This window comes from Halococcus sp. PRR34 (assembly GCF_028617175.1).
Taxonomy (GTDB): Archaea; Halobacteriota; Halobacteria; order Halobacteriales; family Halococcaceae; genus Halococcus; species Halococcus salifodinae.
The window spans coordinates 1-55,670 of the sequence record NZ_JAQJDA010000002.1; the positions used below are offsets into that span (position 1 = coordinate 1).

The window sequence follows — 55,670 nt, forward strand, 5'->3', positions numbered from 1 at the left end:
GTGCCACCGGCCACGATCCCGAGCGGAAACTCCGGTACGACACCCAGTACATCCACCAACAATCGTTCTGGGTCGACGTCCGGATCGTCATCCGTCAGGTCTGGATGGTCGTTAGTGACACGGCGGCTGTTGTCACGACTGACGACAGTTCCGAGAAGTAATCGATCGCAGCCAGCAGCACTACCCGTGGCGTGATGCAGTTATTGAGGTGAAATATCAATCAGGGATGGTAATCAATGTGAATATATGCCAAACCCACATGATCGATTCGTATCGATATGCTGAAAACCCTTTTATAACATCGTCACAAATCAAACCACACGCAGTTCGACGAGGACAGATATGACAGGAACAGAACTCATCTGGCGGATCGCGGGCGGTTCCGGCGACGGGATCGACTCGACAAGCCAGAGTTTCACCAAGGCGCTGATGCGGGCCGGATTGCACGTCTTCACCCACCGACACTACCCCTCACGGATCCGGGGCGGCCACACCTACGTCGAGGTGCGCGCCGCCGAGCACGAAGTGAAGTCCCGCGGCGACGGCTACAACTTCCTACTGGCGCTCGGCGACAGCTTCGCGCGGAATCCCCAGGACGAGGCCTACTACGGCAACGAGGAAGCCAAGCCGCTGTCGGAGAACCTCGACGACCTCCGCGAGGGCGGCGTGATCGTCTACGACGAGGGCCTGCTCGACGAAAGCGAGATCGACGACTTCGATCAGCGCGTCGAGGACAACGACTGGCACGTCTATCCGATGAACCTCCGTGGGATCGCCCGCGAACACGGCCGCGAGATCATGCGCAACACCGCCGGCGTCGCGGTCACCGCGGCGCTGCTCGGGATGGAGACCGACCCGTTCGAGGAGCTCATGAGCGACAACATGGGCGGGGACATCCTCGAGGACAATCTCACCGTTCTCGAAGAGGCCTACCAGCAGACCGCGGAGTTGGAGCACACCCACGAGTTGGAAGCACCGACCGCCGAACCACACGACGACCAGCAGGTGCTGCTCAACGGCTCGAACGCGCTGGCGTACGGCGCGATCGACGAGGGGTGTCGGTTCATCGCGGGCTATCCGATGACTCCCTGGACCGACGTGTTCACCATCATGAGCCAGCATCTCCCCGAACTGGGGGGTATCTCCGAGCAGGTCGAAGACGAGATCGCCGCCGCCGCTCTCGCCATCGGTGCCTCCCACGCCGGCGCGAAAGCGATGTCGGGCTCGTCCGGTGGCGGGTTCGCGCTGATGAGTGAGCCGCTCGGCCTCGCAGAGATGACCGAGACGCCACTCGTTCTGGTCGAAGCGATGCGCGCGGGCCCCTCGACTGGGATGCCCACCAAACCCGAACAGGCCGATCTCGAACACGTCCTCTACACCAGTCAAGGGGATTCGAATCGCGTCGTCTTCGCGCCGGGCAACGTCGCGGAGTGTTACGACCAGGCTCGCGAAGCCTTCCGGGTCGCCTACGAGTACCAGATTCCCGCCGTGATCGTCATCGACCAGAAGCTCTCGGGCGAGATGACCAACGTGCCCGAATCGCACTTCGACCGCGAGCCCAACCCAGACCTGGGGAGCACACTGACCGAAGAGGAGATCGCGGAGGCTCCCCACCACGCCTCGGGGAAGTTCAACCGCTTCCAGCACGATCCCGAGAACGGTGTGAGCCCGCGGTCGATCCCCGGCCAGGAGGGCGGACGCTACCTCGCTTCGGGTAACGAACACACCCCGCAAGGGCACATCTCGGAGGATCCCGACAACCGCGTCGCTCAGACCGACCGTCGGCTCCGCAAGCTCGACGCCATCCGCGAGGATCTCGACAGTACCGATCTCGATCGCCAGACGGCGTACGGTCCGGACGACGCCGACTACGGCATCTTGGTCTGGGGGAGCCAACAGCCCACCGTCGAGGAGGCTGTCGACCGCCTCAACGACGACGGCCACTCGGTCAAAGCACTCGGCGTGAGCGACCTCATGCCGTATCCGAAACAGGACGTGACCGAATTCCTCGAATCGGTCGAGGAGTGTCTGGTGGTGGAGATGAACGCGAGCGCACAGTTCCGCGGGCTCACCCAGAAGGAACTCGGACGGTTCGGCGAGAAACTCACGAGCCTGCTGAAGTACAACGGGAACCCGTTCGAGCCGGGCGAGATCGTCGAGGGGTTCGACGTGCAGGTCAACGGCAGGAGCGAGCCACCAACCGCCCAGGTTCGACTCGAACCCGCGACAGGTGATTAATCCATGAGCAAGTCATTCAGCGCGATCGGCAGTGCGGCACAGGACGAGGAGATCGACCGCGAGGTGTTCACGCCGGGGATCGAACCCCAGGCGACGTGGTGTCCCGGCTGTGGCGACTTCGGCGTCCTCAAAGCCCTGAAGGGCGCGATGCCCGAAGTCGGCCGGACGCCCGACGAAACGCTGTTGGTGACGGGCATCGGCTGCTCCGGAAAGCTGTCGAGTTACTTCGAGTCCTACGGTGTGCACTCGATCCACGGCCGGTCGTTGCCCGTCGCCCGGGCGGCGAAATTGGCGAACCCAGGTCTGGAGGTCATCGCAGCGGGTGGTGACGGCGATGGCTACGGCATCGGCGGGAACCACTTCATGCACACCGCCCGCGAGAACCACGACATGACCTACATCGTGTTCAACAACGAGATCTTCGGGTTGACGAAGGGGCAGACCTCGCCAACGAGCCCGAAGGGTCACAAATCGAAGACCCAGCCCCACGGCTCGGCCAAAGACCCGATCCGGCCGCTCTCGATGGCGCTGACGGCCGGGGCGTCCTACGTCGCGCGGACCGCTGCGGTGAATCCCCGGCAGGCGACCGAAATCCTGACGGAGGCGATCGAACACGACGGGTTCGCCCACATCGACTTCCTGACCCAGTGTCCGACCTGGAACAAGGACGCCAAACAGTACGTTCCCTACACCGACGTCCAGCAGTCCGACGAGTTCGACTTCGACGTCTCCGATCGGCGCGAGGCCGCCGAGATGATGCACGAGACAGAGGACAAACTCTACGAGGGCGAAGTTCTCACAGGGAGATTCTACGTCGACGAGGATCGCCGGTCATACGGCGAGGAAAAGCGCTCGACCGGCGAGATGCCCGAAGACCCCCTCGCCGAGCAGTACTTCGACGACGACTACGACTGGGAGCGCTCCTACGACCTCCTCGACGTCCACAAGTAAGCCCTCCCGGAGTTCTGCCGACTCGATCCCGAGTTTCGGGTTCGGAAGATATTTTTTCGCGCACGCCAACTATCATCCATGAGCGCGGACGCTACCGAGGACCGCATCCTCTCGGTCTTGGAGGAGGATGCCCAAGCCTCGTACGCCGAGATCGCCGAACGGGCCGGGGTTTCGAAACCCACGGTTCGAAAGTACATCGAGAAACTCGAAGGCGACGGCGTGATCGTCGGCTACTCCGCGGACATCGACCCCAAGAAGCTCTCGGGCCGGTCGATCGCGTTCGTCGGCATCGAGGTCGAGAGCGGACGCTACGTCGAGGCGACCCGCGAACTCAAAACCGTCGACGACATCGAGACGCTGTACAGTTCGAGCGGTGATCACACCCTGATGGCCGAAGTCCGTGCACCCGACGGCGATGCGGTCGGCGCGATCATCGCGGATGCCATCCTCCCGATCGACGGCGTTACCGCTGCGCATCCCTCTTTCCTTCAGGAACGGCTCAAGTGAGTCGCTGTCGGCTGCTGTGACGACCTGACTATCCCGAAGCGATCGCTGTCGAGACAGGAAAACACCGCAGAAACGGTGTTCGGTCTCGTTCGATCACGACGAGTGGTCGGCGTTCGAACGAACGGTCCGAGACGATCGGAGAGCAGTCAGTCGAGATTACGATTCGGCTTCGGGCGCGTCTTCGATCTTCATGCCGTCGAGCTTCTCCACGATCCCGTCGATCTTGCCGTCGAGATCCTCGACGAACTCGGCGGTGCGCTCGGTCGTGATCGCCCCCTGGCTCGATGGCTCGATGAGGGTTTCCTCTTCGAGCACGCGCAGCGAGTACCGCACCTTGTGGTGGGGGTAACCAGTCTCGTTCGACATCTTCACGATGCCGATCGGTTCGCTGTCGATCACGATACGCAGCACCTGGAGATGTCGCTCCAGCATATCGACTTCCTTTTCGAGTCGATCTATCATGGCACTTGTTAACTCGTGGAGAGACGGTTTAAAGGTTACTGCCGAGAGCGGACGCGATCGGTGGTGAGACCGGTGTTGTGACCACCGTCACGCACAACGACGATTCTCATGAGAGATACGGACGCATATCCGATATACTTTCCGGCCGACGGTAGCCAACGGCGAAGAATACCGAAAAATGGTGTTAATTGGGGAAGTGCTGGCCGGTTCCGGCCGAGCGACGACCGACGGGCACACCGTAATCGGTTTATCTCGAACGTCGGAACCCTCGGCCATGACCGTAACGATCGTCGGCGCGCAGCTCGGCGACGAGGGGAAGGGCGGGATGGTCGACCGCTGGAGCGAGCCGGCCGACGTGGTCTGTCGGTATCAGGGCGGCGACAACGCCGGCCACACCGTCGTGTACGACGACCCGACCGACGAGCGAACCGAATCGGACGACGAAAGTGCGGAGTACAAACTCTCACTCGTGCCGAGCGGCGCGATTCGGGGCAAAACCGGCGTGCTCGGCAACGGCTGTGTCGTCAACCCCGCGACGCTGTTCGAGGAGATCGAGGGACTCCGCGACCGTGGACTCGACCCGGACGTTCGAGTGGCCGAACGCGCCCACGTCATCTTCCCGTATCACCGCGCGCTCGACGGGATCGAAGAGGACGCGAAAGAGGATCACATCGGCACCACCGGCAACGGTATCGGACCGGCCTACGAGGACAAGGCGGCGCGCCGTGGGATTCGGGTCGGCGACCTGCTCGATCCCGCAGTGCTCCGCGACCGCCTCGAATCACTCGTTCCACGAAAGCGCGCGTTGTGTGGGTCGGTGTACGATCGCGATCCGGATGCGTTCGACGGCGCGTTCGACGTCGACGAGCTGTTCGACGAGTACCGCGCGTACGGCGAACGACTCGTCAACAACGACATGCCGGTGAACTGTGGCGCGTACCTCGACGAGCGCGTCGAGCGCGGCGAACAGCTCCTCTTCGAGGGTGCGCAGGGCACGGCGATCGACATCGACCACGGCAACTACCCCTTCGTGACCTCCTCGAACCCGACGGCCGGCGGTGCGGCCACGGGGACGGGTCTCGGGCCGACCGTCGTCGGCAGTGGCGAAGTCATCGGCGTCGTCAAGGCGTATCTCTCACGGGTCGGGGCGGGCCCGCTCCCGACCGAAATGGGGTTCGTCGAGGGCCAGACGCCGGCCGAGGGCGGCGACCCCGACATGGCGGAGCTCGCCGATCACATCCGCGAGGCTGGCGGCGAGTACGGCACCGTCACCGGCCGGCCGCGCCGGATCGGCTGGCTCGACATGCCGATGCTGCGTCACGCGGCGCGCGCGAGCGGGTTCTCCGGGCTCGCGATCAACCACGTCGACACGCTCGCGGGAATCGAGGAGCTTCAGGTGGGCCACGCCTACGAACTCGATGGTGAGACAGTCGAGACGATGCCAGCAACCACCGAGCGCTGGAGCGAGTGCGAGCCCCAGTACAGATCGTTCGACGGCTGGTCCGAGGCCGACTGGGACGCTATCGCGGACGAGGGCTACGATGCACTGCCAGCGAACGCCCGGACCTACGTCGAGTACATCAGCGACGAACTCGATGTCCCGATTTCGGCGATCGGCGTCGGTCCCGACCGCGAACAGACGATCGTCCTCGACGATCCGTTCTAAGCCCCACTTTTTTACACGGGGTCCTCAGTCGCTCGCTCCTTCGAACCCACTTCAAAAACCTGTCTTGCTGAGCGAAGCGAAGCAAGGCTCGGAAGACGAGCGGCGCGAGGTGCGAGCGTAGTGAGCACCTCGATGCGAACGGCGAGGAACGAGCCGTGAGCGAAGCGAGTCTTCCAGTGGGTGAAAACTCCCGCTCGATCACTGCGTTCGCTCGCGGGACGATCGCTAGCCCTCTCCGCAACCGCACAGCACCGCCCGAGCCCTCGGACGCTCCCGCTGGTCGCGTCCTCGCCCTCGATCCACCAGGGCCGCGTCCGCCCCGCAACCACACCGCCACTGGCTGCGCGGCAGCGACGCCTCCTCCACACCGCTCCGCTCGTCAAATATCCTCACAGTCCGTGTCGGCCAATCACCCCACCGGAAACGGAATACGCCCATGAGACCTCGATCCAGCATGGAGGTCTTCGTCTATGGAACGCTGACCGATTCCGACCGTGCGGCGGCGCTCCTCGATACGTTCGCGTACCACGGCGAGACCGTTCTCGATGGACTCCACCGGGTCAAGGGAGCCTACCCGACACTCGCGCCCGATGGCAGGACGCGAGGACGAATTCTCCGAACACCTGATATCGACGTGCTCGACGAGTACGAAGGCGTCGAACGCGGGCTGTACGCCCGTGTTTCGGTACCATTCACCGACGCTGCGATCGATCACGACGACGCTGCTGCCCGGGGTGATACAGCAATCGATAGCAGGAAGCTCGCGGTGTACGTTGGCGACCCGGATGCACTCGACGTGGTGGGCGTTTCGTGGCCGGGTCCGGGTTCGTTCCGCGAGCGCGTCGAGCGGTACGTCCGCGAAGAAGAGGTGTGCGTCCGTCGAGAGTGAACAGTTCGTGGCGGTATCCGGGCCGTCTTCACTTTCACTCTGCATGGCAGAGGTTCAAGACGAGTCGAGTTCGATCATCGGTGGGTCACACGTCTGGCGGTTCTCTCCACCGCCGTTTTCGACAACCGTTATACCGCGGAGCGACGCAGACGGGACATGATCGAACTCGCCGACGTGCTCGACGCCCGCGAGCGTGTCGAAAGCGTCGCCCGTCACACACCGCTCGAATACTCCCACTCGTTTTCGGCGATGACCGGTGCGGCGGTCCACCCCAAGCTCGAAGTGTTTCAACGTACTGGCTCGTTCAAGCTCCGGGGCGCGACCAACCGGATCGCCCTCCTCTCGGCCGACGAGCAGGCGGCGGGCGTCGTCACCGCGAGCGCGGGCAATCACGCTCAAGGTGTGGCGCTCGCGGCCACCCGTGCGGACGTCGACAGCGTCGTCGTGATGCCCGAGCACGCCCCGATCGCGAAGGTCAAAGCCACCCGAAGCTACGGGGCCGAGGTCGTCCTCCACGGTGAGGACTACGACGCAGCTCAAGCCCACGCCCACGAGATCGAGGCCGACGACGACCGGACCTACGTCCACGCGTTCAACGATCCGGCAGTGATGGCTGGCCAGGGAACCATCGGTCTCGAGATCGTCGAGGACTGCCCCGAGGTCGACACCGTCGTGGTTCCGATCGGTGGCGGCGGACTCATTGCGGGGATCGCCACCGCAATCAAAGCGAGATCGCCCGACACGCGGGTGATCGGTGTCGAGGCCGAGGGCGCACCGAGTGCGAGTCGGTCGCTCCAGCAGGGGAGCATTCAGGAACTCGACGGCGTCGACACCATCGCCGACGGGATCGCCACCCGCAAGATCGGCGATCGGACCTTCGAGGTGATCGAGGAACGTGTCGACGAGGTGGTGACGGTCTCGGACCCCGAGATCGCGGTCGCGATCACGACGCTGCTCGAACGATCGAAAACGCTGGTGGAGGGTGCTGGTGCAGTCCCGATGGCCGCCGTTCTCTCGGAAGCGTTCGAATACGCCGACGACGAGGTGATCGTGCCGGCACTCTGTGGCGGCAACATCGATCTCAACATGCTCCGGACGGTGGTGATGCGCGGTCTCGTCGAAACCGGACGCTACCTCCGGCTCCGGACCACGCTGACCGACCAGCCCGGATCGCTCGAACAGCTCATCGGGATCATCTCCGCGGAGCGGGCGAACATCTACGCCATCCAGCACGACCGGACGTCGCGAGACACCGGAATGACCGCGACCGAAGTCGAGATCGACCTCGAAACCCGCGGCGAAGACCACGTCGCGGCCCTCCTCGACGAACTCGAATCCAGCGGCTACGACGTCGACGTGCTCGTGTGAGGTCGTTGAGGTGGTGATTCTGGTTCGATGCGGGGAGATTTAGGTCGTTCACGCCGGAGTTCGGGTATGGAACGGATCGCCCAGCGGGATCGAGTCTCGATGGTGGCTGTGAGGGCAGCGTAGTGCATCCACGAACCAAGACGAGCCTGCTGTGGGGCGTGATCGGCGCACTCGTCTTTCTCGTGCTCGTTCAGGGCTACACGCTCCTCGTCGTGTCGGGGCCGGCGATCGGTATTCTCGCGAAGCTCGTGGTCGCCGTGGTCGTCGGCGTTTGTGGGGCCGCATCGAGCTACGCGCTGGAGGGATGGCTGGCGCGGAGCGAAAGGTCTTAACCGCAGACTCCGGTAGGATCATCCGAGCCGGGATGGCCGAGTGGTAAGGCGCACGCCTGGAAAGCGTGTTCCCTTTGGGATCCGGGGTTCAAATCCCCGTCCCGGCGTTCTCGTGAATAGCGCGGGACCGAAGGTCCCACGGACTATGCGAACGGTGGCTTCGCCACCGTGAGCAGACGAAGTGAACGAGAACTCGGAGCGGCGAAGCCGCTCCGGCGTTTTGCCGATCAAAGCGAGGCAAAGCAGGGAGCAGCTCCGCTGCGACCGTGTTTTTGCGACGAGCGGACGCGAGGAGCTAAATCGCCAACGCGGGGATTCGAGCAGGGAGTGGGACGTGAGCGAGCGTAGCGAGCGAACGGGAACGATCGTGTTCAAATCCCCGTCCGGCATTTTCACCATTTCAGAACAGAGACATTACTGATCGGTTCACGATCGGGTGTCGAGAAAACCGACGTTAGAGCCGACCAGAATTACAATACACCGAGATACGCTGCCCCGAAGAACAGTCCAAAGACCACGACGAGCACCAGCAGCAGACCGATCATGTACTGATACATTCCATCGACCGATGTCGGCGACGGGAGATCCATGAGCGATTCGTACCAGCGGAGACGTTTAGCACTACCGTAATACTCGCACGACGGCGCTGGCTGCTGCAACGCAACCGATCGAGAGCTCAGAGGTGTGAGAGCACTCGATCGATGTCGTCGGCCGTGTTGAACGCGTGGACCGAGATCCGGATCGCGTCGGGCGATGGGAGCGATCGAACCCGGATGTCGTGATCCACAAGGCGCTCGACGGTGGTTTCGGGATCGTCGACATCGACGGTCACGAGGCCCGATTCGTATTCGCGCGGGCTCAGGAGAGTGTCGCTATCGAGACCGTCCTTGAGCCGATCGGTGAGTCGCTCGATCCGGTCCTCGATCGTGTCGAACCCGATCGAATCGAGACACTCGATAGCCGTCGCGAGACCAGCATGCGGGGCGGGCGAGGCGGTGCCGACTTCGAGCCGACGTGCGCCAGCGGCAAAGCCAGCAGCTGGATCGTTCGGATCCGCGACGCTCCGGTAGCCGACGCGCTGTGGTTCGAGCGCCGCGGTGGCGTCGTCGGCGACGTACAGAAAGCCCGCGCCCCACGGCCCGAGCAGCCATTTGTGGCCGGCTCCGACGACGAAATCAGCCCCCCACTCGTCGACGTCGACTGCGACCTGGCCGGGCGACTGGACCGCGTCGACCAGGACGCGCGCCCCCGCATCGTGGGCCATCGCGACCGCCTCCGTGATCGGGAGTCGCGTGCCGTAGTTCCACGTGATCGAGCTGAGACAGAGTAGATCCGCGCCATCGAGCGCGGTCGCGAGGTCGTCGCGGTCGAGACGGCCACGAGTGGTTTCGACGACTCGGGTCTCGACGCCGTGATGGTCGGCGAGGCGTTCCCACGGCAGGATACCGGCGGGATGCTCGCAGTCGGTCCGAACCACCACGTCGCCCTCTTGCCACGGCAGCGCGGTTGCGATCCGGTTGATCCCGTCGGCAGTGCTCTGGGTCAGCGCGATCTCGTCCGGGTCGACACCCAGGAAGTCGGCGACCGTTCCCCGCGCATCGTCGAGCGCCGCGAAGAGCGCGGGGTACATCCCCTCAGCGGCGGGCGCGACGTACTGCTGGTGTTCGACGCAGTCGATGACGGCTTCGACGACGGGGCGCGGGGCGGGGCTCGCGGCACCGGTGTTGAGATACGTGATCTCGTCGAGCGCCGGGATCGCCGCGCGGAGATCGAGCGGGTCCATAGCCGAAGTACGGCTCACGGGGATTGAAACGTTCCCATCCGGAACGCGGCCACGAGAGCCGAAGTGGACACCGTTATGCGGGGTCCGCTCGACACGCCGGTATGTATCTCGCGGATCGGACGTGGCCGGAACTCGGCGAGTACGTCGCGAGCGAGTCGCTCGCGGTCGTCCCACTTGGTTCGACCGAACAGCACGGTCCGCATCTCCCGCTCGCCACCGATCACCTGATCGCCGACCATCTCGCTCGCGAGGCGACCGATCGGGCTGACGTGCTCTGTACCCCGACCGTGAACATCGGCGTGAGTCCCCACCATCGGCAGTTCCACGGCACGATGTGGGTCGACGCACCGGCCTTCCGAGACTACGTCGAAAGCCTCGCGCGCAACCTCTCGTATCACGGGTTCGATCGCATCGTGTTCGTCAACGCTCACGGCGGCAACACCGTCCACCTCCGCGAGGTCGGCCGGCGGCTCCGCGACGACGGCACCGCCTACGCGATCGAGTGGATGTGGAACGACTCGATCCCCGAACTCGTCGACGACCTCTTCGAGACGAACGGACCTCATGGCGGGCCGAAGGAGACCGCGATGATCCAGCATATCGCTCCTGACCTCGTTCAGGACGGAAAGCTCGACGACGCCCGGGACGGCGGGATCGCCGATCTCGAAGACGCCGACGTGATCATCAATGGCGCGCGGACGTTCTACGACTCGATCGACAACACCGAGAACGGCGTGCTGGGCGATCAGACCGACGCGACGGCGGAGAAAGGCGAGCGACTGTTCGAGGCCGCGGCCGACCAGCTCGTTCAGCTGCTCGACTGGCTCGACGAGCAGCCGCTCGACGCGCTCATGGCGAAACCCCACGTCGACCCGCAGCCGGGTAGCAGGCAGTAGCCACGCAGCGGGGAGTTCAGTGACAAGCAGGAGGTCGAAGACCGCAGATCACGGTACAAATGAGAGACCATTGGCCACGCCCTCCCCAGCCGATTTCCTCGTCTCGTTCGTTTCACTCACTCGACTCAGTCATCCCTCGCACGAGTCGCGCGTCAGAGACGCGCTCCCGCGCGCCGACCGCTTTAGAAATCAGGACGCACGCGCTCGCGACGTGACCGCAATCCCGACGAGCACGACCGCACCGCCGACGACGGTGATCGTGGTCGGGACCTCGCCAAGGAGAACGAGCGCGAGCAGCGCGCTCCCGATGGGTTCGCCGAGCAGCGAGACGCTGACGACGCTGGATTCGACGTGGGCGAGTGCCCAGTTTAATACTGTGTGGCCGAACAGTCCGGGGCCGACCGCCATGCCGACGAAGAGCAGCCACTCGCGGGCCGGATAATCGACCAGGGCTGCGCCGTCGGCAACGGTGAGCCCGAGTAGCACGACCGCACAGACCGAGTAGACCACGATGACGTACGGGACCAGCGGGATGCGCTGGCGGAGCGAGCGCCCGGTGAGCACGTAGCCGGCCGAACAGACCGCGCCGACGAGTGCGAGGGCGTTGCCGTACAGCGGGGCCGCACCCGCGACGTTCGCCCCGGTGAGAGCGTCACCAACCGACATCACCGCGATGCCACAGAGTGCGACGACCATCCCCGCGAGGGTGCGGCGGGTGACGTGTTCGGCGAGCAGGAGTGCTGCGCCGGCAGCGACAAAGAGGACCTGAGACTGGACGATCGTGACCGAGGCGGCGACGCTCGTATATTCGAGACTCTCGAACCACGACGCGAAGTGGATCGCGAGTGCGACCCCGCCCGCGATTGCAACAAACCAATCCCGGACAGAGAGCCGGCCAAACGCGTCGCGGTGGCGAACGAGGGCGAATGGGACGAGGAGCAGTGTGGTGAAGAGAACGCGGTAGAACGCTTTCACGAGGCTCGGGGCCGAACTGTAGCGGACTAAGATCGCGCTGGTACTGACCGCGACGACCGCCACCGCGAGCGCCGCAAGGGGTGGCGTCGCGCGCTCCACACGTCGAAAAACACCGGTGCTCACGCCCGGTTCGACGGCGGCCGATCGCTTACGGGTTCTGGATCGTCGCGACGGTCGTCGCTCACTCGGCGTCGGCAGGCGTGTCGAAGTCGTGGAAGTGTTCGCCTTTCTCTTTGGTGAGGACGTTCAGGGCTGCGGCCGCGCCGTCGCCCGCCGAGATGACCGCCTGCCACTCCTCGGCGCGGACCATCGCGCCGGTGGCGTAGGCGTCCTCTACTGTGGTTTCCATCGTCACGTCCACGTCGATCACGTCCTCGTCGGTGAACTCACAGCCGAGGTTCTCCGCGAGATCGCGCTTCGCGCCCGTCGCGAGGACGACGTAGCTCGCCTCGTGATCGCCATCGTCGGTCGAGACGGTGAAGCCGTCGCCGTTCTCGGTGACACCGGTGACCTGCGTTCCCTGCCGGCGGTCGACGCCGAACTCCTCGACCTGTTCGCGGGCGTCGTCCATGAACGCCGAGCCGTCCTCGCTCTCGATTCCGAGGTAGTTGAACAGGTGCGCTTTGTGCATCCAGGTTTCGTCGGTATCGAAGGTGATCGTGTCGAGACCGTTCTTCGCGGCGAACAGCGCCGCGCTGAGCCCTGCCGGTCCGCCGCCGACGACCGCGACATCTGTCTCTGACATACGTCGATACGTACCACGCCGAACGGGATAAATCGTGGTGGCGGGAGCAGCGGTGAGGTTGCGGAGCGGTGTGGCTGCGGAGCGGTGTGGCTGCGGGAGCGGTCGCAGGGCGGTGTAGCTGCGGGAGCGGTCGCGAGAGCGATGCGGTCCTGGCGTCTGCGGTCGCGGAGCGACCGCAGGCTCAGGGGAGCGTGCTCTCCTGGTGGATGAAGGGCGAGGGCGTGAACGAAGTGAGCGCCCGAGGGCTTCGGCGGTGCTGTGCTGTCTGCGATGCAGTCGCGGAGAGTGCGAGTAGTTGTACCGCGAGCAACCGCAGGGAGCGAGCGGGTGTTTTTAGTCCACCGGAAGACGCTTCGCGTCTTCCGAGCTCTGTCTCGTGGTTCGAGAGGGCGGAGCTCTCTCGTCATCACGAAACGGCGAAGCCGTTTCGAACGACTCCGCTCGACAGAAACCGGTTTTTACGAGTGGAGAGGTTCCGAAGGAACCTCTTACAGCCGGCGCTTCGCGCCGGCGATAGCGAGGGACACGGAGCGTCCCTCATACCGTGTGAACGGGCCATGCGCGGCGCTACGCGCCGCGATTCGAGGCGGCTCCGCCGCCTCGTGCGCCCGTGAGCAGACAGCGGTCCCCGCAGCGCGCCGGAAGTGCGCGAGGACACCCGACGTGGTTCGAAAGACGCCGGAGGCGTCTTTCGTCACTGAGCGGGAACGAAGTTCCCGCGAGATCGTCGGGCGTCGAAGCCGCCCGACTGCAAGCGATTCCGAAGGAATCGCACTGTGTAAAAGAGCCGTCGGCTCTTTTGACGATGCCGAGACGGCTTCTTCGCGCGGCTCCACCGCGCGAACGGCCCGAGGCGCGTAGCGCCTCGCCGTCGTCGTCTCGTAGCAACGTAAAAAAGTCGGGCGTCACCGTTAACCACCTGGGGGCGAAACGAACCACCATGAGCACGGGCGCGACCACCGACGGGGAAGCTACTCCCGAGATCGATGTCTCGGAGTCGGCTGCCGATCAGGCGCTCGATCTCTTGGGCAGTGAAGGGATGGACACCGACATCGCCGGCCTTCGACTGTTCGTCCAGCAGGGCGGCTGTGCGGGCCTTTCCTACGGAATGCGCTTCGATACCGAACCCGAAGGCGACGATCAGATCTACGAACACCACGGCCTCCGGGTGTTCGTCGATCCCGCGAGCATGAACTACGTCGGCGGCAGCGTCGTCGACTTCGAGGGCGGACTCCAAGGCGCTGGCTTCCACGTCGAGAATCCCAATGTCGTCAGCGAGTGTGGCTGCGGCGAATCCTTCCGCACTTGAAAGCGAAAGCCCTCAGAACTGCGCGGGCAAGCCCGCGCATCCGGCCTCGTGGTTCGAAAATCGCCGGAGGCGATTTTCGTCATCACGAAAGAGCGCGGAGCGCTCTTTCGAACGACTGCGCTCGGCCGGACGCCTGGCGTCGACTCCTCGCCCTTTTCATGTCCACTGGAAGAGCAGAGCTCTTCCAAGCCCTGACTCGCTCCGCTCGTCAGGACACCAGGACCGCATTGCGCGACCCGCGCTGTCGCGTCTGCTCACGGGCGCTTCGTGCCCGTTCGCACGGGCCGAGGCGCTACGCGCCTCGTGGCGGCACGCGCTGAAGCCCCGTCCCTCCCCGTGCGGCCGCGATAAACGCGGCCGCGGGCTTCCTTCCGCACCGCCACCACACAGCTTCTGCACCGCTCCGCACAGCACCGCCGAAGCCCTTGACTGCTCGCTTCGCTCGCAGTCTCGCCCTTCATCCACCAGGGCCGCTGCCACACCGCCTCCGCACCCCCACCGCCACCCACGCGAGCGTCGAACCCTCTTTGTGGCCCCCGTTCGTAGGTGACCCATGCACTGGAAACTCTTCGCGACGCTCGCCGAGATCGCCGGCGAACGCGAGGTCGATGTCGAGGTCGAACCGGATGCGAACCTCGACGACGCGCTCGCGGCGCTGTTCGATCGGTATCCCTCTCTCGAAGACGAGATCACCGAGGACGGCAAGATCCGCGACCACATCCGGCTGCTCAGAAACGGCGAGGACCCCTTCGTCGCTGGCGACGGCCTCGATACCGACCTCGATACAGACGACGAACTCGCTGCGTTCCCGCCGGTCAGTGGTGGCTGATCGGCCTCACCTCAGAGATCGGTAGCCGCGTCGAGCGCGATCGCGATCGCGCGCTCGACGTTGTCCTTCGCCTTCTCGGGCAGTTCCTCGCCCTCGGTCTCGCCCTTCTGGGTGCCCGCGACGAGGTTGCCGTCGACGGTACAGAGCGCGCCCGCCCGCAGTCCCTTCCGGCGCGCGAGCGTGAAGATCGCGGCGGCCTCCATCTCGACGGAGAGCACGCCCGCGCGCTCCCACGCCTCGATGTACTCGTCGGTCTCGGCGTAGAACGCGTCGTCGGAGGCGATCGGCCCGACGTGGACGGGTTCGGAACGCGTTTCGGCCGCTTCGACCAGCCCCGAGAGCACGTCGTAATCCGGGACCGCCGGCACGGTGTCGCGCTCGTAGCGCTCGGTCGTCCCTTCGTCCTTCGCCGCTCCCGTCGCGACCACCACGTCGCCGACTTCGATGTCGGCCTGGAGCGCGCCCGTGGTTCCAACCCGAATGAGACTCTCGACGCCGACGTTCGCGAGCTCCTCGACCGCGATCGCGGCCGACGGACAGCCGATCCCCGTCGAACAGATCGTGACCGGACTCCCCTCGTAGGTGGCGTTCACGATCTTGTACTCGCGGTTCTCAGCGACGACCTCGCTCTCCTCGCAATGGCCGGCGATCCGATCGACTCGACCCGGATCACCAGGCAGGAGCGCAACGTCGTGAAGCTCGTCCGACTCGACCAGCAGGTGTGGCTGTTTTGCCATACCGCAGCCTCGTCGCCGGGGGAGAAAAAACGGTCTATCCGGGTGGACGGAGCGAGTGCCGGCCACTTTTTCACCCGGCGCGTCGAACCGCGGGCATGGCGCTCGAAATCACTCGGATCGAGACCATGGAGTTCGCCTACCCGCTCGAAGACGTCGGCTCGGACGAGGGGTTCAACCTCGCCTACGAGCCAGGCACGACGACCGAGCGGCGGCTGTTCGCAATCGAGATCCACACCGACGGCGATGTGACGGGGCGGTTCGTCGGCGGCAACTCGCCCGCGTTCGCCCAGATCCACGAGGTCGCCGACTACCTCATTGGGAAGGACCCGCTCCGCCGCGAGCGCCACTGGAGCGAGATGAAACGCGCGCTCCGAAAGTACGACCGGATGGGGATTGGACCTGTGGACATCGCGCTCTGGGACCTCGCGGGCAAACACTACGACGCGTCGATCAGTGAACTCCTCGGGCGCTACCGCGATCGTCTTCCTACGTATGCCTCGACATACCACGCCGACGACAACGGTGGGCTCGATTCGCCCGAGGCGTACGCGGAGTTCGCCATCGAATGCGCCGAAATGGGGTATGGGGGATTCAAGATCCACGGCTGGGGCGGCAGTGACGCGGCTCGGGACATCGACCGCGAGGTCGCCACCGTCCGCGCGGTCGGCGAGGGCGCACCCGACGAGATGGATCTGATGATCGATCCCGCCTGCGAGTACGAAACCTTTGCCGATGCACTGGAGGTCGGCCGCGCGTGCGACGAACAGGACTTCTTCTGGTACGAGGACCCGTTCCGCGACGGCGGCATCTCCCAGCAGGCCCACAAACGCCTCCGCCAGCGGATCGACACGCCGCTCCTCCAGACCGAGCACGTTCGGGGGCTCGAACCCCACGTCGATTTCATCGCGAGCGAGGCGACCGATTCGCTCCGAGCCGATCCGGAGTACGACGGGGGGATCACGGGCGCGATGAAGCTCGCCCACGCCGCCGAGGGGTTCGGGGCCGACGTCGAGATCCACTCGCCGGGTCCGGCCCAGCGCCACTGCATGGCCGCGATCCGCAACTCGAACTACTACGAGATGGCGCTGGTCCACCCCGACTGCGACAACACCGCGCCGCCGATCTACGAAGAGGGATACGACGACCAGCTCGACACCATCGACAGCGATGGGACCGTTCCCGTCCCCGATGGACCCGGACTGGGTGTCGACTACGACTGGTCATACATCATGGATCAGAAGAAGGGCGGCCGAACCTACGAGTAACGCGGCGTCGGTGGTCGGCGATCAGCAGCCAGGTGGGGCCCGACGCCTCACTTCGAATCGGAGTCGAGTGCGGTCGCCGGGCGGGAGTCACGCCGGCGAGCGACGAGTGCGGCGACACCGAACACGATGACCAGCAGGAGTCCGAAGACGAACGCCAGCGTGCTCAGGCTCAGATTCGATAGGATCCCACCACTCTCACCCGAGGCTCCGGTCGTGTTCGTCTCGTTTGCCGTGGTGCCGGGTGTCGTCGTCACACCGGTCGTGATCGTTTGCGGCGGCTCGGTCGTCGATTCCGTTGTCGTCGGCGTTTGAGTCGCCGTCGAAGTGGCTGTCGCGGTCGGTGTGGCCGTCTGCGTTGCTGTTGGCGTCGGTGTCGGCGTCGCGGTCGGTGTCGGCGTTGGCGTCGCGGTCGGTGTGGGTGTCGGCGTCGGTGTATCTGTTGGCGTCGGGGTTGGTGTAGGGGTCTGGGTCGTTGTCGGCGTCGGGGTTGGGGTTGGCGTAGGCGTTTCCGTCGTTGTAGTGGTCGTCGTTGTTGTGGTCGTGGTCGTCGGTGGCGTTTCCGAGAACGAGTCCAGATCGCGCTCCTCGCCGTTGACGAGAACGGTTACCGATCCACCAGTGACGCTGAACGACGTAACCTCTCCGGCGAACCGGAAGCTGTCCTCGCCGCCCTCAGCGGTTGAGCCGGTGGCTGTGTTGCCGGAGGCCTCGTCGGGGATCTCCGCGTCCTCGGTGTCCGCTCCGCTGCCTGGCTCGATCTGGTCGCTCACCGTGATGGTGTAGTTCGCCCGTTCGTCGCTGGTGCTTTGAACGGTGATCGTGTTCGACGGTTCGGACGACTGTGCGTAGCCCGATCCGAGCCGGACGGCGGTCGCCCCGGAACTGCTCGACTCGATCGGCGTGCTTGCATCCACCGAGGGCTGAACTCCACCGTAGTCGGCGGTCGGGGCCGCGACGGCCGGCATCGTCGTTACTGTGAGGACGCAGACTGCAACCAGGATCACCGACGAAACGGACGAAGACATCGTCTGCTTCGCAGTAGCGACGAACGGGTAAATAACCCTGCGGTCGTGACTCGCGGAATTCCGACCGATACGCATCGGAACAGTTAGCATCGTACGTGGAGTGGCTCCAGCCATGAGCCTTCGTGCTCGTGACATCATGACGACCGACGTGAAGACAGTGCGGCCGGACGAGGACGTGAGTGACGTCCTCACCCGGCTGGCTCGTGCGTCGTTCAACGGGTTCCCGGTCGTCGACGACGAGAACCACGTCGTCGGGATCGTCACGCAGGGCGATCTCGTCGATCTCTTCCAGCCGAGCGACCGCACGCTCTGGATCCCGATCGGGTTTCCGCCGTTCATCAGCTCGATCGACTACGCGGTCGATATCTCGTGGAACGATCTCGACGTCGGGATCGATCTCGCCAAACACGCCGGCAAACCCATCCGCAGCGTGATGACCGCGGACGTCGTGACCGTCATCCCCGACGACGATCTCGACCGAGTGCTCGAACTCCTCGCCGACGAGAACCGCGACATCAATCGTCTCCCCGTGATCGAGGACGAGCGACTCGTCGGGATCATCGCTCGCGAGGACCTCCTGCGGACGCTTCGAGACGAGCGCGAACTCGCGTCCTGATCCGCCGATTCGGGCGCTCGGTCACCTTCTCGTAACCCGTCCTTTCGGCCCACAGTATATTCCCGTGGAAGTCGAAGCCGGGGCAGTATGGTACACTCGACGTGGGGCGACTGGTTCGTGCGTGACGAGATCGAGGCCACGGAGCCGAACGGGCTCTCGGTGTGGTATCTCGGGTGTAATGGCTACGTCCTCCGGACCGCCGAAACCACCGTCTACCTCGACCCGTACTTCGGCGACGGGTCGCCACCCCGGACGATCCGGATGATCCCGATCCCGATCGATCCCACGGACGCGACGCTGTGCGACGCCGTCCTGGTCACGCACGAGCATATCGATCACATCCACCCACCCTCGTACGGCCCGCTCGTCGAGAACGGGACCGAGATCCACGCTCCGAGCGCGTCCTACGAGAGTCCCGACTACGACGGTGATCTGCGCGCGCCCGACGACAAGCGTTACACCGTCGAACCGGGCGACGAGTTCGCGGTCGGCGATCTCACGATCCACGTCCGGGGTGCGAACGATCCCGACGCCATCGAACCCGTGAGCTACGTCGTCGAACACGACTCTGGTACCTTTTTCGCTGCGGGCGACTCCCGGCCAGCCGATGCTTTCACCGATATCGCCGACGAGTTCGATCTCGATCTCGGCGTGCTCGCCTTTGGCTCCGTCGGCAACATCGTCCACACCGAGGACGATCCCACCGAAGCCCGTCCAACCGAGTGGTACAACGACGGCGACCAGGTCGCGACCGCCGCGAACCAGCTCGAACTCGACAGGCTCGCACCCGTCCACTGGGACATGTGGCACGGCGTCGGTGCCGATCCGGACGCCATCGCCGACCACGTCGCCTCCTCTCGGTATCCGAACGTCGTCGAGACCGTCCGGATAGGCGACCGACTCGATGTCAGCGAGCCGGGTGTCGTCCAGCTTCGGGATGTCCGGAACCACTGAGCGTCGCGCCGGCCTGGCCCCACCGTGAGGATCCGCTTCCTCCGTGACGACGTGGCTTTCCATCGACGGCGGGTGTATTAAGCCAGTGGCGACCGAGCCCACCGAGCATGGGCACTGCGAGCTTCGATTTCAGCGACGAGACCGTGATCGTCACCGGAGGCAGCGCCGGGATCGGCCGCGCGATCGCGCTCGGCTTCGGCGAGGCGGGCGCGACGGTCGTCAATGCCGACGTACGCGAAGACCCCAAGATGGAGGGCGAGGACACCCCGACTCACGAGAAGATCGAGGAGATGGGCAGCACCGGCGAGTACGTCGAGACCGACGTGTCCCAACCCGACGAGATCGAATCCGTGGTCGAAGCGGCCCGCGAGTTCGGCGGCGTCGACGTGATGATGAACAACGCCGCCGCCCAGCGATCGGGCGCGTTCCTCGATGTCGATCAGGACACCTTCGATCTGCTCCACGACACCAACGTCCGGGGGTACTTCTTCGGCACACAGGCCGCCGCACAGGACATGATCGACCGCGGCGAGCCGGGCTGTATCGTCAACACCGCCTCGATCTCCTCGGAGGTCGCCCAGCACGACCAGGTCCAGTACGACTCCACGAAGGGCGCGATCAAGATGATCACCAAAGGGACGGCGCTCGAACTCGCCGAGCACGACATCCGGGTGAACGCGGTCGCGCCGGGTCAGATCGCCACCGAGTTCACCGAGGGCTGGTCGGAGGAAGCCCAGCAGGCCGCTGGCGAGGGTGGCGAGGGATTCATCAAGCCCGTCCCGCTGGGCCGGGTCGGCCATCCCGACGACATCGCGGGCGCGGCGCAGTTCCTCGCGAGCGACGACGCGTCGTACATCACCGGCGACATGGTGTTCGTCGACGGCGGCTGGACGGCGATCTGACTTCAGCCGGCCCGTCAAAGCGCGATCGATCCGACCGACCACGGGGATTTTGTCAGCGCCGCGCGACCTCCGGACATGGACGATCGAATCCACGAACACGCCGACGTGCTGGTCGATTGGAGCGCGCGGATCGAGTCCGGCGACGATGTCGTCGTGAGCGTCTCGGAGGGGGCCCACGATCTCGCGGTCGCGGTCGCCGAGAAGATCGGTGATCGAGGCGCGAATCTCGTGACGACCTACGGCTCCAGCGAGATGAATCGCGCGTACCTCAACGCGCATGACGGCGAGTTCGACGACGACCCCGGCCACGAGCTTGCGCTGTTCGAGAACGCGGATGTGGTGCTCTCCCTCGGCGGCGGTCGGAACACGGCGGCCCAAACCGACGTGTCGGGCGAGGTGCGCGGCGCGTACTCGAAGGCCCACGAACAGACACGTGAGGCGTACATGGACACCGACTGGGTTTCTACTGTGCATCCGACTCGATCGCTCGCCCAGCAGGCTGGGATGAGCTACGAGGCGTATCAGGAGTTCGTCTACGACGCCGTGCTCCGTGACTGGGAGTCACTCGCTACGGAGATGAGCGAGATGAAGAAACTTCTCGACGCGGGCAGCGAGGTCCGCATTCGGGGCGAAGACACCGATCTCACGATGTCGATCGAGGGCCGAACCGCCGTGAACTCCACCGCATCGGTCGCCGACGACAGCCACAACCTTCCGAGCGGCGAGGTGTTCACCGCGCCGCACGCTACCGCGGGCGAGGTCCGGTTCGACGTGCCGATGACGATTCGTGGGACACGCGTCGAGGACGTGTGGCTCGAATTCGACGACGGCGCGGTGATCGACTACGACGCAGCACGCAACCCCGAAGTGATCGGAGAACTCCTCGATACCGACGAGGGCGCGCGCCGACTCGGCGAGCTCGGAATCGGGATGAACCGTGGCATCGACCGCCCTACCGACAACATCCTGTTCGACGAGAAGATGGCCGAAACCGTCCACCTCGCGCTCGGCCGCGCCTACGACGCCTGTCTGCCCGACGACGAGACTGGCAACGACAGCGCGATCCACACCGACCTGATCACCGACGTGAGTGACGACTCGTCACTCGCCATCGACGGCGAAATCGTCCAGCGCGACGGCCATTTCCGGTGGGAAGACGGGTTCGAGAGATAGCCGATATCGGGTCCGGCGATCGGTGCGAACGCTTGGTAGATCGTTATCGAAGGCGGCGAGCGATCGAGAGGGTGTCGGCTGAGACTGCTCTGCGAGCACTCTTGGAGAAAGTATTTAACCGTTGTGGCCGATTCGACGAGGAGGAGCAGCCGTCGGATGAGCTATCTCGATCGACTCAGGCGACGCGTGGGTGAGCCCGACCGCGACGACGCGGAGTACGAGTGCACCGGCTGTGGAGCGGGATTCGACAGACGCCGGCAGGTGTGTCCGGAGTGTGGGGGCTACTCGATCAGGCGACGCGAGTGGCGCTCGGCAGTGATTCGGTGAGTTTGGCTCCGAGAGCGTTCGGTCACTCCCACCAGTCGCTTCTGCGTTCTTCGTCGCTCGTCGACTTCCGGAGCGCTGGCGGGTATGCCGCCCCGTCGCCGGGTTCGAAACCGAATCCGAGCGCGAGGTGGCGCGCGACGTGCCACCCGGTTGCGTCGGTGTCGACATCGGAGAGAGCGACGTCGACGCGGGTGTAGCGTTCGATCGCACCGTCGCCGTCGGGATCGGTGCCGTAGACCGAGCCACACGATCCCGACCCGTCCCCGCAGGGCGGACCGTCCTGGAAGTAGATCACGACATCGGCGTTTTCGAACGACGAGACGCGCTCGAAGGAGACGTTGTCGGGGACTCGACCCGCCGCGCCGTGGTCGTAGTAGTCGAGTGCGTGGTCGATCTGCTCGCGGACCGCAGCGCGCTCGTCGGCCGGAACGGCGTCGAGATCGGCGAACACCGCGAGCGTCGAGTCGGCCCACGGGAGCACGCGCTCGCTCGCGTTGGGTTCGGGCAGCATCGTGAGCGATGCCCGCGATCGCATCAGCTGTGTCGGCTCGTCGCTGTGATCCAGCCCGAGGGTATGGCCGAGTTCGTGTTTGAGCACCTGGGTGGTCGATTCGTTCGAGAGATCGTCGAGGATGCGAACGTCGACCGTGTCGGCGGCCTGGGGCGGACTGGTGATCCGTGGTGCACAGCCCGCGGCCGTTTCGACCTCGCCACAGCGGTCGAGCGATCGCTGGAACGTCACCCGGAGGTCGGGATCGGTCGCGTTCGGCGCGAGCGTGAAGTTCACGCCGAAGTCGAGGTAGCGGTCGTCGTTGCGTTCCCAGTACGAAAGCGCCTCGTGCACCAGCGGGTCGAACGGCCGATCGGTCTCGCCCGGATCGACCGCGACGGTCAGCTCGTCGTCGGGGTAGGGGTTGTCGGGATCACCCGCGTAGCCGGCGAGTTCGTCGGGGAGCGCGCCGCCCGCACAGCCCGCGAGAACGACGAGACACACCACCGCGAGCGCGCGAGCGATCCCGGCCATCATCGAGACGTGGCGCGACGCGGGTATCATGTTTGCGGCGTGGTCGCGGCTGTGGCAGCGGTGCGGTGGCGGTGTTGCAGTGGCGGTGCGGCGCGGTCGCGGTGCTGTCCTGGTGGATGAAGGGCGAGGCCCGCAGAACGGGCCGAGGGCTTCGGCGGTGCTGTGCGGGGCGGATGTGGGGTCTGTCCGTGCGAGCGAAGCGAGCGCGGTTCACCGCGAGTGAGCGCGAAGTCGTCCGAAACGGCGATAGCGAGGCGCTACGCGCCTCGAACCGTTGGCGCGGCTTCGCCGCGCCAAGAAGCCGTTTCGTGATGCCGAAAATCGCTCCGCGATTTTCGGGCCACGCGAACGAGCGGGTGTTTTTCATGTCCTCGTGAGCAGCGTGGGATCGAAGGTCCCACGGGCCGTTCGCGCGGCTTCGCCGCGCGAAGACGAAGCGAACGAGGGCTCGGAGCGGCGTAGCCGCTCCGGTGAACGTTTTTGCAAGTGGGGGTCGCCGCAGGCGACCCTCCGCAGTAAAAAGGTTCGGCTGGGGAGGAGTAAGCCCCCTTCTGTTCGTCCCGGCATTCGGCTGAGCGTCCGCACCCCTGCCGGGCTACCGTGCGGCTCGCGCCGCGTGGTGCGGACTTGCACCGGTGAGGATTCGCCGTTCCATCGATCCTCGCCCGTCGACGCTCGGTGGGTCGACTCCCCGTCGCTTCGTCGGCCGAGTGGCCGTTTCGCTCAGGGTTCGCACGCTCGCAGGCCGGCTCGCGGGCGGTGCCCGCTCGCTCGTTCCGGGGCGCGATGCGCCCCGTGCCGCGAACGCCGAGGAGGCGGCGAAACCGCCTCCCGCACCTCATCGCTCGGGGCGAGACGTGTCGTTGCTGTTCCAGTGCCGACGGTCTCCCGTCCCGGGGTTTCCCCGGTCACCTGCCCGGCGGTGGGGGGACTTTCCTCGCTTCGCGTGGCGGACCACGCGCGCGGTGGCCAGGCTCTCCCTGCCGATCGACGCTACGTCGTCGATCGATAAAGATGGTTCGAAAATCAGGGCGTCGCGTCGAAGTCGACTCGATCCGCGTCCTCGCGGGCACGGTCGGTCGCTACGTCGAGATCGAACTCTCGCACTACCTCTCCGTCGCGAATCAGCGGTTTCAACAGTGCATCGCCCTCAGCCGGGCCCTCACGATCGGCGAGTGCGACTTCGTGGCCGCCCTCCGCTGTGCGATAGACCTGTTTCTTCCCCGAGAGCTTGCCTCGTTTTGCGGCGGGTTCGCCGTCGACTGCGACGATGTCGAGCGCGAAATCGACTGGATCGGCGTTCGAAACGTAGCCACCGACGCCGAAGCCGGTGGCGACGTCGCGGAGTTCCCGGAGATCGGCGGGACCGAGGCCGCCGCTCACGAACAGGTCGACGTCCTCGCGGCCGCGGGCGTCGAGCTCCCAGCGCACCTCGCGCAGGATGTGGCGGATGTCGCCCCGTCGTGAACTCGTGGTGTCGATCCGGACGCTGTCGAGGCGGTCGTCGAGCGCGTCGGCCGCCCGGAGCACCTCGTCGACCTCGTCGGAGTACGTGTCACACAGCGCGATCCGGGGGACGGACTCGGCGACGGCGTCGTCGAACGCCCGCCACGCCACCTCCTGGTTGCCCTCACCGAAGCAGATCACGAGCGCGTGAGGCATCGTGCCGCTGGCATCCCGACCGAGTAGCTCGCCAGCGGCCACGTGAGAGAACCCGTCGAACCCGCCGAGCAGCGCGCTGCGTTCGACTACTGCCGCGATCGACGGATGGACGTGGCGAGCTCCGAAACTCACGATCATCGACTCCGGGGCCGCCCGGCGCGCGCGAAGCGCGTTGGTCGCCATCCCCGACGCCTGAGAGAGAAACCCCAAAAGAGCGGTTTCGAGCCGTGCGAAGTCGAGATACGGACCCTCGATCCGCATGACGGGGCCGCCGTCGAACAGTTGGCCTTCGGCAAGCGCGTCGACGTCGATGTTCCGGCCGTCGAACAGCTGTGCGGCGTCCTCGATCCCGGCGAAGGCCTCGAACGCGCCCGTGGGGAACTGATCGGCCGTCACCTCGGCCGTGACGTGCGGGTTCCGGTCGGCGTGTTCGAGGGTCTCGACCGTGCGCTCGAAGTAGGCGTCGGTCGCCCCACCCTCGCGGATGGTCTCGGGCGGAACGATGTCGAAGGCGGCCATGAACGACCAATCCGGCGGCCGGGCAAAAGCGTAGTGTTGCGGAGGGAGGGGAGACTCCATGTCGAGATCCGTAGGGCTAAGTGTGGATGGTGGATGCAACGGGTAGGAGGTGTCTGCCATCCTCACGATCGAGTTCGAGACCGAACCCACCGGGACGCTCGCGAAGCTCGCCCCCGCGATCGGTACCGACGGGAGCATCGAACTCGACAACGCGTTCTACGTCGAGGACGGAATGTGGCTCGAATCGCTGACGCTAGCCGCGACATCGACGATCGATCTCGATGCCGAGATCGACGCGGTCCCCGGCGTGTCGCTGTTTCACAGCGAGGCGATGCCGAACGGACCGACCGGCATCGACCACCGCCGCGCCATCGTGTTCGCGAACGAACCGTACCCGTTCCTCCTCGAACTCGTGTTGCGCCACCGGGCGATCCCCAACCGTGTCGTGCTCCAGAACGGCACGGCGACGGTGATCGCCACGGTCGGCGAGTGGGACGACTTCCGCGCGATCGCCGACGACGTCGAGGCAAAGCTCGGCCGATTTGACGTGATCCGGGTCAACGAAACCAACCGCCCGGGCGAACCCCTCGACAGCGGACGGCTGTCGGATGTCCTACTCTCGAAGCTCACCGACGACCAGCTCAACGTCCTCGAAACCGCCTACTCGATGGGCTATTTCGCCGTTCCCCGTGACGCCTCGGCCCAGGCGGTCGCCGACGAGCTCGGGATCCAGCAGTCGACGTTCAGCGAGCGGATCCGTACCGCCGAGCGGGCGTTCCTCGAACTGGTCTTTTCCCCTCGATGAGCGGTCGCTGGCTGGCCGGGATGGGTTGTTGGCTAGTCGGTGTGGATCGGACGGCTCGATCCGTCCCGATCGACGACCATACTTAAAGAACGATGATGTTCACCGCCGTTCGTGAACATCGACTTGGAGATACCCCCGCTACGAGTGGCCATGGCAGATGATGGCAGACGAACCGATTCGCCGACCACGACCCGCCGCGGGTGGCTCGCAATCGCCGCGGGAGCCACACTCGGGACGGCCGGATGTCTCGGCGGCGGCTCCGGCAGATCGGACCGCGAGACGCGCGTCCCGTCGGGTGTTTCGGCGACGGTCGAGACCAAGTACTGGCACGACTGGCCGACAATCGAGGCCGACGCGCCGCCGATGGAGTACACCGCGCATGCGGGGGCGGCGCTCGATCCCGTCACCCTCGAGTTCTCGACGGAGGACGACCCGTGGATGCGCGAGCACGCGTTCACGGTCCAGCGTGCGTTCACCGAGCTCGGGATTCCCACGACGCTCAACAACCGCCCGCTGAACCAGCTCTACGCACAGAGCTGGACCACGGCCGGGCTCGAAAACATGGTCTCGATGAGCACCCACGGGCCGGACCCCCAGCGCGGGCTCGATCCCAACCCGCTGATGATGCGCCGGTACAAGTCGAGCGCGTCGAACTACGACAACTACTGGCACCCGGAACTCAACGAGATTCTCGACGAACAACGCCGTCAGACGGGCGACCGTGAGGCACGAAAGCGACTCGTCGACCGGGCACAGAAGATCTTCGCCCAGGACGCCGGCGCGCTCATCACGCTGATCCCGGACGTCATCACGGCCGCCAACGAGCGGAAGTGGAACGGGTACGTGTCGACGCCGGGCAACGGACCCACCGGCGACGCCTTTCAGTGGACCGAGGTCAACCTCCAGCCCACGGCCGGCGATCGGTCGTTCGTGAAGGGGACGACCATCTCGATGAACTCGCTGAACCTGCCGTGGGCGGCCGGCGGTGCGGAGTCGAAGCGACTCACCTACATCTACGACGGGCTGTTCGACGCGTCGCCACAGCTCGACGTGATCCCCGCGCTCGCGACGAGCGCGGAGTTCGTCGACGACACCACCGTCGAGATGTCGCTCCGAGAGGGCGTTACGTGGCACGACGGGGAACCGTTCACCGCCGAGGACGTGAAGTTCACCGTCGATTTCTATACCCAGAACTCCTCGACGAGCCAGGCACCCTTTTACGAACCCATCGACTCCGTCGAAGTTCTCGACGACCACGCGGTGCGGTTCACCCTCAAGCGGCCGGACGCGGCGTTTCTGACCCAGCGGGTGGTCCGGAGCGCGATCATCCCGAAACACCACTGGCAGGACGTCGACAGCCCGACCCAGTACAGCCCCGCGAACCCGATCGGCACCGGCCCCTTCGAGTTCGAAAGCTGGTCTCAGAGCAGCAAGTTCGTGGTGAGTCGCAGCGACGGCCACTGGATGTGGGACGACGAGTGGCGCGCCGAGCATCTCGGCGACGCCGCGGCCGCCGGTCCGGGGATCGACCGCGTGATCTGGGTCAACGTCGGGAACATCAACGCGCTGATCGGCGGGATCCAGAGCGGCGACATCGACGCGATCGCCGGCCGGCTGTCGAGCCAGCAGGCCGAACGTGCCGCGGGGTCCACCAGCGTCGAGAAGAAAGTCGCCGACAACTTCGCGCCGCTGGATACGAAGCTCATGTTCTCCGCACCGCTGATCCGCGACAAGGAGTTCCGGATCGCGCTCGCGAAGGCCGTCGACAAAAAGGGGTTCGTGAAGCAGGTCCTCCAGGGCCGCGCGACCGTTCCGCCCGGCGAGAACTTCATTTCGGACATCATGCAGTGGCACAACCCCGACACTCACGACTACGCGCACGACACTGAGGCGGCACGATCGATCCTCGAACGCGCCGGCTACACGTGGGACGACAACGGCAACCTCCAGTTCCCGAACGGGCCCGCGTGGGGCGCGTTCGTCGAACGGGTACAGAACGGCAACTGCCACCGGCGGCGGGACGCCCTCGGACAACGGAACTTCGCCACCGATGACTGAGAACGCATTCGCTGGAGGCGTCACCGCCGACGGCTCCGCGCACGACGCGATCACCACCGAGCAGTACCAACTCGTCGAACAGCATTGGACGATCGTCGCCCGGGAGGTGGGAACGTGAGCCAGTTCCAGCGCTTCCTCGCGAAGCGGATCGGGATCTCGGTGGTGCTCACGCTGGTCGCCGTCTCGGTGATCTTCTTTACGCTCCGGCTGCTGCCGGGCAGTCCGTTCACGCAGCTGGTGGCGTCGGGCAACCTCACCGAACAGCAGATTCAGGAGATCATGCGGCTCTACGGACTGAACAGGCCGCTCGGCGAGCAGTATCTCGCCTACCTCCGGAACCTGCTCACGTTCCAGTTCGGCTTCTCGATCCGCCAGAGCCGGCCGGTCTGGGCCATCCTCGGGCCGAAGCTGCTCAACACGCTGGTGTTGCTCGTCCCGGCGCTGGTCTGCACCGCCGTCTTGAGCACGGTGCTCGGGATGGTCGCGGGCTGGAATCGTGGCTCGTGGCTCGAAACCGGCAGCATCGTCGCGACCACGTTCTTCCGGTCGACGCCGGTGTTCATCACCGCGCTCGGGTTCATCATCGTGTTCGCGTACACCCTCGATCTCGTGCCGGCGTTCGGGATGCGTGACATCACCGTCACCCCGAGCGGGGTCGGAGCGTACTTCTCGCTCGATTTCCTCCATCACTACCTCCTGCCGTTCACGGTGGCGGTGCTCTACTACAGCGGCGACTTCCTGCTGCTCGCCCGCAACGGCATCGTCGAGCGGAAAGGATCGGCGTTCCTCAAACTCCACCGCGCGAAGGGCCTCTCCGAGACCGAACAGCTCTGGCGCGCCGGGCGGAACTCGCTGCTGCCCGTACTGACGTACTTCGCGCTCCGGCTCGGGATGGTGTTTCAGGGTCTCATCCTGCTCGAAGTGGTGTTCGGCTGGCCCGGCATCGGCCGCCAGCTCGTCACCTCGATCGCTCAGCAGGACTACCCCGTGGTGCAGGCCGCGGTGTTCCTGATGGCGCTCGCGGTCATCATCATGAACCTCGTGGCCGACGTGCTCTCGGCGTACTTCGATCCCACCGTTTCAATGGGAGGTGGGAGCTGATGTCCGTCGAGTTCTCGCGGCCGACCGGCGACTGGCTGCGGACGAAGGTCGGTCAGGCCCGCGATCAGCTCCGATTCATCGCCGATGACCGTCCGGCGCTCGTGAGCATGGTGATCCTCGCGGGCTTCCTGTTCCTCGGCGTGTTCGGCCCACTGATCGCCCCGCACGACCCGATCCGCTACAGCGTGCTCTCGGCGGAGGGGGTCATCATGCGGCTGCATCCGCCGACGCTCGCGGCCCCGTTCGGTACGACCGCCTACGGCAAGGACGTGCTGAGCCAGTTCCTCGCTGGGGCCCAGCCGACCCTGATCGTGGGGCTGTTCGGTGGGGTGGCGACCGGTGGGATCGGCTTCCTCGTCGGGCTGGTCAGCGGCTACTACGGCGGCTGGGTCGACGAGATCCTGATGCGGCTCACCGACCTTACGTTCTCGCTGCCGTTCATGCCGATGGCACTGCTGTTGCTCACCTTCATCCAGCCCAACATCTGGATCATCACGCTGATCGTCGCGGCGTTCCTCTGGAAGATGCCCGCCCGGGTCGTGCGCTCGGAGGTGCTCTCGGTCCGCGAGCGGACGTTCGTGAAATCTGCACGTGCGAGCGGTGCGAGCGACCTCCGGACGATGTTCGTCCACGTCGCGCCGAACGTCCTGCCGATCGGCTTCCTCTACACGGCGTACGGCGTCGCGTGGTCGATCGCGGCCCAGGCCAGCCTCGCGTTCCTCGGCTTCGGCGATCCCACCACGACGAGCTGGGGCCGGATGCTCAGGCAGCTGTTCGCCTCCGGAAGCATCCGGGTCGCGTGGTGGTGGGTGCTCCCGCCAGCGCTCGGGATCGCCGCAGTCACGACATCGGTGTTCCTCGTGGGACGTGCCTATGAGGAAGTCATCAACCCCGAAATCAACGGATAATCAATGAGTTTGCTCGAAGTCGAAGACCTGACGGTCACGTACGGTACCGACGACGGCCGCGTTCACGCCGTCAACGGCGTCTCCTTCGCGATCGAGGAGGGGATCAACTACGGCCTCGCCGGCGAGAGCGGCTCCGGCAAGTCCACCGCCGCCGAAGCCGTTCTTGGATTGCTGCCCGGCAACGGCCGGATCGACGCCGGGTCGGTGCGGTTCAAGGGTGAGGACCTCCTGGAAATGGCCGCCGACGAGCGCCAGGACGTCCTCTGGGAGGAGATCGCGTACATCCCCCAGAGCGCGATGGACGCGCTCGATCCGTCGATGAGCTGCGGCGCGCAGATCCGCCAGGCGATCAGCAAACATCGAAACGTCTCGACCGCGAACGCGCGCGATCGGGTGCGCGAGCTGTTCGAGATGGTCGGCCTCGATCCCGATCGGGCCGACGACTACCCCCACGAGTTCTCGGGCGGAATGCGCCAGCGTGTCACCATCGCGATGGCGCTCGCGCTCGAACCCGACCTGATCGTGGCCGACGAGCCCACCACGGGCCTCGACGTCATCGTTCAGGACAAGATCGTCGACACCATCCTCGACATCCAGGAGCGCATCGACAGCTCGCTCCTGCTCATCACCCACGAGATCGGCGTCATCGCCGAGACCTGTGAGGAGCTCTCCTTGCTCTACGGCGGGAAGGTGATGGAACAGGGCAGCGTCGACAACGTCCTCCTGAACCCCACCAACCCGTACACGATGGGGCTGAAGAACTCCTTCCCCGAGGTCGACGACCTCGGCGACGATCCGGTGGCGATCCCGGGATCACCGCCCGATCTCGGCCAGCCACCCGAGGGCTGTGCGTTCGTCGACCGGTGTCCGTTCGCCACCGAGGAGTGCGAGCGCACGCACCCGCCGTTGGTCGATCTCCCGAACCGGAACCACCGCTCGGCGTGCCACCACGTCGACGAAGCTGCACAGATGCGCAACGCGGCGGGCGATCCCGAAACGTGGGGTATCGAGCTGGCTGACGACGAACACGAGGACGAAGAGAGCGAGGAGATCCTGCGTGTCGATGGGCTGGAGAAGTGGTACGGCACGTCCCAGCCGCTGCTCGACCAGATCCGCGGCGAGGAGCCGCCACAGGTGAAAGCCGTCGACGGGGTCTCCTTTTCGGTGCAGCGCTCGGAGATCCTCGGCGTCGCTGGCGAGAGCGGCTGCGGGAAGTCGACCCTCGGCGAGACGATCTCGTTGCTCGAAGACCCGACCGGCGGCCAGATCGTCTTCGACGGCAAAACCGCCGCAGAGTACAAAAGCGGCGGGATGAAGGAGTTCCGCCGGAAGCTCCAGGTCGTCTTCCAGGACCCCTTCGACTCGCTCAACCCGCGTCAGACCGTCGGCCAGCTCGTGACCGAGCCGCTGACGATCCACGGCCTCGCCGAGGGGCGGCGCGAGGAAGCCGCGAGCGAGACGCTCGAACGGGTCGGGCTGACCCCGGCCGACGCCTTCCTCGATCAGTACCCACACGAGCTGTCGGGCGGCCAGCGCCAGCGGGTCGCGATCGCGCGGGCGCTGGTGGTCGATCCCGACTTCCTCGTCTGCGACGAGCCCGCGTCGATGCTCGACGTCTCGCTCAAGGTCAACCTCCTCACCCTGCTGCGCGATCTCGCCGACGAGGACGACATCGGGATCATCTACATCTCCCACGACCTCGCGAGCCTCGCGCAGGTCACCGACCGGCTCGCGATCATGTATCTCGGCCGGCTGGTCGAACTCGGAGCGACCGACGAGATCATCTCGAACCCGAAACATCCCTACAGCGCGGCGTTGCTCGCGGCCTCGCCCGAGAAGGACCCCTCAGCCGACCGGGATCGCGTGCTGCTCGACGGCGAGCCGCCGGACCCGGTCGATCTCCCCTCTGGTTGTGTGTTCGCCCCGCGCTGCCCGAAAGCGAGCGAGGAGTGCTGGGAGGCTGAGCCGGCGCTCGATGAAGCTGGTAGCGACGATCACACGGCGGCGTGTTACTTCCCGGTCGAGGGTGCGCTCGACACCGATTTCGACGCATTCGACGCGCCCTCGGAGGAGTCGTACTCGGACTGACAGAGAGCCGATGGTTCCGGGCTGTTCTAGCTGGCGTCCCCGTCGTGGACCGCGTCGAGGTCCTCGACCGTCGGGGCGTTGACGATCGTCACGGTGTTGCCTTCTTGGCGGATCGAGAACGCGTCGGCGAACGGTGATTCTTCGTCAACTCGCCAGACGTTGCCGGTGTCGCTGGTGGGTTGGCCGCCCCAGTGAGCGAGGAGCTGCTCGTAGCCCGCCACGAACTCGCGGGCTTCGGCCGGCGAGTCCCACGCCAGTTTCCAGACGTAGCCCGTCCGGTTTTGCTGCTGGTAGACGACCATCTTGTCGCCGTCCCAGCCGTCGGTGTAGTTGAGCCCGTAGTTGAACGGGTCGGTTTGGTTGACGCCGCCGATCCCGCCGTTGAGGAACTCGCGGGGCGAGACGGTCGAAGAGCGGTTGTAGTCGTCGTAGAGGGTGTACGCGAACATCGCCGTGAGTCCCGATTGACCGAGCACGGCGTAGTCGGGCTGCCCCGGACGGTCGAGCGCGACGCGCGACCACTCATCGGCACTCGTCTCGCTGATCGAGACGTTCGTGGGGGCGTCCTCGCCGTATTTTTCGGGATGGATCACCTGCTCGGTGCTCGCGGGCAGGTCGTCGTAGAGCGCGTTCACGCCCTCCCAGCCGTCTTGCTGGTAGATTGCGTCGACGAAGCCCGGGCCGTCGGCGTACGGGAAGAAGCTGAGGATGTACACCCCGAGATGGAGGTTCCCACCGGCTGCACTGCCGTTGCCGGCGCTCTCCGAGTCGATGTCGGGACATTCCCATTCGTCACCGCAGCGGTCGTCGTACTGGCGCTGGACGTAGTTGGCATCGCCCTCGATGAGGCCGTTCCGGGCGTTGTACGCCTCCCGAGTCCCCGGATTACTCGACGTGAGATCGAACTGCTGGTCCTGAAGCGCGTGCACCAGCTCGTGGGCGAGCGTCGAGCGGTTGAGTCGCGGCGTCTCGGACGACGAGACCACCACGATGGAGTCCTGGGTCGGGCTGTAGTACCCGAGGACGTTCTGGCCGCGGTTCGACTGCTGGACCGCGAGCGAGTTCTCGTCCTCGCCGATCAGGAACAGTCCCTCGAACTTCGTGTTGTCGAACGTCCGAAACGCCGGTGCGGCGTCGCCGCCTCCGCTGCTCGGTCGCTGCTGGAACTCCTCGCGCGAGATCACCTCGACCGGCACCGTTCGGTTGAACTCGAGCTGCCGAACACGCTCTAACCGCGCCATCGTGCGGTTGACGACCGCTCGACGTTCGGTCGCGTTGAGTCCGTCCTCGCCCACGACCGGCACCGACTCGTTGTACCAGACGCCGTTCTCCCAGCCGAGTACGTCCTCGGCGGGATCGTCGATGCTCTGCACCGCCTGTTGGCTGCTCTCGGTGGCTGAGTCGTTACCGGTCGTCCCGTCGGTTTCGCTGGCCGTTCCGGTCGCGGCGTCGGTCGCCGGCGTAGTGGTCGCGTCGCCGGACGTGGGTGACGCCTCCGGCGAGGTGTCGTTGCCGGCCGATTCGTTGCCGGCGGTGAAGGGCACGCTACAGCCGGCGAGAACCACGAGAACGGCGAACAACAGGGCGGCGAGCTGTCGCATATTCGGGTGACGGAGGCGACGGACAAAAAGGACCCGCCCGGAGAAACTGACTTCCGGAAACCGGTCTTGTACTACGCATGAAGTTCGATCCCGACCGAACCGCCGTCGTGGTGGTCGACATGCAAAACGGGTTCTGTCATCCCGAGGGCAGCCTCTACGCACCGGGGAGCGAGGGGGTCGTCGATCCGATCGCGGACCTGCTCGACGATGCGCGCGACGCCGGCGCGAGTGTCGTCTTCACGCGCGATGTCCACCCTCCTGAGCAGTTCGACGACACCCACTACTACGACGAGTTCGATCGCTGGGGTGAGCACGTCGTCGAGGGGTCGTGGGAGACCGAAATCGTCGATGGGCTCGACGTCAGGGACGAGGATCACGTGGTCGCAAAACACACCTATGACGCTTTCTACGAGACCGAGCTGGAGGGGTGGCTCGATGCCCACGGGATCGACGATCTCGTGCTCTGTGGCACGCTCGCCAACGTCTGCGTGCTTCACACCGCCGGCAGCGCTGGCCTGCGCGACTTCCGGCCCGTCCTCCTCGATGAGGCGATCGGCTACATCGAGGAAGACCACCACGAGTACGCGCTCGATCACGCCGACTGGCTGTTTGGCGAAGTCACGAAGCGCGCGGATGTCACGTTCGAATAGCAGTGGTTTCGATCGAACACCACGCACTCCCCGAGTCAGCGCCGAAACAGCCGATAGGCACCCTGTCCCGTGGCGACCGCTTTCGTCTCGCCGTCGGGAGCCTCGCTCTCGACCGTCACGGTGGAAACACCGACGCTCGACCCCGCACGGATCACGTCGGCGGTCGCGGTGAGGTCGCCGGCAGCGGGTCGGAGATAGTTGACGTTGAGGTTGATCGTCGCCACGCCGTCTTCCATCGGGTCGTCGAGGGCAGGCCGGAGCGCGATCCCGCCGGCGGTGTCGATCAGCGTCGCGGCGATCCCGCCGTGGATGTTCGCGGTCGCGTTGCCGTCGCCGTTCGGCCGCGTGTTCGTGAGCTTCTCGTCGAACGGGATCGTCATCACGAGCCGATCGTGTTCCATCGACTCGACCTGCGTTCCGAGCCACGACAGATAGCCGTGGTCGTCGATGTATGCTTGGAGAAAAGCGGCCGCGTCGTCCGTCTCGTCGATCATGGAGCCACCGCGAGCGCCAGCGGTTAGTAGCCACCGGTGCGTGAGACGTTACGGCAGGCAACAGCGTGAGGGTGGGGCGGCCACAACGAACGTCGTGAGCGACGACCCCGAGTACGACCTCGACTTCCGCGCCCATCCAGAAAGGCACGAGATCGGTCGCGGCGAGAAAGGGGTGTTCAAGATCGAACCCTACAAGAGCGAACTCCTCGGGCTGTGGGGGTACACGGACCGCGAGGCTGCCGACGAGTCGGGAGAGGCCATCTACGAGCGGTATCTGAAATACCGGGCGGCCGGCGAGTTCCCAGGGATGGACATGGCACGAAAGTATCTCCAGATGGGGTACACCCGAGCGATGCGCTATGCGAGGTATCCCGGTGGGCAGAAGTACGTCGATAGCGAGGCGCAACGCGCCTCGGATGGCGAGCGGGCGAAGCCCGCGAGCAGCGGCGAGAAGCGCGAGCGCGAACACTGGGCCGCCCACGACAATCGTGAGGCCGCACTCGTCTACGAGGTCTGGTGGAACCGAGTCGAGAACGACGACGAGTACCAACGGCTGAAAGCACAGCATCGAGAACACGACTGACTCGGTATTGTCGAGAGTGACGTGAAGTTGGCTAGAATCTGCCTCTTGATGCGACAAATCGATGGAAAACTGGTGTGTGCTCCGAAACGCCTCACAGTTACCCGAGACAACTGAGAACTGCAGGCCACTCCCTCCCCAGCCGACTCCCTCGTTCGCATCACTCGGTCATCCCTCGCGCGGTGTTGCGCGCCGACAAGCGGCGCGCAGCACGCGCCAACCGCAACCACTCAGCACCGCCAACCCCACTCGAATCGCGTGAGGTCAGAACAGCGCTTCGGACTCGTCGAGCACGCGCGCGGGACCGCCGACCTCCCAGACGCGGGTGTCGACACCGCAGTCGGCGATGCGCTCCTCGACGCGCTCGACGTGCTCGGCCGTAGTGTTGATGTAGACGCTCGCGCCCGTGTCTGTCGAGAAGTAGACCGGAACGCCCGATTCCCGCAGCTCGCGGACCGTGGCGAAGATTTCGAGGGTTTCGGGCTGCCAGTAGACCCAGCCGGCGGGGCCGGTCATCGTGGTCGCGGCAAGCGAGAGCGAGTCGTGTTCGGCGAGTTCGAAGGTGCGGTCGAAATCGCCTGCCCGGAGCGCGTCGCGCATCTCGGCGAGCTGGCCGTGGATGTGAGCGAGTCGCGCCTCGAACATGTGGCTATCGGCGGCTTCACGGTGGGCTTCCTCGGTTTCCTTGTACGCGGGCACGAGCGCCGCCACGATCCGGAGATCGTCTTCGAGGTCGCTCTCGATACGCTCCGAGCGACAGTCGATGTCGTTGCGCCCCGTGTGGAGGTCCGAGAACCCGCCCGTGACCGCCCGCGCCGACGACGCCGAGCCACGCCGCGCGACCGTCGAGATTTCGGGCAGGGTGAGATCGAGCCCTGCCGCCGTCGTCAGGGCCATCGCCGCTGCCGCGAAGCCCGACGACGACGAGCCGAAGCCCACGTTCGTCGGGAAATTGCTCTCGCTCTCGAAGCGTACGGGAGCCTCGACGTCCGCGAGTTCACGCACGCGCGAGACGACGCTCTCGATGCGCTCGCGCCCCCGCCCCTCCACGGTCTCGTCGTCGACGACGTACCGATCCTCTTCGAGCGAGTCGTCGAACGCCACCGTGGTGGTGGTGTTGCTCGGTGCGGTGCAGACGCTGATCGAGTCGTGGTACGGCAGCCGGAGCTCGTCGTCGACCATGCCGTGGTACTTGACGAGTCCCTGGATCGGATGCGCGCGCGCGGTGGCTTTCATACCGTGCGAAGCGGCCGACACGCGAATAAACGTCCCGAAACCGCGCTCTCCACTGAAGGGTGCTGTCGGTAACGAGCCCGCTTTTTGTTGGAGGCGGTGGCGCGCGGGAGTGCGCGAAGCGCACGACTCGCGCGAGGGATGAGCGAGTGAGCAAAGCGAACGAGCGAATCGGTTGGGGAGGGTGTGGCTCGCGGTTCTCATTTGCATCGTGATTCGTCATAGGCGAGTCGACCATCGGCACCGAACTTCGTTCCGAAGTGGCGTTCGAACCCACCAAGCCAGAAGCGTGTCGAGCGACTCAATCCTTTTCTCTTGAGCCACCGATTCGATGGTATGAGATCGACACACCCGATCGAATCAATCGCAATCGTCCTCTACGAGGGGTTCGACGAACTCGACGCGATCGGCCCGTACGAGGTGTTCGAAAACGCCGCCGAAGCGGGGGCCGATCTCGATGTCGGACTCTGCACCCTCGAACCCACGAATCGAGTGACCGCGAGTCACGGGCTCGTCGTCGAACCCGACGGCGCGCTCGACGATCTTGCTGACGACCCCGACCTCGTCGTGGTTCCCGGCGGCGGGTGGACGGATGGGGCGAAGCATGGCGCGCGAGCCGCGGTCGAACGGGGCGACCTTCCGGACGCGATCGCGGCACGACACCGCAACGGCGCGAGCGTCGCGTCGGTCTGCACCGGCGGGATGATCCTCGCCGCGGCCGGCGTCCTCGACGGCCGACCGGCGACCACCCACCACGGGGCGATCAACGAGCTCCGCGAAACGGCAGCGAACGTGGTCGACGCGAGAGTGGTTGACGACGGCGACGTCCTCACTGCCGGCGGCGTCACCTCGGGACTCGATCTCGCGCTGTGGCTCGTCGAACGGGATTTCGGGGCCGATACTGCTGAGACGGTCGCCCGCGAGATGGAGTACGAGCGACGCGACGAGGTGTATCGAGCCAACTGAGTATTCAGTACGCGGTGTCGACGGAACCGAACGCCTCAAACCACGCTCGGTCGGATGCGTCCGCATGGGAACGCCGCTCGATTCGCGCGAGGCACAGGCCACGGAAGTCATCGATCGCCTCGCGACCGAGTACCCCGACACGACGATCTCGCTCGATTTCTCGACCCGGTTCGAACTCCTCGTCGCGGTGATCCTCTCGGCGCAGTGTACCGACGAGCGGGTAAACAAGACGACTGCCGACCTGTTCGAAACCTACCCGTCGCCGGAAGCGTTCGCGAACGCGCCCCAAGAAGAACTCGCCGAAGCCCTGAACTCGATCACCTACTACAACAACAAGGCGAGCTACATCCGCGAGTCGGCCCAACTCGTCGTCGAGGAGCACGATGGCGAGGTTCCGGACACGATGGCCGCGCTCACCGACCTCCCTGGTGTGGGGCGCAAGACCGCGAACGTCGTGCTCCAGCACGCACACGATGTCGTCGAGGGGATCGTCGTCGACACCCACGTCCAGCGGATCACCCGGCGGCTCGGGCTCACCGACGAGGAACGACCCGAGAAAATCGAGAGCGATCTGATGGGGTTCGTGCCCGAGGACCGCTGGCAGGCGTTCACCCATCTGTTCATCAGCCACGGTCGGGCGACCTGCACCGCACGAAACCCCGACTGTGCCGACTGCACGCTCGAAGACGTCTGTCCCTCGTCGAAGCGCGACTCTGCCGTCGATCTCGCCAGCGACGAGGCGTGGTGACCGACGGCCGCCGGACGATCGTTTGTTTCGAACGATTCCGTACCGTTTCGACCGAAAACGGATGAACGGCCGGCGGGGGTTTTTGTGGAGTATCCCGAAGCGATGGCTGCAGCCAGCCCCGGGCTGCACTGCTGCGCGTGGCATCACCGATCGGTCCCGAACTGATCCTGGCTCGGGACCGATCGGTTTTCGTTCGACGAGACCCGATTCAGGCCAGATAGCGGAGCGCGTACCGGGCGATCCCCACGACGTACGCCAGCAGCCAGAAGATCACGTAGCCGAACACGCCGATCCGGAGTCGGCTCCGCCAGTGATCCATCCGATCGGAGCCGATCTCGTCGAGGAGCACGTCCTCGTCGTAGTCGTGATACAGGTTGTGCCGACGTTTCGCGCGAAAGATCCTGACGATCCCCGTGAAACCGAAGGCGAGCATGGCGTACGCCTGGAGCCCAAGAAAGGCGTGAAGCGCCGACGCACCGCCCAACTGCTGGAACAGCCGGGGGAGCATCCATACCAGCAGAGGGATCGTGGTGAGCGCGAGCCCGGTGACGATGAACTTGAGGTGGTAGGTCAGCACGCTCCACGTCACGTTCTCGGTGTCGATCATGATCCACGCCCCGTAGAGAAAGCAGGGAAAGCTCGCCGTGACCAGCGCCGCGACGATCGTCGCCACCGCCGCGTCGGCCAGTCCGAACATGGCCGAACTCGCTGTCCTGGGCGCTAAAGACTGCCGAAACCCGCTCGCGGGCGGTCGGAAAGCCTAACCCGGCCCGTGGCGTAGATAGAGCAATGGCCGATCCTCGATCCTCGTCGTCGAACGACGACGGGACCGCGGATGCGAGCGACCGCCCAGCGGACCGAGCGGACGCTACGGACGACGAGACGGACGAACTCCGTCGACAGGTCGAGGAAACCTACGATTTCGAGGAGTTCGGGCCGCGGGACATGGCCGAAATGAGCCCTGAGGAGTGGGACGCCGCCTTCGACGAGGAGGCGTGGATCACGGGCACGGAGCTCCTCGACCGTGTCGAGGCCGATCTGCTGAGTCGGATCGCCGGCCGTGAGGTGTTCGCCCGGATCGAGCGCGTCGACGACGGACTGCTCGCGTACTCCGACCAGGGGTACGCCCACGTCGCTCCCGACGGCAGCGTCGAGGGCCGAGGAACCGTATTGCGCGACGTCAAACCCACGGTTGCGCTCTGTTCGATGGACGACTACGACGTGCCGGAGCCCCCCGACGGCGACCCGCTACCCGACCCCGCGACGGTGCCGGAAGGGGGCGGCGAACTCGGTAACTGGATGCTGCAAGCCGTCGCCGCCGCCCAGCTTCTCGTCGGTCTCGGACTGATCGGCGCGTATCTCGTGCTCTCGGGTCTCAGTACGATCGCCGCGCCCGTGATCGGCCTGCTGTTCGTGCTGTTCTCGTTGGTGCTCTTCCTTCAGGTGGCGAACGCACGGCTCTCCGATAAGTTCCGGGCGGAGGAGTACCGCGACCGGTTGCGGGCGGTCGGCGTCGGCTCGGGCGAGCGTCCCGACGTCCTGCCGGAGAAATATCGTGACGTCGATCGGGAACAGCCGGCCGGCGAGATCGCGAACGCCGACACCGAGGGTCGGGACTCCGGAACGTCCGAACAGGGGAGCGACGCGCGCGATGCCGAGGACTCTCGCCCGTCGGCATAGTGGCCACGGGCCCCGCATTCGGTGGACTTATGCGAAGCCAGACCCGAGTGCGGACACACATGAACAGGCGGGATTTTCTGCTGGCGACAAGTGTCGCGGCCGGCGGCACAGCCGCCAGCGGGGCGGCCGCCGCACAGCAGGGCAACGCCTCCGGTGGCGGCAACGAAACCGGGGGCGGCAACGCCACTGGCGGCAATCAAAGCGCCGGTGGAAACCAGAGTGGCGGTAACGCGACCGGTGGCAACGCAACCGGTGGGAACGCGACCGGTGGCAACGCGACCGGTGGGAACGCGACCGGTGGAAACCAGAGCGCAGGTGGCGGTGGTGGTGGTGGCAGCACGACAACAGTCGAGGTCGGGACAGGTTCGGGAACCTCCTTCGGTCCCGAGGAAGCCACCATCGCACCCGGCAGCACCATCGTCTGGGAGTGGACCGGCGAGGGTGGCGCACACAACGTCGTCGCCGACGACGGCGCGTTCAACAGCGGAAGCCCGGAGGAAGGCAGCGGAATCACCTTCCAGCACACCTTTCAGGAGGCCGGCGAGTTCACCTATCACTGTGCTCCCCACGAGGCCGTCGGGATGGTCGGGACGATCGTCGTTCAGGAGGGCGGCGCGAGCAGTGGTGGCGGTGGCGGCGAGGAGGAAGTCGACCCCGAGGAGATGGGCGTGGCGTTCCAGGCGCATTTCGTCGGGATCGCCACCCTGCTGATGATGGTCCTCTCGTTGATCTATAGCTTCTTCACGCTGAAGTACGGTGAATCGCCGAACGCGAAGGGAGGGAACAACTGATGAGCTCCTCCGGAAGCACATACGGCGACATCCACCGGTACGAGCCGGCCCGCGAGAGCACCGCAGCAGCGATCGCGATCGTCCTTCTGACGGTGGTCGAAGTGGTGTTCGTCGGGCTGTTCGCCTACGGCCTCGTCAGTGGCTGGGGGACGGACGAGCTCGGCAACATGTATCTCGGCGCGGCGCTCGCGATCGTGTTCGTGGATCTCGCCTTCATTCTCATGCTCTACCGCAAGGAGTTCCTGCCGGACGTGATGATCGTCAAAAAGCGCCGCCGGAAGTGGGAGGATCTCTATATCCGCGAGGAACAGCAGACGGGGACGAGCGCCACCGACGGCGCGTGGGACTCCGTGAAACGTGCAGTCTACCCCTACTACAAGCGATAAACCATGCCAGAGAACGAAGACCGATACCCAGCCGAATCGGGACGGAGACGGTTCGTGAAGGGCGTCGTCGGTGCCTCGGCGCTCGGTGCGACCGGGATTTCGACCGCGCTCGCGACCAACCTCACCACCACCTCCTCGGGGGCCGGTGGCGGGGCAGTCCAGTACTACGGCATCGAGAACACCGACGGGCCGGCTCCACGTGGACTGCCACAGATCCCCATCGAAGTCACCGGCAACGGAGAGATCAAAGGGATCTGGCCCGAAGTGAAGACGGAGACGGTCAACAACGAGGAGGTCCAGCTCGCTGAGATGCAGCTCGGTGGCACCACCTACTCCAGCGAGTGGTTCCAGTACTGTGGCGTCCAGACGTACCCCGGCATCCGACCTGGTGCCGACCAGAGCAACTTCCTCCGATCGGGCCCCCAGCCGAGCTTCGAGTGGCAGAGCGAGCTCAGCCCCGGAGACAAGCTCACCGTCGACATGTTCGACGACTACGAGACGTGGGGTAACGATGTCGGCACGGCCGGCATCGGTAAGCCCGCATCGGCGACATGGCGCTCGCAGGACCTCTCGCCACAGGAGACGGTTCCGGTACAGGTGATGCGGAGCACGCGGATCGAGGAGCTCGCTCAGAACGCGAGCGATCCCGCGATCCGGGAGTGGCTGCAAGCGAGCACGTCACAGGGGTTCATCGCGTGGCTCAACAAGTGTACCCACTTCTGTTGTGTCCCCGGGTTCAAACAGACCGCCGACTTCGGCGCGGCGGACGCGGTGTACTGTCCGTGCCACCAGTCGGTGTACGATCCGTTCAGCATCGTTGAACGGCAGTTCACGTCGCTGCCGCGGCCCGAGGACACCGGCAGCAGTAGTGAGTCGGGCTCCGGCGGTGGTGAGTAACCCATGAGTCTCGAACGGAGCGACGACCACGACCACGAGGGGTGGATGGAGCGGAAGGACCTCACCCCGATCGAGGGGGCGTATCTCACCGTCTTGCTCTGGCTCGACAAGCGGCTGCGGCTGGTCGACTACCTCGAGGTTCTGGAGAACCTCTACTACAAGGTCAATCTCCAGATGCCCAAGAGCCACACCGAGCAGTACAACCTCGACAACAAGTTCTGGTACTGGTACCCGCTGTACGCGCTCGGGAGCTTCTCGACGATCGCCTATGTGGTGGCGGCCATCTCGGGCGCGCTACTCGGCTTTTACTACTCGCCAGCGGCAGCCTCGGGGGCCTGTACCATCGACGGCGCGTCGGTGGCGTACTGTTCGCTTACCGCGATCATGACCGACATCAACTTCGGGTTCATGCTCCGGAGCATTCACCGGTGGTCGGCGCAGGTGATGACAGCCGCCGTGTTCCTCCACATGCTCCGGGTCTACTTCACCGGCGCGTACAAGGAGCCACGCGAGCTCAACTGGATCCTCGGCATCGTCCTCATCTCGCTCACGATGGTGTTCGGCTACACCGGCTACCTGCTGACGTGGGACCAGCTCGCGTACTGGGCCGGCCAGATCGGCGTCGAGATGAGCCTCTCGATCCCGCTCATCGGCGAGTGGGTCGCACAGCTCATCTTCGGCGGGTTCTCGCTGGGTCAGGCCACCCTGATGCGGATGTATATCCTCCACGTGTTCTTCTTACCGTTCGTGGTGACGGCGCTGATCGCCGTGCACATCGGCATCGTCTGGATGCAGGGCATCGCGGAACCCCACTAGATCAATGACCCGAGACAACGCCACCGACACGGACGAATCGAGCGGGACCGACACGGGCGAGGGCGTCGCCGCCGACGGCACCGGCATCGTCGCGCCCGACGACGAGACCCCGACGTGGGGCGAGCGCAAGGAGCGCACTCAGGGGCTCTCGCGGCTGACCTACGAGTACTTCGAACGTTCGCGCCGTGAGGATCAGGACCTCCGCACCGAGTCGAGCTACGTCGAGCGCGACGTGCTCGCGTTCCCGACGTGGCCCCACGAGATGGTCCGCAACCTCGCGCTGACGAGCTTCTTCGTCGGACTGATCATCTTCCTCGCGGCGACGCTGCCGCCACACCTCGGCGCACCCGCGAACCCAAGCCAGACGCCCGCGATCATCCTGCCGGACTGGTATCTCTACTGGTCGTTCGGCCTGCTGAAACTCGGGCCGCTGAACCCCGACCTCGCCGTTCTGGGTGGGAAGAAGCTCCTCCAGGACTCCACGTACGGTGTGCTCGCCAATCTCGTGGTGGTCGGGTTCATCGCGATCGTTCCGTTCCTCAACAAGGGGAGTGCGCGCCGGCCGGTCGAGCAGCCGTTCTGGTCGGCCGTCGGCATGTTCGGCGTGGTGTTCGCCGTGATGATCAGCGCGCTGTCGATCAAGAACCTCATGCCGACGTGGTTCGACACCCATCTCCTGTTCGATCTCACCTTCCTCCTGCCGTTCGTGGCAGGGTTCATCACCTACGGCATCCTGCGTGCGATGCGCGAGGGGTACATGTTCGACCTGAACCGTCGGTACTACCGGCTCCGACCGCCGCGATAGCGTCGTGAGCTCCGACACCGGCTCCGAGGCCGACGGCAGCGACGGCGGGAGCAGGGGTCGCGAGATCGTCGTCCCGCTGCGAACCTACAAGGCGGTCACGGTGTTCTCGACGCTACTCGCGATCGTCTGCGTACTGCTCGGCTTCGCCTTTCTCGACGCTGCCACCGCCGAGGCTGGCCCGCTGCCAGTGCTGTTCGATCTGCTGCCATCGATCGGGCTCCCGGTCGGCTCGGGCGTGATCTCGCTCGTGCTCGTCCTGATCGGGCTCGGGCTCATCGCGGTCGGTGCCGGGGTGTACGTGCTCGGCACCCGCTTTCGCACTGCGGGGATGCGGAACGCTCAAGACGACAGCGACGAACTCTCGGGCAATGAGTGACGAATTCGCCAAGGGCCTGGCGATGCTCACCGGTGGGCTGCTCGGGTGGATGGTGCTCTCGGGCTGGTATGCCACCGAGAGCTTCGAGTCGCCGAAGCAGCTCATCGCCGAGCCACCCTCCGGTCTCGAACTGTTCGGCACGCTCTCGCTCACCCTTCGAGAAGCCCTGTTCTGGTTCGCCATCGTCGGCGCGCTCGTCTTCTGGGTGCTGATTCCCGCGAGCCAGCGGGCACGCATCGCGTGGAACGAACGTCAGTCGAGCTAGCGTCGACAGCGCTCCACGACTTCTCACCGTTCTCCAAATCGATAGCGACGGGAACCGACCCGTGATTCCCCGCTGTCTCCACTTTTGATTGATTTACTTTGCGGCGGTGCGGTCCTGGTGGATGAAGGGCGAGACGCGCGAACGAGCGAAGCGAGTGAGTAGCGAACACCGGAGCACGCTTCGCGCGTGGTTCGAGGGAGCGAAGCTCCCTCGTCATCACGAAAGGCGCGAAGCGCCTTTCGAACGACTCCGAGCTCCCGTTCGCTTTGCTCACGGGAACGAGGGGAGCGCGCGGTGAGGGCTTCGGCGGTGCTGTGCGGTTGCGAATCGATGTCCGTGCGAGCGAAGCGAGCACGGTTCGCCGCGAGCGAACGAGCGCAGCGAGTGAGCGAGCGGGTGTTTTTAGTCCAGGTTTTTGCGGGGAGGGGTGCCCGCAGCGCGCCACAGGCGCGCGAGGACACCCCTCACCGTAAAAAAGTGGGTGCTTAGTAGAACTCGCGAACGAGGTCGGTGGCGTTCTCGGGTGCGCCGTCGGGGATGTCGGCCATGTTCTCGTCGAGGCCGTGGCGTTCGTTGTACGGCTCCGACTCCTCGTCCTGGTAGATGACGCCCTGATACTCGGTGTCCTCGTCCATGATCTTCTTTTGGGCGGCGTCGCGGTCGGTCGGGTCGTGACCTTCCTCGTCGAGATCGACGATCGCATCCCGGAAGTAGTCGTAGGTGTCGACGTCGTTGAACGTGACACACGGACTGTAGACGTTCACGAACCCGAAGCCGTCGTGTTCGACCGCCTGCTGGACGATCTCGGTGTGGCGCTGGGCGTCCGACGAAAAGGACTGGGCGATGAAGCTGCCGTCGGCGGCGAGCGCGAGCGCGAGCGGGTTGACCGGAGCCTGTTTCGGCCCGTCGGGCGTCGTCGCCGTCTCGAAGTCCTCGCGCGACGTCGGCGAGGCCTGTCCCTTCGTCAGCCCGTAGATGCGGTTGTCCATCACGACGTAGGTCATGTCCATGTTTCGTCGTACTGCGTGGACGAAGTGACCAGCGCCGATGGAGTAGCCGTCGCCGTCGCCGCCCGAGACCATGACTTCGAGGTCGGGGTTCGCGCTCTTGACGCCGATGCCAACCGGGAGCGCACGGCCGTGGACGCCGTGGAGTGCGTAGCTGTGCATGTACGTGCCGATCTTGCCCGAGCAGCCGATTCCCGCCACGACGAACGTGTTGTCGGGGTCGTTGCCGGTGTTGGCGAGCGCCTTCATCATGCCGTTCATGGTGCCGAAGTCGCCACAGCCGGGACACCACGTGGGCTGCTTGTCGGACTTGAAGTCGGTGAACCTGACGTCTGAACTCATGTGGGAACCTCCTGGGCCGCGTCGAGTTTCTCGGTGATCCGCTCGGCCAGTTCGTCGGCCTTGAACCGCACGCCGTTGTACTTGTTTATCCGTTTGACTCGGGTAAGCGTGTCGCCTTCGACCACATCGGCGAACTGTCCGGTCGCATTACACTCCACCACGATGACTTCGTCGGCGGCCTCGATCTCCTCGGTGAGATCAGGCCGGGGGAACATGTACGGAACCGAGAAGAATCGAACGTCGATGTCGGCCTCGTCGAGAAAGCCCATCGCCTCGCGCATCGCGCCCTCGTTCGATCCCCACGAGAGGACGAGCGTGTCGGCATCGCTGTCGCCGAACTCGCGGTAGTCCCAGTCTTCCTCGTTTTTGGCGGTCTCGACCTTCTGATTGCGTTTGTCGACCTGCTCGATCCGCACCTCTTGCTCCTCGGTCCGGCGACCGAGCTCGTCGTGTTCGAGTCCGGTCGTCATGTGTGCGCCGCCCGACGTTCCAGGCAGCGTGCGCGGGCTGATGCCGTCGGCGGCCGGGAAGTGGGGCTGGAACTGGTCGCTGTCGTTGAGCCACGAATCGATCTCGTTCTCGTCGACGAGCTTGCCGCGGTCGATCTTCACACTGTCCATGTCGAACTCCTCGGGCTCGAACGTCTGTTCGGAGACCGCGAGCGCGAGATCGCCCACCAGATAGACCGGCGTCTGGTACTTCTCGGCGAGGTTGAACGCCTCGATCGTCTTGTGGAAACACTCCGATATCGTGGTCGGTGCGACCACGAACCGCGGAATCTCGCCGTGGCCACCGTACAGGAGCATGTCGAGGTCGCCCTGTTCCTGTTTGGTTGGCATCCCGGTCGAGGGGCCCGATCGCATCACGTCACAGATCACGAGCGGCGTCTCGCTGGTGGCGACGAGGCCGAACGTTTCGGTCATCAGGTCGATGCCTGGGCCACTGGTCGCGGTCATCGAACGCGCACCCGCCCGCGCCGCGCCGAGCGCCATGTTGATGGCGGCGAGTTCGTCCTCGGCCTGCATTACGTGGCCGCCGTAGCGTTCGAGCCGGCCCTTGAGGTACTCCATCACGTCGGTCGCGGGGGTGATGGGGTAGCCCGAGTAGAACCGACAGCCCGCGGCGATCGCACCCATGCCGATGGCCTCGTCACCGTTCAGCAGGACGTAGTCGTTGTCGGTGGTCTCGATGTCGTAGTCGAACTCGTCGTGGTCGAGCTCCTCGACGACGTGTTCCTCGCCGAGCCGCGCGGCCTGGCGGTTGTTCGCGACGATCGACTCGCCCTTGTCGCCGAAGCGCTTTTCGAGCGCTTCGTCGAGGTTCTCGATCGGGAAGTTCGCGACCTCACAGGCCGCGCCGAGCGCCACGATGTTCTGCATGAGCGCGCCGCCGGCGTCCTCCGCGAGGCGTTTGAGCGGGACGGGAAGCCCGATCATCCCCTCGGGGGCCTCGAAGTCCTCCATCATCGTGCGCTCGCCGTCGTAGATGATGACCGAGCCCTCGTGGAGTTCGTCCATGTTCTCCTCGACCGTGCGCTGGGTCAGCGCGATCAGAATGTCGAGCCGATCGACGACCGACTCGACGCGCTCGGTCGAACTCCGGACCTTGTAGGCGGTGTACCCCCCGCGGATCCGCGAGGCGAAGTCCTTGGAGGTGAAGACGTGGCGGCCCGCCCGCGAGAGCGCCTGCGCGAAGATCTTCCCCGTGGAGTTGATCCCGTCGCCGGCCTCTCCACCGATGGCCCAGTTCAAATCGTCTGGCATGTGCTGGGTCCGGGTACGCCATCTGCGGACGAAAAGGCTTCGGAACGATCGTCTACATCACCGACGAGTACGATCGTGTTTTCGGTTCACAGGATTCGCTGCCGCCCGAATCACCCCGTCACGATCACCGATACCGATCCTCTCGACGGGTGTATCGAAGTCCCTTTGGCCGGGCCACGCCCAGCGTCGGCATGGAAGCGACACGAACGCGCGTGCGCGACAACCGGGCGGTCGGACCGGAAACCATCGCGCTCGATCTCGAAACTCCCGACGGGTTCGACGCCCGGCCCGGCCAGTTCGTCAAGCTCTCGCTCGATGTCGATGGCGAGCAACGCTCGCGGTTTTACACGCTCTCTTCGTCCTCAGTGGCGGACACGTTTGAGGTCACCGTCGGTGTCGATCCCGACGGCGAGGTCGCCCCCTACCTCGCGGAGCTCGACGCCGGCGATTCGGTGACGATGGCGGGGCCGTTCGGCAGCGCCCACTACGAGGACGAACCTCGGACCACCGTCCTCGCGGGCGGTCCGGGAGTCGGGCCCGCGATCGGGATCGCCGAACGCACCCTCGACGACGGCGGCGAGACCGCGGTGGTCTATCGCGACGACGATCCCGTCCACGAGGACCGCCTCGACGCGCTCCGCGACGCTGGCGCAACCGTCCACGTCGTCGGTTCGGACGCCGATCTGACCGATCCGACGGTGGACGCACTCGCCGGTGGCGAGAACGAACAGGTGTTCGTCTACGGGTTCGCTGATTTCCTCGACGCCGCAACCGATGCGCTCGCAGCCGCCGGCGGCGACCCCGACAGGGCGAAGATCGAGAACTTCGGCTAAACGTTTTTACTGCGGGGGATCGCGCTCGCTCCGCTCGCGCTCAACCCCTTGCAAAAACGTTTATCAAAAACTCCCGCTCGCTCACTTTGTTCGCTCGCGGTGAGATTTCTATCCTCCCCGCAACCGCACAGCACCGCCCGAGCCCTCGGCCCCACGGGCCTCGCCCTCGATCCGCCAGGAGAGCTTCGCTCTCCTGAGCCCTGCATTCGCGCCGCGAACGCAGGACGCCAGGCCCGCACCGCGATCGCTACCCCGCCTGTTGGCTGGGGGAGTGAGTAGCCGACGAATAGATGGCGTACGCGCCCGAGTGTCAACCATGAGTCGATATCGACCCGGATCGACGGCGACTCGCCGACGATACCTCACGCTCGCGGCTGCGATCGGCGGGTCACTCGCCGGCTGTCTCGGCGGTGACGGCGGCGGCGACAGCGAGGAGACCGCGACGACGGATACGGAGGGATCGGATTCGACCGCTGCTGACGGGACCACTACGGACGCCGCCACGACAGCCGAGACGAGCCCCACAGCGGGGGCCGGCGCGTCTACCACCGTGGCAACCGACTCGGCGACGCCAGGGACGACCACGGGCGACCAGCTCGACCTCCGCGAAGCGAACGTCGTCGGCGTCGAAGTCGAGTCGACCGCCGACGGCTACCGCTTCGACGTGACGCTCTATCACGACGACGACGGCGAGGACGGCTACGCCAACTGGTGGCAGGTCGAGAACCTCGGTGGGGAGCGACTCGGCCGGCGTGAACTCCGTCATCCACACGGCACCACGCGATTCACGCGCTCGGAAACCGTCGAGGTGCCGGACGGAACGGAACGCGTCGTCGTCCGCGGCCACGACCAGACCCACGGCTACGGCGGCCAGGCGATGCTCGTCACCCTCGAAACCGGCGCGACCGAGATCGTCGGGCAGGGTCCCGAAACCCAGTCGTTCGACGGCAACGATTCCGGATCGGCGACCACGACCGACGGCGGATGACGAGGGTGGATGGATGACGACCGAGGACGACGCCCGCGCGGCGGTCGCGGCCGAACGCGAGTGCCTGGCCGAACGGTTCGGCGTGTTCGAAGTCACGACGACCCGCGTCGAGAACGATCCCTCATTCTACGAGCACGGCCTCGATCTCGTCCGCGAGGCCGGGATGCTCGCTGACGCCGGGGCGGTGGTCCGAGATTCACGGGATCGTGTCCTGCTCGTTCGTCATCCCGACGCGCCCGAGACGTGGGGGACGCCAGGCGGCGGCTACGAGGCGGCCGACGACTCGCTCGCCGCGACGGCGGTCCGCGAGGTTCGAGAAGAGACTGGCGTCCGTTGCGAGGTGACTGACGTGCTCGCCGTCCGGGTCAAAACCATCGAGCACAGCGAGGAGCCGCGGTCGTACCCGATGCTGACGACCGATTTCGCGGCCCGCAGCGGCGACGAGAGCTCCGGAGCGCGTTCCGAACAGCCGGCATCGGCGATCGACGACGAGGAGATCCTGGAAGCACGGTGGTTCGTCGATCCGCCCGCGACGCTCCACGATCGCATGCGGGACCTGCTCGGGCAGTAGTGATCGCCGAACCTCGCCCGCCATCCGGCACTATCGACGCCCGGAAACGGCAGTTCCCGGTTCACGTGCGGGGCGCTCGACCGCAGGAAGACTGATACGAACGGCGTGACGACCGACGGCATGGTCGACGTTGCGGGCACGATCGCAGGACTGTTCGGGACCGACGAGGCGACGCCGACAGGATCGACGATGCTCGACGTGGCTCGCGACATCCGGGCGAATCCCAGGACCGTCGACTGTCGCGACGGGCGGGCGCTCGGGTACGCCGACTGCGGCGATCCCGACGGCGACCCGCTGGTGGTCTTCCACGGGTTTCCGAACTCGCGGGTGTTCGGCGCGCTCCTCGATGGGTCGGCGCGCGAGCGCGGCCTCCGTATCATCGCGCCCGAACGCCCCGGTCTCGGCGTCTCTGACCCGCTCCCGAACCGGACGGTCGCCGACTGGACCGACGACGTGGCCGACCTCGCCGACGCGCTCGATCTCGGCTCGTTCCCGGTACTGGGAATCTCTGGCGGTGGTCCGTACGCGGCAGCGTGCGCCGCGCGCCTCCCGCGGACCGAGCGTACCGGCATCGTCTGTGGCCTCGCACCGCTCGAATCGGTGGACCTCGACGACCGGCTGCCGTTCCTCACGGCGAAGTACGCCAGGCCGCTCGCGACGCTCTCGCTCTGGTCCGACGGTCGCACCGCACGACGGAACCCCGAGGAGTATCTCGCATCCCGCGCGGAGACCGCCGCCGATGTCGACGCGGAGCGCTGGAGTGGCGAAATCGGCTGGACGTTGCTGGAGAGCGGCCGCGAGGCGACCACCCGTCACGGCTACGGCCCGCTCGCCCAGGAACTCGCCGTGTTCGCCGACGACTGGGGGTTCGATCTCGGCTCGATCGACGTGCCCACCTATCTCTGGTACGGCAAGGCCGATCGGATCGTTCCGCTCTCGATGGGACTCCACTACACTGATCGGATTCCCACCGCCGAGGCGCACGTCTATCCGAATCAGGGCCACCTCTCGATCGTCGAGGAGAACGAAGCGGCGATCCTCGACGCAGTCACCGGAGCGTAGCCGACGCCCGGTCGCCCGATCGTGTCAGTGTTCGACGAACTCGATCAGGACGCCGCCGGTCGATCCGGGGTGGAGGAAGGCCACGCTATGCCCCCACGCGCCCGGCCGCGGTTCGTCGTCGATGAGTTCGACACCGTGCTCTCGCGCCCGATCGAGCGCAGCCGCGACATCGTCGGTTTCGAGCGCGAGGTGGTGGATGCCTGGCCCATTGCGATCGAGATATCTGGCGATCGCGCCCTCACCGTCGAGCGGTTCGAGGAGTTCGAAGTAGCTCTCGCCACAGTCGAGGAAGACGACGCTCATCCCGTCGAACGTCTCCTCGTGAACCACCTCGAACCCGAACAAGTCGGTGTACAGCTCCGCGAGCACGTCGGCGTCGTCGGTGGCGATGCCGGCGTGATCGACGTTCATAGCGCGGCTCCGCCCTGGTGCTCGCCGAACACGTCGCGCATCGTGTCACAGATCTCGCCGATGGTGGCCTCGGCTTTCACTGCATCGACGAGATACGGCATCAGGTTGTCGTCGCCCTCGGCGGCTGCGTGGAGCGCCGCAAGCGCGTCCTCGGCGGCCGCGTCGTCGCGCTCGTCGCGCACATGCTGCAGCCGATCACGCTGGCGCTGCTGATCGGCCTCGGTGACCTCCTCGATGTCGACTTCGGGCTCCTCGTCGACCTCGTACTCGTTGACGCCCACGATCACGCGCTCGCCCTCGTCGATCTCTTGTTGGCGCTCGAAGGCGACATCTTGAACCTCGCGCTGGACCCACTGGTCCTCGACGGCCTGGAGCATGCCGCCCTTCCCGTCGACGGTGTCGAGGATGTCGAACGCCTCCTCCTCCAGCTCGTCGGTGAGGTTCTCGATGTAGTAACTCCCCGCCAGCGGGTCGATGGTGTCGGCCGCGCCCGATTCGTGGGCGAGGATCTGCTGGGTTCTCAGGGCTGTGCGAACGCTCTCCTCGGTGGGGAGTGCGAGTGCCTCGTCTTTCCCATTCGTATGGAGGCTCTGGGTCCCGCCGAGGACGGCGGCGAGCGCCTGGTAGGCCACCCGGACGATGTTGTTGTCGATCTGCTGGGCGGTCAGCGTCGAGCCCGCGGTCTGGGTGTGGAACTTGAGCTGTTTCGAGTCGGGATCGTCGGCGTCGAAACGCTCGTCCATGATCTTCGCCCACATCCGGCGCGCGGCCCGGAACTTCGCGACCTCCTCCAAGACGTTGTTGTACGACGCGAAGAAAAAGGAGAGCTGCGGCGCGAAACCGTCGACGGCGAGGCCAGCCTCCGTGGCGGCCTCGACGTACTCGATGCCGTTGCCGAGGGTGAAAGCGATCTCCTGGGCCGCCGACGAGCCCGCCTCGCGGATGTGATAGCCCGAGATCGAGATGGTGTTGAAGCTGGGGACCTCCTCCGCACAGAACTCGAAGATATCAGTAATAATTCGCATCGAGGGCTCCGGCGGATAGATGTAGGTGTTGCGCGCAACGTACTCCTTCAGGACGTCGTTCTGGATCGTGCCTCGCAGCTCCTCGCGGTCGATGCCCTGGCGATCGCCGACCGCGATGTACATCGCGAGTAGGACGCTCGCGGGCGCGTTGATCGTCATGCTGGTCGAGACCTCGTCCAAGGGGATGCCCTCGAAGACGGTCTCCATGTCGTGTATCGAGTCGATCGCCACACCCGACTTGCCGACCTCGCCCGCGGCCATCTCGTTGTCGGAGTCGTACCCCATCTGGGTCGGGAGGTCGAACGCCATCGAGAGTCCCGTCTGGCCCTCGTCGATCAGATACTGGAAGCGCTCGTTGGTCTCCCGAGCGGTGCCCATTCCGGCGTACTGGCGCATCGTCCAGAGCCGGCCACGGTACATCGTGGGATACACTCCACGAGTATAGGGCTCCTCGCCGGGGAAGCCGACGTCCTCGCGGTAGTCGCGCTCGCCCACGTCGTCGGGGGTGTAGAGCCGATCGATCTCGTGGCCCGCGGTGTCGGTCTCGAAGGTGTCCTTTCGCTCGCCGAACCGATCGAGGACGGGATCGAGCGTTTCTGCTTCCCACTCTTCTTTGGCCGAGCGGATGTCGGCGAGATCGTCGGGGTCGAACATACTCGATCGTGGGACCGACGCGACTTTAATCGTTGTTCGTCGTGGCCGAGATCGGGAACTCGTTGCGGTCGTGACCGGATGGACGCCGGTATGACTGGGGAAAGAACGACAGGTTTAAATTTGTAGAACTTCTCATGTCAAATTCCCAGAAATTTTTAGTATCCATAGTTCCGACTGTGTCGAGCGATGTCCGAAGACGTCACGCTCGAAGTCGGCGACAGCGCGTATCCGGGACGACTGAACATACCTGAAGAATCCTCGGATCGTGGGGTACTGATTGTGCCCGGGGCGGGACACGGCCCGTTCGGCGACGTGTTCCTCCGCTTTTCCCGTGCGGCGGCCGAGAAGGGCCACCACGTCGCCCGATTCGAGACGTGGATGTCGCCCGACGAACTGGAGGAAAAGACCGACGAGGACTTCCGCACAGAACTGGCAGCCGGCGTCGATTTCCTGCGTTCGCGCGGCTGTTCGACGGTCAGCGTGGTCGCCAAGAGCCTCGGCGGCCGGGTGGCTCTGGAGCATCTGCCGGAGGGCGTCGATCGGTTGATACTGTGGGCTCCCGCAGTCCTCGCAGAGGGAGCCGAGAACGTTCCCGATGAGGCGCGCGAACTCTTGCCGTCGGTGACTCCCGGCGAGTTCGGCGTCGATGTCCCCACACGGATCCTCCAGGGTGACGACGACAACATCTCGGTTGACAACGCGGAACGGATCGCCGAGGGGTTGCCCCAGGGTGAGCTCGTGATCCTTCCCGACGAGGACCACTCGTTCCTGCGGGACCACGAGCGAGTCATCGAGAAGACGCTGGCGTTCCTACCGGAGTGATGCGATCGTGTGAAAACACGGATCACTCGATCGGCTGTTCAGGTCGTCACGAGCAACGAAGATGCCGTCGTCGCCGTCGTCGGGATGATGCGATTCCAGACTGAGGCGACCACCACCCAATCGTCTACTCCGTTGCAGTCTCCACGTCGAAGTCCTCCGGTGTGGCTGCCCTGACGGCGGGGAGTCCTCGAAGCCGCGGGCGGAGGAGGACGTAGATCGCCGTGAAGCCGAAGCCGCCCGCGGTTAGCGCCATCGTCGGCGTCGTTCCCAGCACCTCGGCGACCGCCCCACCAACGAGCGAGCCCAGTGGGAGCGTCGCCCCCGAGGCGGTGCCTTTCGTCGCGGAAACCCGACCCAGCAGGTCGGCCGGGAACACCCGCTGGTTCAGCGTTGAACCAAGTACGCTCGAAACGCCGACGGGAACCCACGCGAGACCGAACAGGACGACCGTGAGTGCCGGCGACGACACGAGGACGGCCGCGAGCCAGCAGCAGGCACCCAGTCCGTGGGCGAGGAGCAGCCTCCCGTAGGGGACGCCCTCGAACCACGGACCGACGAGCGAGCCCACGAGCCGGCCGATCCCAAGCGCGCCCAGCAGTAGGCCATAGACGGCGGGGCCGCCGAGGCCGTCGCCGAACGCCGGCAGTATCGCCAGCGTGACGCCGGTCGTGAAGTTCGCCACCGCAGTCGTCAGTATCAGCTCGACGAACACCGTCCCGCGGAGCACCCTGACCCCGTCCCGGAGGTCCGAGACGTACGAACGCAGCACCGAACGCACAGTTGCGACGGCCGGTTCGCCTCTCGATTCCGTTCGTTCGTCGGCCACCGTCGCGGTGCCGAGCCTGACTCCCGCGAACAGCAGCGCGGCGACAGCGAACGTGGCCGAGTCGGCGAGGAACAGGGTCGTCGCGCCGAACACGGCGACGAAGCCGCCGCCGAGCGCGTCGAACACCATGTCCAGGCCGAGCGTCACGGTCGAGAGCGCCGAGTTCGCACCGGGGAGGCGCTCGTCGTCGACGATACGGGGCAACAGTGCGGTCTCCATCGGGAACATCAGCAGCGACGCGAGCATCAGGATCGGCGCGACGGCGAACAGAACGCCGACGTCTAAGTGTCCTGTCGCCGCCGCCAGCGGCAGGGCCAGCACGACGGTGCCCTGAATCACCTGCGAGCCGACGAGGACGTGTTCGAGCGCCAGGCGATCGACGAGCGGGCCGGCGAACACCTGCAACAGCCACGGTAGTAGTAATATCGCGTTCAGCGCCCCCGTAACCAGCGTCGAGCCGCTCAGCTCGAAGGCCAGCCAGAGCATCGCCACCGTGTAGAGGCTGTCCCCGGCGTTCGTGACGAACTGTCCGGCGAAGAAGCGCCGGAAGTCGGTGTTGCGCCACAGCCCCCGATCGAGAGCGCTCATCGGCGACCGCCTCCGAAGAGCGTCGGCAGAGCTCCACGCGGAGCGGGCGAGCGGCTCCCACGCCAGCGTCTCGGGCATCGGCGCGGGCGGTTCGGTCGTGATTCACGTGTCGGTGCGCGGTCGTGCGAGCGCCGGCACTGGACCGGCTGCTCGGTGGATATCGGCATATGCGTGCGTGTTCGAGAGGAAATGCGGCTACCGGAGTGGTAGCGAAACGAACCCGAGTGCTGCGGCTATCGGGCCCGTCAGGCTGCGGGAGGCGAGAGGGGGTCGAACACCGGGCGAACCGTGGGCCGGCGAGTCATAGAACAGTTCTTCGGATCGGTTCGCACGGCCGGTGAAAAGCGTGCTGGTTCCACGTGAACGGGGGCTGCTG

At 65.5% G+C, this 55,670-nt stretch carries 56 protein-coding genes, 1 tRNA gene, 1 other RNA gene and 1 pseudogene; 41 read left to right on the forward strand and 18 right to left on the reverse strand.

What is annotated here, in order from left to right; all coding sequences use genetic code 11:
* From PHA81_RS03300 to lrpA1, 4 genes and pseudogenes are all read left to right on the forward strand, one after another.
* Nucleotides 1-161: pseudogene (locus PHA81_RS03300) on the forward strand (sugar transferase); the annotation flags it as partial.
* Between the two features lie 181 nt (nt 162-342).
* Complete coding sequence (locus tag PHA81_RS03305) at nt 343-2,238, forward strand: 2-oxoacid:acceptor oxidoreductase subunit alpha (RefSeq protein ID WP_273835181.1); 1,896 nt, start codon at nt 343-345, stop codon at nt 2,236-2,238.
* 3 nt (nt 2,239-2,241) lie between these two features.
* A complete protein-coding gene (locus PHA81_RS03310; protein WP_005044285.1) occupies nt 2,242-3,189 on the forward strand; it encodes a thiamine pyrophosphate-dependent enzyme in 948 nt (315 codons plus the stop codon).
* 78 nt (nt 3,190-3,267) lie between these two features.
* Nucleotides 3,268-3,696 carry an HTH-type transcriptional regulator LrpA1 gene (gene lrpA1, locus PHA81_RS03315; protein ID WP_005044287.1) on the forward strand — a complete coding sequence of 143 codons (429 nt, stop codon included), beginning with the start codon at nt 3,268-3,270 and terminating at the stop codon, nt 3,694-3,696.
* Nucleotides 3,697-3,852: 156 nt separating this feature from the next.
* On the opposite strand, the gene PHA81_RS03320 is transcribed toward lrpA1, so the two are convergent.
* Nucleotides 3,853-4,158: a hypothetical protein gene (locus PHA81_RS03320; protein WP_005044288.1), complete on the reverse strand. Its 306-nt coding sequence runs from the start codon at nt 4,156-4,158 to the stop codon at nt 3,853-3,855.
* A 274-nt stretch (nt 4,159-4,432) separates the two neighbouring features.
* Between PHA81_RS03320 and PHA81_RS03325 the strand changes: the two genes are divergently transcribed.
* The 5 genes from PHA81_RS03325 (at nt 4,433) to PHA81_RS03345 (ending at nt 8,520) form a co-directional block, all read left to right on the forward strand.
* On the forward strand, nt 4,433-5,824 hold the full coding sequence (locus PHA81_RS03325; RefSeq protein ID WP_273835187.1) for an adenylosuccinate synthase: 1,392 nt from the start codon (nt 4,433-4,435) through the stop codon (nt 5,822-5,824).
* 454 nt (nt 5,825-6,278) lie between these two features.
* The gene (locus tag PHA81_RS03330; protein WP_273835189.1) at nt 6,279-6,713 is read left to right on the forward strand and encodes a gamma-glutamylcyclotransferase family protein; all 435 of its coding nucleotides are present in this window, start codon (nt 6,279-6,281) and stop codon (nt 6,711-6,713) included.
* A gap of 156 nt (nt 6,714-6,869) precedes the next feature.
* Nucleotides 6,870-8,081, forward strand: coding sequence for a threonine ammonia-lyase (ilvA, locus tag PHA81_RS03335; RefSeq protein ID WP_273835191.1), 1,212 nt, complete (start codon nt 6,870-6,872; stop codon nt 8,079-8,081).
* A 122-nt stretch (nt 8,082-8,203) separates the two neighbouring features.
* Nucleotides 8,204-8,413, forward strand: a complete 210-nt coding sequence (locus tag PHA81_RS03340; RefSeq protein ID WP_005044296.1) for a hypothetical protein — start codon at nt 8,204-8,206, stop codon at nt 8,411-8,413.
* A 26-nt stretch (nt 8,414-8,439) separates the two neighbouring features.
* A tRNA-Ser gene (locus tag PHA81_RS03345) sits at nt 8,440-8,520 on the forward strand.
* Between the two features lie 569 nt (nt 8,521-9,089).
* Here the strand turns inward: PHA81_RS03345 and PHA81_RS03350 are convergent.
* The gene (locus tag PHA81_RS03350; protein ID WP_273835195.1) at nt 9,090-10,196 is read right to left on the reverse strand and encodes an aminotransferase class V-fold PLP-dependent enzyme; all 1,107 of its coding nucleotides are present in this window, start codon (nt 10,194-10,196) and stop codon (nt 9,090-9,092) included.
* A gap of 101 nt (nt 10,197-10,297) precedes the next feature.
* On the opposite strand from PHA81_RS03350, the gene PHA81_RS03355 reads away from it, so the two are divergent.
* Nucleotides 10,298-11,092 carry a creatininase family protein gene (locus PHA81_RS03355; RefSeq protein WP_273835197.1) on the forward strand — a complete coding sequence of 265 codons (795 nt, stop codon included), beginning with the start codon at nt 10,298-10,300 and terminating at the stop codon, nt 11,090-11,092.
* Between the two features lie 189 nt (nt 11,093-11,281).
* Here the strand turns inward: PHA81_RS03355 and PHA81_RS03360 are convergent, their stop codons facing one another.
* Nucleotides 11,282-12,190 (reverse strand): DMT family transporter, encoded by a 909-nt coding sequence (locus PHA81_RS03360; RefSeq protein ID WP_273835198.1) that lies wholly within the window; start codon nt 12,188-12,190, stop codon nt 11,282-11,284.
* A gap of 58 nt (nt 12,191-12,248) precedes the next feature.
* Entirely contained in the window at nt 12,249-12,812 is a 564-nt protein-coding gene (locus PHA81_RS03365; protein ID WP_005044305.1) for an FAD-dependent oxidoreductase, read from the reverse strand.
* Between the two features lie 940 nt (nt 12,813-13,752).
* Here PHA81_RS03365 and PHA81_RS03370 point away from each other — a divergent pair.
* Together PHA81_RS03370 and PHA81_RS03375 are read left to right on the forward strand one after the other, a co-directional pair.
* Entirely contained in the window at nt 13,753-14,121 is a 369-nt protein-coding gene (locus PHA81_RS03370; protein WP_273835201.1) for an iron-sulfur cluster assembly accessory protein, read from the forward strand.
* A gap of 553 nt (nt 14,122-14,674) precedes the next feature.
* Nucleotides 14,675-14,950 (forward strand): ubiquitin-like small modifier protein 1, encoded by a 276-nt coding sequence (locus PHA81_RS03375; protein WP_273835203.1) that lies wholly within the window; start codon nt 14,675-14,677, stop codon nt 14,948-14,950.
* An 11-nt stretch (nt 14,951-14,961) separates the two neighbouring features.
* Here PHA81_RS03375 and PHA81_RS03380 read toward each other — a convergent pair whose 3' ends face one another.
* Nucleotides 14,962-15,687 (reverse strand): nucleoside phosphorylase, encoded by a 726-nt coding sequence (locus PHA81_RS03380; RefSeq protein ID WP_005044312.1) that lies wholly within the window; start codon nt 15,685-15,687, stop codon nt 14,962-14,964.
* Nucleotides 15,688-15,782: 95 nt separating this feature from the next.
* On the opposite strand from PHA81_RS03380, the gene PHA81_RS03385 reads away from it, so the two are divergent.
* Nucleotides 15,783-16,952, forward strand: coding sequence for an enolase C-terminal domain-like protein (locus PHA81_RS03385; RefSeq protein WP_273835206.1), 1,170 nt, complete (start codon nt 15,783-15,785; stop codon nt 16,950-16,952).
* A 47-nt stretch (nt 16,953-16,999) separates the two neighbouring features.
* On the opposite strand, the gene PHA81_RS03390 is transcribed toward PHA81_RS03385, so the two are convergent.
* Nucleotides 17,000-17,977, reverse strand: coding sequence for a laminin G (locus PHA81_RS03390; RefSeq protein WP_273835208.1), 978 nt, complete (start codon nt 17,975-17,977; stop codon nt 17,000-17,002).
* Nucleotides 17,978-18,089: 112 nt separating this feature from the next.
* Between PHA81_RS03390 and PHA81_RS03395 the strand changes: the two genes are divergently transcribed.
* The 5 genes from PHA81_RS03395 to PHA81_RS03415 all read left to right on the forward strand — a co-directional run bounded on the left by PHA81_RS03395 (nt 18,090) and on the right by PHA81_RS03415 (nt 21,949).
* On the forward strand, nt 18,090-18,593 hold the full coding sequence (locus PHA81_RS03395) for a CBS domain-containing protein (RefSeq protein ID WP_273835211.1): 504 nt from the start codon (nt 18,090-18,092) through the stop codon (nt 18,591-18,593).
* Nucleotides 18,594-18,680: 87 nt separating this feature from the next.
* Nucleotides 18,681-19,547, forward strand: a complete 867-nt coding sequence (locus PHA81_RS03400; protein ID WP_273835212.1) for an MBL fold metallo-hydrolase — start codon at nt 18,681-18,683, stop codon at nt 19,545-19,547.
* Nucleotides 19,548-19,654: 107 nt separating this feature from the next.
* Nucleotides 19,655-20,449 carry a glucose 1-dehydrogenase gene (locus PHA81_RS03405; RefSeq protein WP_005044325.1) on the forward strand — a complete coding sequence of 265 codons (795 nt, stop codon included), beginning with the start codon at nt 19,655-19,657 and terminating at the stop codon, nt 20,447-20,449.
* Between the two features lie 75 nt (nt 20,450-20,524).
* Nucleotides 20,525-21,622 carry an aminopeptidase gene (locus PHA81_RS03410; RefSeq protein ID WP_273835215.1) on the forward strand — a complete coding sequence of 366 codons (1,098 nt, stop codon included), beginning with the start codon at nt 20,525-20,527 and terminating at the stop codon, nt 21,620-21,622.
* 156 nt (nt 21,623-21,778) lie between these two features.
* Entirely contained in the window at nt 21,779-21,949 is a 171-nt protein-coding gene (locus PHA81_RS03415; RefSeq protein ID WP_005044328.1) for a hypothetical protein, read from the forward strand.
* 22 nt (nt 21,950-21,971) lie between these two features.
* Here PHA81_RS03415 and PHA81_RS03420 read toward each other — a convergent pair whose 3' ends face one another.
* From PHA81_RS03420 to PHA81_RS03430, 3 genes are all read right to left on the reverse strand, one after another.
* Nucleotides 21,972-23,003, reverse strand: coding sequence for a matrixin family metalloprotease (locus tag PHA81_RS03420; protein ID WP_337958924.1), 1,032 nt, complete (start codon nt 23,001-23,003; stop codon nt 21,972-21,974).
* A gap of 497 nt (nt 23,004-23,500) precedes the next feature.
* An RNA gene (gene rnpB / locus PHA81_RS03425) (RNase P RNA component) lies at nt 23,501-23,958 on the reverse strand.
* A gap of 41 nt (nt 23,959-23,999) precedes the next feature.
* Nucleotides 24,000-25,154, reverse strand: a complete 1,155-nt coding sequence (locus PHA81_RS03430) for a nicotinate phosphoribosyltransferase (protein WP_273835217.1) — start codon at nt 25,152-25,154, stop codon at nt 24,000-24,002.
* A 109-nt stretch (nt 25,155-25,263) separates the two neighbouring features.
* Here PHA81_RS03430 and PHA81_RS03435 point away from each other — a divergent pair, with 109 nt between their 5' ends.
* From PHA81_RS03435 to PHA81_RS03460, 6 genes are all read left to right on the forward strand, one after another.
* Entirely contained in the window at nt 25,264-25,959 is a 696-nt protein-coding gene (locus PHA81_RS03435) for a helix-turn-helix domain-containing protein (RefSeq protein ID WP_273835219.1), read from the forward strand.
* A gap of 150 nt (nt 25,960-26,109) precedes the next feature.
* Nucleotides 26,110-28,017, forward strand: a complete 1,908-nt coding sequence (locus PHA81_RS03440) for an ABC transporter substrate-binding protein (RefSeq protein ID WP_273835220.1) — start codon at nt 26,110-26,112, stop codon at nt 28,015-28,017.
* Complete coding sequence (locus PHA81_RS03445) at nt 28,010-28,135, forward strand: hypothetical protein (RefSeq protein ID WP_273835221.1); 126 nt, start codon at nt 28,010-28,012, stop codon at nt 28,133-28,135. The genes PHA81_RS03440 and PHA81_RS03445 overlap by 8 nt, the downstream gene beginning before the upstream one ends.
* Entirely contained in the window at nt 28,132-29,118 is a 987-nt protein-coding gene (locus PHA81_RS03450; protein WP_273835222.1) for an ABC transporter permease, read from the forward strand. Before PHA81_RS03445 ends, PHA81_RS03450 begins: the two co-directional genes overlap by 4 nt.
* Nucleotides 29,118-30,026 carry an ABC transporter permease gene (locus PHA81_RS03455; RefSeq protein ID WP_273835224.1) on the forward strand — a complete coding sequence of 303 codons (909 nt, stop codon included), beginning with the start codon at nt 29,118-29,120 and terminating at the stop codon, nt 30,024-30,026. The genes PHA81_RS03450 and PHA81_RS03455 overlap by 1 nt, the downstream gene beginning before the upstream one ends.
* Nucleotides 30,027-30,029: 3 nt before the next feature.
* On the forward strand, nt 30,030-32,114 hold the full coding sequence (locus tag PHA81_RS03460) for an ABC transporter ATP-binding protein (protein WP_273835226.1): 2,085 nt from the start codon (nt 30,030-30,032) through the stop codon (nt 32,112-32,114).
* 26 nt (nt 32,115-32,140) lie between these two features.
* Here PHA81_RS03460 and PHA81_RS03465 read toward each other — a convergent pair whose 3' ends face one another.
* Nucleotides 32,141-33,715 carry an Hvo_1808 family surface protein gene (locus PHA81_RS03465; protein WP_273835229.1) on the reverse strand — a complete coding sequence of 525 codons (1,575 nt, stop codon included), beginning with the start codon at nt 33,713-33,715 and terminating at the stop codon, nt 32,141-32,143.
* Nucleotides 33,716-33,792: 77 nt separating this feature from the next.
* Between PHA81_RS03465 and PHA81_RS03470 the strand changes: the two genes are divergently transcribed.
* Nucleotides 33,793-34,365, forward strand: a complete 573-nt coding sequence (locus PHA81_RS03470) for an isochorismatase family cysteine hydrolase (RefSeq protein ID WP_005044350.1) — start codon at nt 33,793-33,795, stop codon at nt 34,363-34,365.
* A gap of 35 nt (nt 34,366-34,400) precedes the next feature.
* On the opposite strand, the gene PHA81_RS03475 is transcribed toward PHA81_RS03470, so the two are convergent.
* Nucleotides 34,401-34,859: a PaaI family thioesterase gene (locus tag PHA81_RS03475; RefSeq protein ID WP_273835233.1), complete on the reverse strand. Its 459-nt coding sequence runs from the start codon at nt 34,857-34,859 to the stop codon at nt 34,401-34,403.
* Nucleotides 34,860-34,953: 94 nt separating this feature from the next.
* Between PHA81_RS03475 and PHA81_RS03480 the strand changes: the two genes are divergently transcribed.
* A complete protein-coding gene (locus PHA81_RS03480; RefSeq protein WP_273835235.1) occupies nt 34,954-35,442 on the forward strand; it encodes a DUF4385 family protein in 489 nt (162 codons plus the stop codon).
* A gap of 261 nt (nt 35,443-35,703) precedes the next feature.
* Here PHA81_RS03480 and mvaD read toward each other — a convergent pair whose 3' ends face one another.
* Nucleotides 35,704-36,675, reverse strand: a complete 972-nt coding sequence (gene mvaD / locus PHA81_RS03485; protein WP_273835237.1) for a phosphomevalonate decarboxylase MvaD — start codon at nt 36,673-36,675, stop codon at nt 35,704-35,706.
* Nucleotides 36,676-37,008: 333 nt separating this feature from the next.
* On the opposite strand from mvaD, the gene PHA81_RS03490 reads away from it, so the two are divergent.
* Both PHA81_RS03490 and nth read left to right on the forward strand, forming a co-directional pair.
* A complete protein-coding gene (locus tag PHA81_RS03490; RefSeq protein ID WP_273835239.1) occupies nt 37,009-37,638 on the forward strand; it encodes a DJ-1/PfpI family protein in 630 nt (209 codons plus the stop codon).
* A 64-nt stretch (nt 37,639-37,702) separates the two neighbouring features.
* Nucleotides 37,703-38,386, forward strand: coding sequence for an endonuclease III (gene nth / locus PHA81_RS03495; RefSeq protein ID WP_005044360.1), 684 nt, complete (start codon nt 37,703-37,705; stop codon nt 38,384-38,386).
* Nucleotides 38,387-38,594: 208 nt separating this feature from the next.
* On the opposite strand, the gene PHA81_RS03500 is transcribed toward nth, so the two are convergent.
* Nucleotides 38,595-39,083, reverse strand: a complete 489-nt coding sequence (locus PHA81_RS03500) for a hypothetical protein (protein WP_005044362.1) — start codon at nt 39,081-39,083, stop codon at nt 38,595-38,597.
* A gap of 92 nt (nt 39,084-39,175) precedes the next feature.
* Here PHA81_RS03500 and PHA81_RS03505 point away from each other — a divergent pair, with 92 nt between their 5' ends.
* The 8 genes from PHA81_RS03505 to PHA81_RS03540 are packed head-to-tail and all read left to right on the forward strand — an operon-like array spanning nt 39,176 to nt 44,402.
* The gene (locus tag PHA81_RS03505; RefSeq protein ID WP_273835243.1) at nt 39,176-40,066 is read left to right on the forward strand and encodes a hypothetical protein; all 891 of its coding nucleotides are present in this window, start codon (nt 39,176-39,178) and stop codon (nt 40,064-40,066) included.
* Between the two features lie 59 nt (nt 40,067-40,125).
* Complete coding sequence (locus PHA81_RS03510; RefSeq protein WP_273835244.1) at nt 40,126-40,857, forward strand: plastocyanin/azurin family copper-binding protein; 732 nt, start codon at nt 40,126-40,128, stop codon at nt 40,855-40,857.
* A complete protein-coding gene (locus tag PHA81_RS03515) occupies nt 40,857-41,243 on the forward strand; it encodes a hypothetical protein (RefSeq protein WP_005044369.1) in 387 nt (128 codons plus the stop codon). The genes PHA81_RS03510 and PHA81_RS03515 overlap by 1 nt, the downstream gene beginning before the upstream one ends.
* Before the next feature lie 3 nt (nt 41,244-41,246).
* Nucleotides 41,247-42,140, forward strand: coding sequence for a ubiquinol-cytochrome c reductase iron-sulfur subunit (locus PHA81_RS03520; protein ID WP_273835246.1), 894 nt, complete (start codon nt 41,247-41,249; stop codon nt 42,138-42,140).
* 3 nt (nt 42,141-42,143) lie between these two features.
* Complete coding sequence (locus PHA81_RS03525) at nt 42,144-42,956, forward strand: cytochrome bc complex cytochrome b subunit (protein WP_005044373.1); 813 nt, start codon at nt 42,144-42,146, stop codon at nt 42,954-42,956.
* Nucleotides 42,957-42,960: 4 nt separating this feature from the next.
* A complete protein-coding gene (locus PHA81_RS03530; protein WP_005044374.1) occupies nt 42,961-43,761 on the forward strand; it encodes a cytochrome b in 801 nt (266 codons plus the stop codon).
* A 4-nt stretch (nt 43,762-43,765) separates the two neighbouring features.
* Nucleotides 43,766-44,137 carry a hypothetical protein gene (locus PHA81_RS03535; RefSeq protein WP_273835252.1) on the forward strand — a complete coding sequence of 124 codons (372 nt, stop codon included), beginning with the start codon at nt 43,766-43,768 and terminating at the stop codon, nt 44,135-44,137.
* Nucleotides 44,130-44,402 carry a hypothetical protein gene (locus tag PHA81_RS03540; RefSeq protein ID WP_005044378.1) on the forward strand — a complete coding sequence of 91 codons (273 nt, stop codon included), beginning with the start codon at nt 44,130-44,132 and terminating at the stop codon, nt 44,400-44,402. The genes PHA81_RS03535 and PHA81_RS03540 overlap by 8 nt, the downstream gene beginning before the upstream one ends.
* A gap of 485 nt (nt 44,403-44,887) precedes the next feature.
* Here PHA81_RS03540 and PHA81_RS03545 read toward each other — a convergent pair whose 3' ends face one another.
* Together PHA81_RS03545 and PHA81_RS03550 are read right to left on the reverse strand one after the other, a co-directional pair.
* Nucleotides 44,888-45,751, reverse strand: coding sequence for a 2-oxoacid:ferredoxin oxidoreductase subunit beta (locus tag PHA81_RS03545; protein WP_273835253.1), 864 nt, complete (start codon nt 45,749-45,751; stop codon nt 44,888-44,890).
* Nucleotides 45,748-47,514, reverse strand: coding sequence for a 2-oxoacid:acceptor oxidoreductase subunit alpha (locus PHA81_RS03550; RefSeq protein WP_273835254.1), 1,767 nt, complete (start codon nt 47,512-47,514; stop codon nt 45,748-45,750). Before PHA81_RS03550 ends, PHA81_RS03545 begins: the two co-directional genes overlap by 4 nt.
* A gap of 191 nt (nt 47,515-47,705) precedes the next feature.
* Between PHA81_RS03550 and PHA81_RS03555 the strand changes: the two genes are divergently transcribed.
* The 4 genes from PHA81_RS03555 to PHA81_RS03570 all read left to right on the forward strand — a co-directional run bounded on the left by PHA81_RS03555 (nt 47,706) and on the right by PHA81_RS03570 (nt 50,968).
* A complete protein-coding gene (locus tag PHA81_RS03555; RefSeq protein ID WP_273835255.1) occupies nt 47,706-48,347 on the forward strand; it encodes an FAD-dependent oxidoreductase in 642 nt (213 codons plus the stop codon).
* Between the two features lie 316 nt (nt 48,348-48,663).
* The gene (locus PHA81_RS03560; protein ID WP_273835256.1) at nt 48,664-49,335 is read left to right on the forward strand and encodes a hypothetical protein; all 672 of its coding nucleotides are present in this window, start codon (nt 48,664-48,666) and stop codon (nt 49,333-49,335) included.
* A gap of 13 nt (nt 49,336-49,348) precedes the next feature.
* The gene (locus PHA81_RS03565) at nt 49,349-49,906 is read left to right on the forward strand and encodes an NUDIX hydrolase (protein WP_273835257.1); all 558 of its coding nucleotides are present in this window, start codon (nt 49,349-49,351) and stop codon (nt 49,904-49,906) included.
* Between the two features lie 120 nt (nt 49,907-50,026).
* Complete coding sequence (locus PHA81_RS03570) at nt 50,027-50,968, forward strand: alpha/beta hydrolase (protein WP_273835259.1); 942 nt, start codon at nt 50,027-50,029, stop codon at nt 50,966-50,968.
* 24 nt (nt 50,969-50,992) lie between these two features.
* Here the strand turns inward: PHA81_RS03570 and mce are convergent, their stop codons facing one another.
* Nucleotides 50,993-51,379: a methylmalonyl-CoA epimerase gene (mce, locus tag PHA81_RS03575; protein WP_273835260.1), complete on the reverse strand. Its 387-nt coding sequence runs from the start codon at nt 51,377-51,379 to the stop codon at nt 50,993-50,995.
* Entirely contained in the window at nt 51,376-53,058 is a 1,683-nt protein-coding gene (locus PHA81_RS03580; RefSeq protein WP_273835262.1) for a methylmalonyl-CoA mutase family protein, read from the reverse strand. The genes mce and PHA81_RS03580 overlap by 4 nt, the downstream gene beginning before the upstream one ends.
* A 186-nt stretch (nt 53,059-53,244) precedes the next feature.
* On the opposite strand from PHA81_RS03580, the gene PHA81_RS03585 reads away from it, so the two are divergent.
* Complete coding sequence (locus tag PHA81_RS03585) at nt 53,245-53,880, forward strand: alpha/beta hydrolase (RefSeq protein WP_273835264.1); 636 nt, start codon at nt 53,245-53,247, stop codon at nt 53,878-53,880.
* 124 nt (nt 53,881-54,004) lie between these two features.
* Here PHA81_RS03585 and PHA81_RS03590 read toward each other — a convergent pair whose 3' ends face one another.
* The gene (locus PHA81_RS03590) at nt 54,005-55,294 is read right to left on the reverse strand and encodes an MFS transporter (RefSeq protein WP_273835266.1); all 1,290 of its coding nucleotides are present in this window, start codon (nt 55,292-55,294) and stop codon (nt 54,005-54,007) included.
* Between the last annotated feature and the right edge of the window lie 376 nt (nt 55,295-55,670).

Bases quoted from the DNA above. Each gene is read 5' to 3' on its own strand.
- PHA81_RS03555 (WP_273835255.1), top strand. From the start codon at position 47,706: ATGGAAGCGACACGAACGCGCGTGCGCGACAACCGGGCGGTCGGACCG.
- PHA81_RS03375 (WP_273835203.1), top strand. From the start codon at position 14,675: ATGCACTGGAAACTCTTCGCGACGCTCGCCGAGATCGCCGGCGAACGC.
- PHA81_RS03400 (WP_273835212.1), top strand. From the start codon at position 18,681: ATGGTACACTCGACGTGGGGCGACTGGTTCGTGCGTGACGAGATCGAG.
- PHA81_RS03455 (WP_273835224.1), top strand. From the start codon at position 29,118: ATGTCCGTCGAGTTCTCGCGGCCGACCGGCGACTGGCTGCGGACGAAG.
- PHA81_RS03385 (WP_273835206.1), top strand. From the start codon at position 15,783: ATGGCGCTCGAAATCACTCGGATCGAGACCATGGAGTTCGCCTACCCG.
- PHA81_RS03530 (WP_005044374.1), top strand. From the start codon at position 42,961: ATGACCCGAGACAACGCCACCGACACGGACGAATCGAGCGGGACCGAC.
- PHA81_RS03325 (WP_273835187.1), top strand. From the start codon at position 4,433: ATGACCGTAACGATCGTCGGCGCGCAGCTCGGCGACGAGGGGAAGGGC.
- PHA81_RS03540 (WP_005044378.1), top strand. From the start codon at position 44,130: ATGAGTGACGAATTCGCCAAGGGCCTGGCGATGCTCACCGGTGGGCTG.
- PHA81_RS03320 (WP_005044288.1), bottom strand. From the start codon at position 4,158: ATGATAGATCGACTCGAAAAGGAAGTCGATATGCTGGAGCGACATCTC.
- nth (WP_005044360.1), top strand. From the start codon at position 37,703: ATGGGAACGCCGCTCGATTCGCGCGAGGCACAGGCCACGGAAGTCATC.
- PHA81_RS03405 (WP_005044325.1), top strand. From the start codon at position 19,655: ATGGGCACTGCGAGCTTCGATTTCAGCGACGAGACCGTGATCGTCACC.
- PHA81_RS03445 (WP_273835221.1), top strand. From the start codon at position 28,010: ATGACTGAGAACGCATTCGCTGGAGGCGTCACCGCCGACGGCTCCGCG.
- PHA81_RS03465 (WP_273835229.1), bottom strand. From the start codon at position 33,715: ATGCGACAGCTCGCCGCCCTGTTGTTCGCCGTTCTCGTGGTTCTCGCC.
- PHA81_RS03390 (WP_273835208.1), bottom strand. From the start codon at position 17,977: ATGTCTTCGTCCGTTTCGTCGGTGATCCTGGTTGCAGTCTGCGTCCTC.
- PHA81_RS03490 (WP_273835239.1), top strand. From the start codon at position 37,009: ATGAGATCGACACACCCGATCGAATCAATCGCAATCGTCCTCTACGAG.
- PHA81_RS03410 (WP_273835215.1), top strand. From the start codon at position 20,525: ATGGACGATCGAATCCACGAACACGCCGACGTGCTGGTCGATTGGAGC.
- PHA81_RS03585 (WP_273835264.1), top strand. From the start codon at position 53,245: ATGTCCGAAGACGTCACGCTCGAAGTCGGCGACAGCGCGTATCCGGGA.
- PHA81_RS03305 (WP_273835181.1), top strand. From the start codon at position 343: ATGACAGGAACAGAACTCATCTGGCGGATCGCGGGCGGTTCCGGCGAC.
- PHA81_RS03430 (WP_273835217.1), bottom strand. From the start codon at position 25,154: ATGGCCGCCTTCGACATCGTTCCGCCCGAGACCATCCGCGAGGGTGGG.
- PHA81_RS03395 (WP_273835211.1), top strand. From the start codon at position 18,090: ATGAGCCTTCGTGCTCGTGACATCATGACGACCGACGTGAAGACAGTG.
- PHA81_RS03350 (WP_273835195.1), bottom strand. From the start codon at position 10,196: ATGGACCCGCTCGATCTCCGCGCGGCGATCCCGGCGCTCGACGAGATC.
- PHA81_RS03505 (WP_273835243.1), top strand. From the start codon at position 39,176: ATGGCCGATCCTCGATCCTCGTCGTCGAACGACGACGGGACCGCGGAT.
- PHA81_RS03520 (WP_273835246.1), top strand. From the start codon at position 41,247: ATGCCAGAGAACGAAGACCGATACCCAGCCGAATCGGGACGGAGACGG.
- PHA81_RS03420 (WP_337958924.1), bottom strand. From the start codon at position 23,003: ATGATACCCGCGTCGCGCCACGTCTCGATGATGGCCGGGATCGCTCGC.
- PHA81_RS03475 (WP_273835233.1), bottom strand. From the start codon at position 34,859: ATGATCGACGAGACGGACGACGCGGCCGCTTTTCTCCAAGCATACATC.
- PHA81_RS03590 (WP_273835266.1), bottom strand. From the start codon at position 55,294: ATGAGCGCTCTCGATCGGGGGCTGTGGCGCAACACCGACTTCCGGCGC.
- mvaD (WP_273835237.1), bottom strand. From the start codon at position 36,675: ATGAAAGCCACCGCGCGCGCGCATCCGATCCAGGGACTCGTCAAGTAC.
- PHA81_RS03565 (WP_273835257.1), top strand. From the start codon at position 49,349: ATGACGACCGAGGACGACGCCCGCGCGGCGGTCGCGGCCGAACGCGAG.
- PHA81_RS03570 (WP_273835259.1), top strand. From the start codon at position 50,027: ATGGTCGACGTTGCGGGCACGATCGCAGGACTGTTCGGGACCGACGAG.
- PHA81_RS03545 (WP_273835253.1), bottom strand. From the start codon at position 45,751: ATGAGTTCAGACGTCAGGTTCACCGACTTCAAGTCCGACAAGCAGCCC.
- mce (WP_273835260.1), bottom strand. From the start codon at position 51,379: ATGAACGTCGATCACGCCGGCATCGCCACCGACGACGCCGACGTGCTC.
- PHA81_RS03525 (WP_005044373.1), top strand. From the start codon at position 42,144: ATGAGTCTCGAACGGAGCGACGACCACGACCACGAGGGGTGGATGGAG.
- PHA81_RS03560 (WP_273835256.1), top strand. From the start codon at position 48,664: ATGAGTCGATATCGACCCGGATCGACGGCGACTCGCCGACGATACCTC.
- PHA81_RS03380 (WP_005044312.1), bottom strand. From the start codon at position 15,687: ATGGCAAAACAGCCACACCTGCTGGTCGAGTCGGACGAGCTTCACGAC.
- PHA81_RS03355 (WP_273835197.1), top strand. From the start codon at position 10,298: ATGTATCTCGCGGATCGGACGTGGCCGGAACTCGGCGAGTACGTCGCG.
- PHA81_RS03515 (WP_005044369.1), top strand. From the start codon at position 40,857: ATGAGCTCCTCCGGAAGCACATACGGCGACATCCACCGGTACGAGCCG.
- lrpA1 (WP_005044287.1), top strand. From the start codon at position 3,268: ATGAGCGCGGACGCTACCGAGGACCGCATCCTCTCGGTCTTGGAGGAG.
- PHA81_RS03510 (WP_273835244.1), top strand. From the start codon at position 40,126: ATGAACAGGCGGGATTTTCTGCTGGCGACAAGTGTCGCGGCCGGCGGC.
- PHA81_RS03330 (WP_273835189.1), top strand. From the start codon at position 6,279: ATGGAGGTCTTCGTCTATGGAACGCTGACCGATTCCGACCGTGCGGCG.
- PHA81_RS03370 (WP_273835201.1), top strand. From the start codon at position 13,753: ATGAGCACGGGCGCGACCACCGACGGGGAAGCTACTCCCGAGATCGAT.
- PHA81_RS03460 (WP_273835226.1), top strand. From the start codon at position 30,030: ATGAGTTTGCTCGAAGTCGAAGACCTGACGGTCACGTACGGTACCGAC.
- PHA81_RS03415 (WP_005044328.1), top strand. From the start codon at position 21,779: ATGAGCTATCTCGATCGACTCAGGCGACGCGTGGGTGAGCCCGACCGC.
- PHA81_RS03310 (WP_005044285.1), top strand. From the start codon at position 2,242: ATGAGCAAGTCATTCAGCGCGATCGGCAGTGCGGCACAGGACGAGGAG.
- ilvA (WP_273835191.1), top strand. From the start codon at position 6,870: ATGATCGAACTCGCCGACGTGCTCGACGCCCGCGAGCGTGTCGAAAGC.
- PHA81_RS03470 (WP_005044350.1), top strand. From the start codon at position 33,793: ATGAAGTTCGATCCCGACCGAACCGCCGTCGTGGTGGTCGACATGCAA.
- PHA81_RS03580 (WP_273835262.1), bottom strand. From the start codon at position 53,058: ATGTTCGACCCCGACGATCTCGCCGACATCCGCTCGGCCAAAGAAGAG.
- PHA81_RS03550 (WP_273835254.1), bottom strand. From the start codon at position 47,514: ATGCCAGACGATTTGAACTGGGCCATCGGTGGAGAGGCCGGCGACGGG.
- PHA81_RS03500 (WP_005044362.1), bottom strand. From the start codon at position 39,083: ATGTTCGGACTGGCCGACGCGGCGGTGGCGACGATCGTCGCGGCGCTG.
- PHA81_RS03440 (WP_273835220.1), top strand. From the start codon at position 26,110: ATGGCAGATGATGGCAGACGAACCGATTCGCCGACCACGACCCGCCGC.
- PHA81_RS03365 (WP_005044305.1), bottom strand. From the start codon at position 12,812: ATGTCAGAGACAGATGTCGCGGTCGTCGGCGGCGGACCGGCAGGGCTC.